Source organism: Limnohabitans sp. 2KL-1 (assembly GCF_003063435.1).
Classification (GTDB): Bacteria; Pseudomonadota; Gammaproteobacteria; order Burkholderiales; family Burkholderiaceae_C; genus Limnohabitans_A.
Genome location: NZ_NESL01000001.1, coordinates 506,111 through 562,057, shown reverse-complemented (window position 1 = coordinate 562,057; position 55,947 = coordinate 506,111). Strand labels below are relative to the sequence as shown.

Sequence of the window (55,947 nt, the reverse complement as noted above, 5' to 3'; positions counted from 1 at the left end):
TATTGGTCATTTTGTGCACCTCACTGAAGGGGGCATCCAGGCCAAGCCGACAAATTCTGCGTGCTTGGTGTTGATCACGCTAAAAATGATCGCTTGATCGCGCCACTCGTAATTTTGGCCAATGTGTGTATCTGCCGTGTGTGCAGCCACTGCAATTGAATAAGTGCCCGGGCCAAGATTGGCTTCAAAATCAAAATTAAATTGAATACAGGCTTGAGGCTCCAGATTTTTCAATTGCCGTTTGAGGTGGTGGGTGTTGGTTCCAAATACAGGCTGTCCCAGCCTGTCCTTGATCATGTAGCCAATGACTAACTCAGGAATGAATTGGCTGCAGTCGACTTGAACATGCAAAGAGACGCTTTGACCCACTGCAACCATTTCAATGGGCTGGTCTTTATCGTCGACCAAGAGCACCTCCGTCATCGTGACTTCTCCCGTTCCTGAAATGGTTTGAACTTTGCCGTCATCCTTAACTTCTTGTTTGACGGTCTGATTTTGGTGGTCAGCCAGCATCGCGTTGTAATAATCCATCACCGCTTCAGGCTCTCCTTGCATGGCCAGTTGCCCTGCATTGAGCAAAATGGCACGGTCGCAGATGCTTTGAATGGCGCCTTTGTCGTGGCTGACAATGAGAAGCGTGGTGCCGAGTTTTCGGAACTCGCGTATGCGGTCAAAACTTTTGTGTTGAAAGTAAGCGTCCCCCACAGAAAGGGCTTCGTCCACGATGAGTATGTCTGGCCTGATGGCGGTGGCCACGCTGAAGGCCAGTCGCATTTGCATGCCGCTGCTGTACACGCGCACGGGCTGATCGATGTAATCACCGATTTCGGCAAAGCTTTCAATGTCGGGCATGAGCCGGGCAATGTCTGCGCTGCTGATGCCGAGCAGTTGTCCGGCCATGAAGGCATTTTGCCTGCCCGTGAAGTCGGGGTGAAAGCCCATGCCCAGCTCGAGCATGGCTGCCACGCGGCCGGTCATTTGTACGTTACCTGTGGTGGGTTGGGTGGTGCCGGTAATGAGTTTAAGCAGCGTGCTTTTGCCCGCACCATTGATGCCGATGATGCCAACAGCCTCCCCCGGATTAACGGTAAAGCTGATGTCTTGCAGGACCCATTTGAGTTGGTGACGCTTAGCATAGCCAGGCGTGATCCACTCGAGCAGGCGCGACCAGCGGTTAGGGTATTGCTTGTAGGCTTTACCCAGATGGGTGACGACGATTGTGCCCATCAGAGTTCATCCACCATTTCGCCTGCATTCTTTTTGAACAGACGCAAACCCAACAGGCACAAGAGGCTGGCCAATATAGCTGTGGGCCAGAGAGTGCCCCAATGAGGCCACTGATGGCTAACAAAGATATTTTGGTACGCACCGATTACAGCGGCCATAGGGTTCAAATTCATATAGGGCTTGATAGCCTCAGGCAGGATGTTGGCCGGATAAACGATAGGCGTCAGCCAGAACCAAAATTGCAGAAAGATACCAAAAAACTGCCCCACATCCCGGAAAAAGACATTCAACACCCCAAGCACCATACCCAGGCCAATGGCGAACATGATTTGCACCGCCAGCACAGGCAATGCAGCCAGTACCACCCAACCTGGAAAATTTCCGCTGATCACCAAAAAAACCACAAATAGGCCAAATACGATGCCAAAGTTGAGCAGCGCATTGAGCACCACCACGATGGGCAGAGTGATGCGCGGGAAGCTGATTTTTTTGAGCAAGTTGGCGTTGTCCAGAAACATGGTTTGCCCACGCCCCACCATTTCAACAAACAGCCCCCAAGTCAACACACCCGCACACAAGTAAATACTGTACGCGAATGTGCTGTCTACACCGGGCAGCTTGGCGCGCATGACTTGCGCGAAGATGACGGTGTAGACCACGATCATGGCCAGGGGATTGATGATGTTCCAGGCAGCGCCCAGCAAGGAGTTGCGGTACTTGCTCTGAAATTCGCGTTTGACGCTGCCCAGAACAAAGCCACGGTATGCCCAGATCGGCTGTAAAAAAGCACGCATCAGGCTGCTCGACCGTATTGATCTTCAAATCGGACGATATCGTCTTCACCTAGATATTCACCGCTTTGCACTTCGATCATGACCAGCGTTTGTTTTTGCTGGTTTTCAAGGCGATGCTTGTGTCCCGCCGGGATGTAGGTGGATTGGTTGGTGTGGATAGTGATATCTCGCTCGCCATTGACAACTTGGGCAGTGCCCGAAACGACAATCCAGTGTTCGCTGCGGTGGTGGTGCATTTGCAGACTCAAACGTCCTCCGGGGTTGACTTCAATGCGCTTGATTTTGAAGCCTTGACCTTCTTCCAGAACGGTATAGGTACCCCAAGGGCGGTGCACGGTCTTGTGCGTTTTATGGGTTTCATGACCGAGGTTTTTAAGTGTGGCAAACAGGTGTTTGACGTCTTGTGCTTTGTTGCGGTGAGCCACCAGCAGCGCATCCGGGGTGTCGATGATGAGCAGATTGTCCAGGCCTACCGTACCTACAAGGCGATTGCTGGACTGAATGGTGCAGTTCCGAGTGTCGTGCAGCATGGCTTGCCCCATGACGCGGTTGCCCTGGTCGTCGCTGTCGGTCAGGTCACCCAAGGCCGTCCACGAGCCAATGTCACTCCAACCTATGCGACATGGGACCACCGCGATGCTTTGAGATTTTTCCATGACAGCATAGTCAATGGAGTCTTCGGGCACCAACATGAAATTCTCGGCATGGAGTTCGATTTGGGTGATGTACGTGTCTTCAGTGCGGCGTGACGCGTCCAGGCACTGCCGGGTAGCGGCTATGATTTTGGGGCAATGTTGCTGCATTTGCTCAATGAGGGTGCCTGCCGTGAAGCAGAACATCCCAGCATTCCAGAGGTAGCTACCGGAGTCCAAGTATTCCTGAGCTTTGGCGGCATTTGGCTTTTCGACAAAACGGCGCACTCGGTAGCCATCAACTTCGATGTACCCATAGCCAGTTTCAGGGGCTGAGGGCTCAATTCCGAAAGTGACCAACTGCCCGTTTTTGGCCAAGGTCACAGCTTGGTCAACAGCCACTTCAAAACCAATCTGGTCTGTAATAAGGTGGTCCGCTGCCAGCACCAACATGACTTCATTCGGGCCATGCATGCGCTCGACTTCCAAGGCAGCCGCCGCAATGGCCGCTGCTGTGTTTCGACCAAAGGGCTCCAGCACGTATGAAAAGTGCATGTGGGACGGAGCTACTTCGTGGTAATCGTCTTTGGTTTTGAAGAACAGGTCTCGGTTGGTGACTGTCATGACCGACCGGGCATCTTTCAGTTGTGCAGCACGCAAAAAAGCTTTCTGTAGCAAACTTTGTCCATCACCCAGGCGTATGAAGGGTTTGGGGTGCTGTTCTCGCGAGACCGGCCAAAGCCTTGAGCCAACACCGCCGGAAATAATTACTGGGATCATGAGTTAATCGAATTGAAATGCCTTCAAGGCGTTGACATTTTTCTGGTCAACATTAAATTTTAACTTTTTAGTTACTTGACAGATAAGTTTGAGGGTAACTTTTAATTATAACTTTGACAATAAAATTGTGGTGCCACAAATGGGTCGTCTTGCATCTGCATAAGATTTAAGAAAGCATAGCGTTAGGTGGTTAATACGCTCCTGCACGGTTCATAACCACCGAAATCGTCTTAAACAGGATGATTTGGTCGTGCCATAAAGACCAGTTTTTGACATACCAAGTGTCTAGGTAAACACGCGTGTCGTAGTCCAGATCGTTGCGTCCACTGACTTGCCATAAGCCAGTCATGCCGGGGCGCACCATGAGGTAGTAGCCGACTTCGTCGCCATAACGGCTGAGTTCTCGCTGCACAACAGGTCGTGGACCGACCAGACTCATCTCACCGCGAATCACGTTAAGCAATTGTGGCAACTCATCCAGGCTGGTACGCCTTAGAAAACGGCCAACGCGGCTGACACGAGGATCGCTCTTGAGTTTGCTTTCTTGCTCCCATTGGGCTTTCAGGTCTGGCCGATCTTGCAACAGTTTTTCCAATTGCGCCTCAGCATTGACAACCATGGTGCGAAATTTGTAGCAGTTAAAAACTAGGCCTCGTTTGCCGACTCGGGGATGAGCAAACATGGCCGGGCCGGAATCCCGGCGAATAAGCAGCGCAATGACCAACATGAGCGGACTGAGCAACAGCAGTAAAACCAACGCGGCCAAGGTGTCGAAAACCCTTTTGGTCAGTCTTGCAGGCCAGCGCCGTAAGTTGTTACGCATGCGCAGCAACGCAACTTCGTGCGAGAAGAAGTGGGACATGTCTGTGCCGTGTAAGGGCACGCCACGCATGGCGGGAATAACGCTCACATCTGTCACGTTCCACTGAGCCAATCGACGAAGCCAGTGCTCTCGTTGGTCAGATTGGCTGTGCTCCAACGCTATGACCCATTGAACGCCTTTTTGAGCGGCCAATTCGGGCATGCGCCCAATCGGAAAGCGGGGTTGGGTGGCATTTTCGTTTTCTTTGGCGTCTTCTCCAATATCGACAAAGCCACTGACCTCCAGACCCATTTCGGGTTGACTTTTCAAGGCCAAGGCCGCCTCTGCGGCGTTAGGCCCCACGCCAACAATGATGGTCGGCCTGGCCCACAAATTGACGGCTTTGAGCAGCCTGCGACTGACAACACGCATGGATATCAGCATGATGAGCACAGTGACCCAGGAAATGCACCACCACCACCGGGATATGTGCCATTGGGCCAATGCGACCACCGACAAATCAAGCATGGCCATCACGCAGACCAAACGGACAAAGTCACGAAATTCGTCCCAAAATGGGCGTCGGTCGCTGTAATGCTGATAAGACATCAACAGGCTGAACAATCCCGTCAGTGCGACGAACGCCCAAGCACTTGCGCGTTCCGGTCCTGTCCACGCGGCCAAATGCCCGGTTTTGCCCTCAAGCCAGGGACTTGTCATACTGGCCACCCAAAAAGCCAGCGCCATGGCTATCACGTCCCCCAGCAAAATGGCAAACTTGGATAGCCTGAGCTTGATCTCACTCAACCCCATGATGGGTAAAGTTCGCTGTTTTGTGGTTTTGGCTGTATTTTTCAATTGGCAGCCCTCATACACACAACTGGGAATCGCCAAAGTATGCAAGCATTGGCGTTGCAGCGGAATCTAAAAGTTGACTGATCATGCCCTGCAGGTTGATAACTGCTGTTGCATTGCTGGGTTGCGGGCACCATGGTGGATCTTTTTATTTTGGAATGATGCGGTTGAACCCGTATTGTGCCTTTCTTGTCATTTGCTTTTTTATGTTTCGTCCGCACGCCTTAACACCTTTTACTTGGTTTATTGCTTTCACACATCCTTCACGCGGCTATAGTCCCCCACCGGCCCATCGGCCCAAAACACTGAAAAGGCGCCCCACGGGCGAAATGGCATGAATGCGCAACCCGAGCTGGTCTGGACCGAAGAAAACGAGGTGCGCTCTGCCCTTTGGCGCATGGACAAGGGGGCGGTGTTGCCCAAAAAGGTGGTGCTGGCCGATGACACATTGAGTGCCGACTCGGCTTTTCGGCTGGCTTGCGAGGGCCATGGTTTGTTGTGGCGGGGCGATTTTCAGAATGCCCGGCAGTTGCTGCAGGCGCTGGCGCGGCGCATCGACAAGCCCAAAAAGGTGCGCGCTAAAAAGGCGGTCGAGCCCTCAGAGGCTGTACCGGGTGCGGCTTTTCACGCGCATCGCCAGGCGCAGGCGCAACGCAGCAGGGTGCTGGGTTCGGTCTTGATCGAGTTGGATGGCGATTACGGCATCGCTTTGCGCCGCGCGCCCGATGTGCGGCAGGCCTGCACACAGGCTTTTGGGCCAGCCAATGGGCAAACCTCGGTGTTGTCCCTGCGCAGTTTGCAAGGGGCCATCGGCGCTTTTGAGTGGCGCAAAAACGGGGTGGAGGTGCCTGCCTTGGGCGAAAACCTGCGCATTCACCCACATTACGGGGTGTTTTCACCGGTGCGGGGCGAGTATGTGGCTTTGGTGCAGCAGGCACCTTGGCCTGCCGCCATGTCGGCTCATTCGGTGGCTTTTGACATCGGCACGGGCACGGGTGTGCTGGCCGCTGTGTTGGCGCGGCGTGGTGCGGCCCAAGTGGTGGCGACCGACTTGGCTGAGCGGGCTCTGGCCTGTGCACGCGACAACCTGCAACGCCTGGGTTTGCAAAATCAGGTGCAGTTGTTGCAAACCGATTTGTTTCCCCCCGGCCAGGCGGCCTTGATTGTGTGCAACCCGCCTTGGCTGCCTGCGCGGCCGACATCGGTGCTGGAGCAAGCGGTCTACGACGAGGGCAGCCAGATGCTCAAGGGTTTCTTGTCGGGCCTGTCCGAACACCTTTGCCCCGGGGGAGAGGGCTGGCTGATCTTGTCCGACCTGGCCGAACACCTGGGCCTGCGCACACGCGAGGCGCTCATGGGCTGGATGGCGGACGCCGGTCTGCAGGTGTTGGGGCGGCTGGATGTGCGTCCTGTGCATGCCAAATCTGCTGATGCGACCGACCCGCTGCACGCGGCGCGCGCAGCGGAGATCACTTCACTTTGGCGACTGGGTCGGTCCGAGCCAAACGCTTAAAAAGCGGGCGCTAGGCGCGCCACAGCCTCAGTCAATCGAAGGCAGTTGCAATACAACCACGGCACCACCATCGGGATGGTTGCCGATGCTGAGCGTGCCCCCGTGATGTTTGGCAATCGACTTGGAGATGGACAAGCCAACCCCCAGGCCATCGGGTTTGGTGCTGAAAAACGGGGTGCTCACACTGGCCAGCACCTCAGGCTGCATACCCGGGCCGTTGTCAGTGATTTCGACACAGGCCATGCCGTCAGCACGCCAGACACGCAGGTGCAACCAGCGTTCACTTTGGCCTTGCGTGGCTTGAATGGCATTGCGGCAGACGTTCATCAGGATTTGCGACAGTTGCACCGGATCGCCTCTCACCCATACGTTTTGCGCAGGCAGTGTGACTTCGAGGCGGACCGACTCGTTGTTTGCCAAGTCGTTGATCAAGGCGGTCACATCCGAGATCACCTGGCCCAGCGCCACCCGCTCAAACACGGTTTCCTTGGAACGGATGAAGGCGCGGATGCGGCCCAGGATGTCCCCGGCTTTTTGGGTGTTGCGGTGGATGTCACTCAGGTATTGCGCCAGGCTGGCATCGCCCGTTTTCTCCAGCGCCATGCCAAGCCGGTCTGCAATGAGGTAGATGTTGGTCAGGGGCTGGCTCAACTCATGGGCGAGTGAGGCGGCGATTTCGCCCACGCTGCGCCGTCGGTCCAGTTGCGCAATTTGATCCCCCAGGCGGGCCGCCTCTTCTTGGCGTGCCTGCTGGGTGGCCTGCTCCAGGTTGGTGCGGCTCAAGCGCTCCAGAAAAATGCCCATGAACCCCAGATTGCCCACAATGGCAGCCAAAACCCCAAACAAGACCATCAGCACAGACAAGGGATTCAAGCTCAACACATCGGGGTCTTCCCAGCCTGTGGCGGCAATGAGCGCACGCAAAGCCAGTACGCCCCCCAGTGCCAGATAGACCCTGGACACCCAAATCGCGCTGAAGCTTTGATCGCGACGGTGCACGTCTTTGGCCAAAAAACCCAGCCAAATCAGCGTTGCAGAGGCGACACCGGAGCCCCAGATGAAGCGAGCGATCGGGCTCACCGCATTCAGAGATTCGTAAACCCCCACGAACGCGACGCAAGCCAAAGCAAGCCAGCGTTTGTGCAGCGGTCGCCCCAAGGCCAGGCGCAAGGCCGTGGCACGCAACGCTGTACCGGCAAACAACAGGCCGTTGGCCAAGGGATAAGACGCCCAATAGGGCAAGTGTTTGCGAGAGCCCAGCAAGACCAGGCTCATTCCAAAAACCACACCGCCTGCACACCATGGAAGCACCGTGCCGGTACTGTCTTTGCGCAGCAAAAGCCCAACGGTGATGGGCATGACGACATACAAAATGCCCGCGATGAAATAGGCGGTGGGAAGGTCGAAGGCGATCAATGGATGGCTCCTGACAATGCGGGGCAGATTTCAGGTATTGGCCACAAAGCTCCCCGACTTGCCCCCGTGTTTTTCCAGCAGTTTCACATCGGTGATGGTCATGCCACGGTCCACGGCTTTGCACATGTCGTAGATGGTGAGCAAAGCCACCTGAACGGCCGTGAGGGCTTCCATTTCCACGCCGGTCTGGCCACTGACTTCTGCTGTGGCGGTACAGGCGACGCTGGAGGTTTCTTCCTGCACCGTAAATTCGACGGCCACCCGGGTCAGGCCGATCGGATGGCACAGGGGAATCAAATCAGGGGTCTTTTTAGCCCCCTGGATACCGGCGATGCGGGCAATGCCGAGCACATCGCCTTTTTTGGCTGACCCCGAAGTGATCAGGGCCAAAGTAGAGGGCAGCATGGTGATGCGACCTGTCGCCACCGCCACACGCCGGGTCACGGCTTTGTCTCCCACATCGACCATGTGGGCTTGCCCTTGGGCGTCAAAATGGGTCAAAACAGTGGCAGACGTGTTCATATGCGGCATGGCTTTACATCGGGTTCACAACTAACATGCATCATACGGGGATTGAACTGGGGGTCAGCTTACGTGAAACACGCCATTCGTCGACTTCATTGGACTTTGGGACTGGCAGCGGCCATGGGCATGGGATCGGCCTGGGCGCAATCCAGCGGCTTGCCCGCGCTGGGGGATGGCGAGAGCATTTCGCTGAGCGCTGAGCGCCAATTGGGCGACCGCATTGCGCGCGAGCTATACCGCGACCCGGACTTTCTGGAAGACCCCGTGCTCGATGAGTACATCCAACAATTGTGGGCACCACTGGTGAAGGCCGCTGCCTCCCGGGGGGAGCTTTCCAGCGAGTTGCAGGAGCGTTTTGCGTGGCGCATTTTGTTGGGACGTGACCGCTCTGTGAATGCTTTTGCCTTGCCCGGTGGTTACCTGGGTGTTCATCTGGGTTTGATTGCGGTGGTGGGTTCACACGACGAGTTGGCGTCGGTGCTGGCGCACGAGTTGAGCCACGTCACACAGCGGCACATTGCCCGGGGCATGAGCGATCAGGCCAAGATGACGCCCTGGGTGATTGGGTCCATGATTTTGGGCGTGCTGGCCGCCAGCAAAAGCCCCCAGGGTGCGCAAGCGCTGATCGTGGGGGGGCAGGCCGCAGCCGTTCAGTCGCAATTGAGTTATTCACGCGACATGGAGCGCGAAGCAGACCGGGTGGGCTATGGCATTTTGGTGGATGCGGGCTATGACCCCAAAGGCTTTGTCGGCATGTTTGCCAAACTGCAGCAAGCGGCCGGCCTGAACGACAGCGGGGCGTTTCCCTATTTGCGCAGCCACCCGCTGACCAGTGAACGCCTGGCCGACATGCAGGCCCGGCAACAACTGAACACTTCCGCCCCCGGCACGGCCGCAGACATGGCCCAGGCCATGTTGTCAGCCCGGGCGCGTGTGCTGTCGCAAAACAACCCGGATGCCCTGAAGGCCTGGATACAGGAGGCAGAGCAGCCAACAACCCGGTCCATGCCTGCGCAAAGGGCTGGCGCGTTGTATGCGGCCACCCTGGCGCACCTGCAAATGCGCAACATGGCCGCTGCTGAGCGCACATTGCAAGCCCTGGGTCCACTGGTTGCCGCTGCGGACCATGTCCCGACATCGGAGGCATCGCGCACATCGGCACTGGCCGCCAAGCGCTGGCTGCGGCTGTTGCGTGCCGAAGTGGCCTTCAAACAAGAACGGTTCGATGAGGTGCTGCAGACCGTGATCCCGGTTCAGAACGGCGCAGCTTTGCAGCGCCCTGAATTGATGGCTGTGGCGCAGGCTTTGGCACGCATGCCGAGCCACCCTTTGCAACAGGACATCACCGGCCAGTTACGCCAGTGGGTGCAAGCAGCGCCCCATGACGCACCAGCCTGGGACGCGCTGTCCAGGCTACTTTCCAAGCAAGGGCAGGCTCTGGCCTCGTTGCGCGCCGAGGGTGAGGCCCAAATCGCCCGACTGGACTGGAGCGGCGGCATTGACCGTTTGCGCGCTGCACAGGACCTGGCGCGAACGGGTCGTCTGCGGCCTGGCGAACACATTGAGGCGTCGATTGTGGATGCCCGTTTGCGCTACGCGCAGGACAATTGGCTGGCCTTGCAAAAACAACGCTGAATGACGTGCGCTGAAATGCCTTGCTTGCCGAGCGTCACGATGGCAAGCACACGCGAACACCGGCCATGGTGAGTGGCTTTGTTGCCGGGCATCCCCTTCGATCACGGCACTTGCGGCTATGATCGCCCTCCTTCTTCAAGCAGACCATGGCCGGAATCCACATCACCGACATCGAAGCCGCCATCAACCACTGGCGCATCAAAAACCCCTCTCCCGATGGGGTGTCGCTGCCGGCCGAGTTGCGTGCACTGGCCGAGGTGTACGGTCTGATGGTTTACCTCCGGCAAGACCTGGCCGACGAGTTCACCCTGCCCCTGGCTGCGGCGCTGGCCTGGCAGGACTGGTACGCCACCACGCCCGACACGCCCTGCATCGCCATTTGCTCCACCAGCCAGGGGGACGAAACCTGCAAAGGCTGTGGCCGCAGTTTTGAAGAAGTGCAGTTATGGACAGAGATGAGCCCTGGCGAAAAGCGTGTCGTCTGGCAACGCATCACGGCAGAAGGAACATCCTGGCGCTTTAACCGCTACGCCGAGCGCGCTGCGGAAGACCGCCGCTGGTCCAAAGCCGCTGCCGATGCGCAAGTGCCGCTGGATTTGAAACCCTGAGGGTGTCTGGACCTCAAGTGGACGTCAGTCTTGTGGTTCGTCGCCTTGCACCACGCGCCGCACCACCTCGGCGTTGAAGCCTCGGGTGAGCAAAAAACGCATGTGTTTGGCCCGGATTTTCGGGTCTTGCGCGGGGGTACCGAATTTCTTGCGCCAGACTTCTTGCGCCCGGCTGAACTCGGTTTCTTTCAGTCCTGCCATGGCTTCGGCCACCGCCTCGCCCGACAGCCCTTTGGCGGCCAGCTCCTGCTTGACGCGGGCGGCACCCAACTTGCCCGCACGACGGTGGATGAGCGAATCCACCGCCCGGCCATCGTTGATGAAATCCCGCGCCTGCAACGCATCAAGGGCTTGGGCCAGTTCGCCAGGCACTTCTTCGTGCACCGCCAGCTTGCGCTCGAGTTCGGCACGTGAGTGTTCTCTCTGGCTCAAAAGCCGCAGTGCGCGACCTTTGAGCGAGGGTTGAAAATCAGGCTTGTTCATGGTCTGTGTCTGTGGGCCAAAGTGAGACGGCGCGCCAGAGCCAGGCCTGAAAGCTTGCCCGAGGCGGCTCAACCAGGCGGGCTGCCGCCCAGGGTCAATCGGCCTTGGCCTCGGCAATCGCCGATTCCAGCAGGCGGATGCCCAGCGATTCACGCACCTTGTTCTCGATTTCACGGGCCAAAGCGGGGTTTTCACGCAGGAATTCGCGGGCGTTGTCACGGCCTTGACCGATTTTTTCGCCTTGGTAGGCGTACCACGCGCCAGATTTGTCGACGATTTTGGCTGCGACGCCCATGTCAATCACCTCGCCTTCGCGGCTGATGCCCGCGCCAAACAGGATGTCAAACTCGGCCGTCTTGAAGGGCGGGGCCACTTTGTTTTTGACCACTTTGACTTTGGTCTCGTTGCCGATCGCGTCGTCGCCCTTTTTGATGGTGCCGGTGCGGCGGATGTCCAGACGGACCGAGGCGTAGAACTTGAGCGCGTTGCCGCCGGTGGTGGTTTCGGGGCTGCCAAACATCACGCCGATCTTCATGCGGATCTGGTTGATGAAGATGACGGTGCAGTTGGTCTTTTTGATGGTGGCGGTCAGCTTGCGCAGGGCCTGGCTCATCAAACGTGCTTGCAGGCCCGGCAGGCTGTCGCCCATGTCGCCTTCGATCTCGGCCTTGGGGGTCAGGGCGGCCACCGAGTCGATGACGACCAGATCCACCGCGCCGGAGCGCACCAGGCTGTCCACAATTTCCAGCGCTTGCTCGCCGGTGTCAGGCTGGCTGACCAGCAGCTCTTGCAGGTTGACACCCAGGTTTTGGGCGTATTGCACGTCCAGCGCGTGCTCGGCGTCCACAAAAGCGCAGGTGCCGCCCAGGCGTTGCATTTCAGAGATGACTTGCAGGGTCAGGGTGGTTTTGCCGGACGATTCCGGGCCGTAGATCTCGATCACACGGCCACGCGGCAGACCGCCCACGCCCAGCGCGATGTCCAGGCCCAAAGAGCCAGTGGAGACAACCTGGATGTCGGCGATGGCTTCGCCTTCGCCCAGCCGCATGATGGTGCCTTTGCCGAATTGTTTTTCAATCTGGGCCAGGGCGGCTTGCAGGGCTTTGGACTTTTCGCTGTTGTCATCGCTCATGGGAATCTCCTTGAATATCAATGGGTTGGGGCACCGGGCTCAGCAGTGATGCGCTGTTTACTGGATGCGTGAACAGTACTGTAAACGAACTGTACAAAGCTTGAAAGCTTATTTTTGGTCAGTTTGCCTTATCATTTAACCATGCCTGAAATCGCCTCTACAAAAGCCCAAGCCAGCCCCTCGCTGCAAGACGATCGTTGGCGACAAATGCATTTGGGGCGCCTGTTGGGCCATGCCATGCGCCGCTTTGACGAGCGCGTGCTGCACCTGATGGCGGGCAACGACGGCGTGCCCCTGGCGCTGGCGAATCTGGCCTCGCGTGACCAGATCAGCGCCGCGCATGTGCACATCACCCGTCATCTGGCCCTGGAGGGCTCACGCCTGACCGATCTGGCCAGGGCGGCGGGCATGAGCAAACAGGCCATGGGCGACCTGGTGGACCAGTGCACGGCCTGGGGCTTGGTGCAACGCGAAGCCGACCCACAAGATGCGCGCGCCAAGCGTGTGGTGTTCACCCCCGTGGGGCTGGCTTGGCTGCAGGCCTTCAAGGACGCGGTGGCCCAGGCAGAGGCTGAATTTCGCGAGGCTGTGGGCAAGGATGTGGCCACGGTCGTGGCTTTGGGCCTGGAGGCTTATGCACACTGACCGCACAGCCTCAGCGAACGAGGTGGCGTGCACCGACGCCACGGGATGCCATGGCTTGGCCCGGACACGCCCATGACGGCCCTTTCAGCAAAGCGGGCCCCACGTCAAAACGCGCAAACCTGCCACTAGAATCGCCAAGACCGGGCACACTAGCAAGACGGCCGCACACCCCCACAACAACAGGAGACAGCCATGCGCATTTTGATAGCCGAAGACGACCAGGTACTTGCTGACGGTTTGCTGCGCACTTTGCGCAATGCGGGCGCGGCCGTGGACCATGTGGCCAGCGGCAGCGAAGCCGATGCGGCCCTGATGACCAACAACGAGTTTGACCTGTTGATCCTGGATCTCGGCCTGCCCAAAATGCATGGTCTGGAAGTGCTCAAGCGTCTGCGTGCGCGGGGCTCCACCTTGCCGGTGTTGATCTTGACTGCGGCAGACAGCGTCGAAGAACGCGTCAAGGGGCTGGACTACGGCGCCGACGATTACATGGCCAAACCTTTCAGCCTGCAGGAGTTGGAAGCCCGGGTGCGCGCCCTCACCCGCCGCGGCATGGGCGGTGCCACCTCGCAAATCAAGCACGGCCCGCTGATTTACGACCAGTCCGGACGCGTGGCCACCATCGACGGCAAGATGGTCGAGCTGTCGGCCCGCGAGCTGGGCCTGCTGGAGGTGTTGCTGCAACGCGCAGGCCGCCTGGTGAGCAAGGACCAGCTGGTCGAGCGCCTGTGCGAATGGGGCGAAGAGGTCAGCAACAACGCCATCGAGGTGTACATCCACCGCTTGCGCAAAAAAATTGAAAAAGGCCCGATCCGCATTGCCACCGTGCGTGGGTTGGGCTATTGCCTGGAAAAAATTCCGGGCTAACCGGCAGACGGTTGGACGTTCACACCGCCTGAGCCCCGCACCGTCAAACCATGAAATCCCAAGGCTGGAACGTGCGAATTTTCAAACGGGAGCAACGCTCCCTGTTCGGGGAAATCCTGGACTGGATGCTGACCCCCCTGCTGCTGCTGTGGCCCATCAGCCTGGCCCTGACCTGGCTGGTGGCCCAGGGCCTGGCCAACAAGCCATTTGACCGGGCGCTGATCTACAACGTGCAGGCGCTGGCGCAACAGATCAGGCCCGGGCCGGGCAACCGCGTGGAATTCAGCCTGCCGCAGCCCGCCAGCGAATTGCTGCGTGCCGACGAAACCGACCTGGTCTATTACCAGGTTCGGGGCGGTCGGGGCGAACACCTGAGCGGGGACCGCGATCTGCCGGCACCGCCTGCCGACGCCGCCCAAGGCAGCAGTTACGAGGTGCACATCCGCGATGACGAAATGCGTGGCCTCGAGGTGCGTGTGGCCTACACCTGGATTCGGCTGGACGCAGAGAGCCAACAACCCGCCTTGGTGCAAGTGGCCGAAACACGGGAAAAACGCTCTGTGCTGGCCGCCGAGATCATCAAGGGCGTGATGCTGCCCCAGTTCGCCTTGTTGCCACTGGCGGTGCTGTTGGTGTGGCTGGCCTTGGTGCGCGGCATCAAACCCCTGTCCGAACTGGAAGAGCGCATCCGGGCACGCAAGCCCGATGACCTGAGTCCACTCGATGACAAGGCCGTGCCCATGGAAGTGGCCCCGCTGGTGGTCTCGGTGAACGACTTGCTGGAACGCTTGAAAGACTCGATCGTCACCCAAAAACGCTTTCTGGCCGATGCGGCCCACCAACTCAAGACCCCGCTGGCAGGCTTGCGCATGCAGGCCGATCTGGCGCAGCGCTCAGGCTCCAGCGAAGAAGACCTGAAAAAATCATTGCAGCAAATTGGCCGCGCCAGCGTACAAGCCACGCACACGGTGAACCAGCTGCTGTCGTTGGCCCGCGCGGAAGGTGGGGGCACCAACTTGCCACTGCAGTCGTGCGACATGGTGAGTTTGGCCAGCGAAGTGCTGCAAGACTGTCTGCCGCGCGCCATGGACAAGGGTCTGGATCTGGGCTACGAGGGCGTAGAGCCAGGCACGCCAGGCGCACAGGTACAAGGCAACCCGACCTTGCTCAAGGAGATGGTGCGCAACTTGGTTGAAAACGCCATCCACTACACCCCCAGCACGCCAGAGCGGCAGGGCGTGATCACGGTGCGTGTGTTGGTGGACCCTTACAGCAAGGCCCTGGTCATGCAGGTCGAAGACAACGGTCCGGGGATTCCGCTGCCGGAGCGCGAGTTGGTGTTTCAGCCTTTTTACAGGGCCTTGGGCACGAACGTGGACGGCTCCGGGCTGGGCCTGCCCATCGTCAGGGAAATCGCCCAACAGCATGGTGCCAGCGTCAGCGTGGACGCCGCCCACCTGGGCCAGGCTTCACCAGGGGCGTGTTTTACCTTGCGCTTTGGACAAACCTGAAGCCCGTTGACCGCGCCAACGGTGATCGCCACACAAGACAAGGCTCGGGGAAGGGGCTGAAGGGCTCAAGCGGGGTGGCGGGCCTTGGCGAGGCCCACACGCTGAAGACGCGGGGCCGCGGTGTCAGGCCGGCTGGCCCATGTTGAGCTGCAAACGCTCACGCGACATCACACGGGCCACTGCGGGCTGAGCCGCTACTTTTTCCACAAAGGCCCACAGTTCAGGGTGCGCTTCAGGGGGGATGCCGGCTATGGTGCCCCAGCGGCTCAAGGTCAGGCTGTACGCATCCAGCGGGCCGAAATGCGCGCCGCTGAGCCACGGCTGACCTTTGGCGGCTGCGGCTTTGACCAAGTCTTGCAACTCGCCCAACATGCCACGGAACAACTGGGTGTTGTAAGGCTTGAGCGCCGCTTGCACTTCGGCTTGGTCCGAGAATTTCTGCGGCATGAAGATGTGCGTGAAGGTCGGGTGCACCGTGTTGTTCATCCAGGCCAGCGTCGAGATGGCTTGTGCGCGGGCCAAGGCCTCTGTGGGCAAAAAGCCCATCTGCGGGAACAACTGGTCCAGGTGCAGCACGATGGCCACGATTTGCGTGACAGGCTGGCCATTGTTCACCAGCACGGGCACCTGACCGCGTGGATTGATGGCTTTGTAGTCGTCGCTGTTTTGCTCGCCTTTGTGCAGTTTGACCATGCTGGGCTCAAATTCGGCACCGCTCATCTCCAGCAAGACATGGGGCACAAAAGAACAGGCACCGGGGGCGAAATAAAGTGTCAGACTCATGGGGTTTTTCCAATCAACAGGTTTATCGAGGAGTACTTAGAGGCGCTGATGGTGCAACAGCACCCGCAGGGTTGACCACCGCCGCAGAGGACGAGGCCGAAGCAGCCAAGGGCGGAACTGCAAGGCCCTCTGAGGGCAACAGCGTGGCCGGGTTCACAGCGGCCGGATTCACAGCAGCAGAGTCGGGCGTGGTGGCCTGCTGGGGCGAAGCTTCTGACGCCCGGGCTGCGGGCTTGGGCACCACCTCGAACTTCAAGGCCTCGGGCCGGATTTGCTGCTGCACACGCTCGGGCTCACGGTGCCTGTCAGGGCCCCAGCCCCAGCGTGCAAAAGCGTTCCATTGCCATGCCAACACGGCGGCGTTGAGCACCCACAAAATGCCAATGACGTACTTCAACTTCAAGTGGAGCTTTCTTCAGTGAATGGTCGAACGCTGATTTCGGCGCTGTGCACTTCCCGCACGCCCGCATCGGTTTGCAATTGCAACGCCCCCCCGGGGCCGACCCCCAAGGCCAAGCCCTGCTGGCCATCGCTGGTGTGCACGCGGCGATCTTTCAGGACATCGCGGGCTTCAAATCGGCGTTGCAGGGGTGCAAAACCATCGCGTTCAAAAGCCAGCAAGGCGCGAATCAGCGGGCTGACCACACTCAAAAGGGCGGTCGGCGCGGTCATATCGGGCCGCAACTCGGTCAAAGCCGCAGGCAAGGTGTTCAAGCCGTCTGCAGGGCGCGGCCGGATGTTCAGGCCCACGCCCACCACCACCTGGCTGCGTCCGCCCATGCTGGCAGCCTCGACCAGGATACCGCCGAGTTTTCGGTCCTGAAACCACAAATCGTTGGGCCACTTCAGGCCGATATCCGGGTGCAGGCTCTCGGCCAGGCTCAGGCCCACGGCCAGTGACAGGCCGGACCAATCTGCGGGTGACATCGGCAAGCTGAGCGAGAAGGTGAGCGAATCGCCCGGCTGACTTTGCCAGACACGGCCCATGCGACCACGACCTGCGGTCTGACGTTCGGCCACCAGCAGGGTCGGCGAGTGCTGCCCTGAGCGAGCGCGGCGCATGAGTTCGCTGTTGGTCGAGTCCAACTCGGGCAAGACCTCGACCGTGAACTCGGGCAGCAGCGGGTAGACCTGTTCCCAGATCGTTTCAGCCAACCAAGGCGTGGGCGTGATCACGGCTCAGGGATGCTTGACAGCGGCTTGGCTGCGCTTGCCGGCCTTTTGAGGCTTTTCCGCCTGTTTCAAAGGCTTGATCGCCTTGGTTTTTTTATTGTTGGCGTCGGCTTTCACCTTGGCTTCGGGCTTGGCTTTGCCTTTGGACTTGTCTTTGACCTTGGTTTTTTTCTGCGCGGGCGTCTTGGGCGTGGCCGGGCGGCGTTTGGGCGACAGCAGGGTGCCCCGGCAGTTGGCACTGCCGCACCAGCAGGGGTATTCGGCCTTGAGCTTCTTGGTGTAGGGCTCGTCGATGATCAGGCCGTAGTCGTAATTGAGCTCTTCACCGGCTGAAATGTTGCGGATGGCCTTGATGAAGATGCGGTCGTTTTCTTCGTCGGCCTCGCAGTTGGCGTCGCAGCTGTGGTTGATCCAGCGCGACGAATTGCCGCCGTGCAGCGCGTCGATCACCCGGTCTTCATTCACATGGAAGTAAAAGGTGTGGTTCGGGTCGCTGGGGTCGTGCGGGTGGCGGTCCTGCGCCTCGTCCCAGCTGATGATCTCGCCCACGTATTCGATGACGGTCTCGCCCTCGGCAATGTCTTGCAAGGCAAACACGCCCTTGCCATGCACGCCGGAGCGGCGCACCTGAATGCGCTTGCCGGATGCGCGTGGCGTGGAACGGCTGGGGGTCGGAGCAGGTGTTTTGGCCACGGCGTTGAAAAATTTGTTATGGTGAATTCATGTGGGCGTGCGCGTGAGCGCGTGCCCGAGCGCGTGCGCACACGCGAGACAACGGGATTGTAATGACATGAAGACATTGGTAATTGCAGAGAAGCCTTCGGTGGCACAAGACATCGTGAAAGCCTTGACGCCGACTTCCGGCAAGTTCGAGAAGCACGACGACCATTTTGAGAACGACACCTATGTGGTGACGAGCGCCGTGGGCCACCTGGTGGAGATCCAGGCCCCTGAACAGTACGACGTGAAACGCGGCAAGTGGAGCTTTGCCAATCTCCCCGTCATTCCGCCGCACTTTGACTTGAAGCCCGTGGACAAAACCAAGAGCCGCCTCACGGCCGTGGTCAGGCAGGCCAAGCGCAAAGACGTGAGCGCCCTCATCAACGCCTGTGACGCGGGCCGCGAGGGGGAGTTGATCTTTCGCCTGATCGAGCAGTACGCAGGCGGGGCCAAACCGCTGAACAAGCCCGTCAAACGCCTGTGGCTGCAGTCCATGACGCCCCAGGCCATCCGCGATGGCTTTGACAGCCTGCGCAGCGAGCAGCAAATGCAGGGCTTGGCCGATGCCGCCCGCAGCCGGTCTGAAGCCGACTGGCTGGTGGGCATCAACGGCACCCGCGCCATGACCGCGTTCAACTCGCGTGATGGCGGCTTCTTTTTGACCACCGTGGGCCGGGTGCAAACGCCCACGTTGGCCGTGGTGGTCGAGCGCGAAGAGCAAATCCGCAAATTTGTGAGCCGCGACTACTGGGAAATCCACGCCGAGTTCGGTGCTGCGGCTGGCACGTATCCGGGCAAGTGGTTTGACCCCAAATGGCGCAAAGAAGAAGACGCCGAGAAAAAGGCCGACCGCAAGTGGACCGCTGCCGAAGCCCAAGCCATCGTCGAAGCGGTGCGCGGCCAAACCGCCAGCGTGACCGAAGAGGCCACGCCCACCACGCAAGCCAGCCCCGGCCTGTTTGATCTGACCAGCTTGCAGCGCGAGGCCAACGGCAAGTTCGGCTTCTCGGCCAAGACCACGCTGGCCCTGGCCCAAAGCCTGTACGAGCGCCACAAGGCCCTGACCTACCCCCGTACCGACTCTCGCCACCTGCCCGAAGACTACGTGCCCGTGGCGAAAGAAACGTTCGAGATGCTGGCCGACAGCGGCATGCGCCACCTGGCCCCGCACGCGCTCACGGCGCTGAACAACAACTACGTGCGCAAGATCCCGCGTGTGTTCGACAACAAAAAGGTCTCGGACCACTTCGCCATCATCCCCACGCTGCAAGCGCCCAGCGGTCTGTCCGAGGCCGAGCAAAAACTGTATGACCTGGTGGTGCGCCGCTTCATGGCGGTGTTCTTCCCCAGCGCCGAATACCAAGTCACCACCCGCATCAGCGTGGCCGCAGGCCACAGCTTCAAGACCGTGGGCAAGGTGCTGGTCAAGCCGGGCTGGCTCGCCATTTACGGCAAAGAAGCGGCCGCTGAAGTGGAAGACGCCAAAGACGGCGACAAAGGCCAGAACCTGGTGCCGGTGCAGCCGGGCGAGCAGGTCGGTGTGGATTCTGTCGAAGCAAAGGGCCTGAAGACCCGCCCACCGGCCCGCTATTCAGAAGCCACGTTGCTGGGTGCCATGGAAGGCGCGGGCAAGATGGTGGACGACGACGAACTGCGCGAGGCCATGCAGGAAAAAGGCCTGGGCACGCCAGCCACCCGCGCCGCCATCATCGAAGGCCTGATCAACGAGAAATACATGCTGCGCGAAGGCCGCGAGATGATCCCGACGGCCAAGGCCTTCCAGCTCATGACGCTGCTGCGTGGCCTGCAGGTGGAAGAACTCTCCAAGCCCGAGCTGACCGGCGAGTGGGAATACAAACTGGCTCAGATGGAGCAAGGCAAGCTCAGCCGTGCCACCTTCATGGCCGAGATCGCGGCCATGACCGAGCACATCGTCAAGAAAGCCAAAGAATACGACCGCGACACCGTGCCGGGCGACTACGCCACCGTCAGCACGCCTTGCCCCAATTGCGGCGGCGTGGTCAAGGAAAACTACCGCAGGTATACCTGCACAGGTGCCGACGGCACGAGCGACGGTTGCGGCTTCTCGTTTGGCAAGTCGCCAGCCGGCCGCACCTTTGAGCCCGCCGAAGTCGAGCAGTTCATGCGCGATAAAAAGATCGGCCCGCTGGACGGCTTCCGTTCCAAAGCCGGTTGGCCCTTTGTGGCCGAAATGGCGCTCAAATACAACGAAGAAGAGAAAAACTGGAAGCTCGAGTTCGACTTCGGTGACGACAAAAAGAACGAAGAGAGTGGCGAGATTGTCGAGTTCACCGACGAAGCCCTGGGCGCTTGCCCCAAGTGCGGCAGTCCGGTGCACGAGCACGGCAGCAACTACGTGTGCAGCAAAGCCGTGCCCACAAACGAGCAACCCACTCCGAGCTGCGACTTCAAGAGCGGCAAGATCATCTTGCAGCAACCGGTCGAGCGCGAGCAGGTCAGCAAACTGCTGGCGACCGGCAAAACCGACCTGCTCGACAAGTTCTTGAGTAACCGCACCCGCCGCACCTTCAAGGCCATGCTGGCTTGGAACCCCGAAGAGGGCAAGGTGACGTTTGAATTTGAGCAACGCGAAGGCGGCAAGAAATACCCACCGCGCAAAACGGCAGCCAAAACGCCTTTTGGCAAAGCGGCAGCCAAAAAGACGGCCGCCAAAACTGCCAAATCAGCCGCTGCCAAAAAAGCGGCCAAACCTGCCGCCGAAAAAGCCCCGCGCAAAGCCGCCGTGGGCACGCTCAAGCCCAGCCCGGCCCTGATGGCCGTGATCGGCGACGGCACCTTTGCACGCACCGAAGTGGTCAAAAAAATGTGGGACTACATCAAGGCCAACGGCCTGCAAGACCCGGCCGACAAGCGCTCCATCAAGGCCGACAGCAAGCTGCAAGCCGTGTTCGGCAAAGACCAGGCCACCATGTTCGAGCTGGCCGGCATCATCGGCAAGCACCTGAGCTGACCCGTTCTGGTAGAGCCCGCATGACCGATGCCGTGACCCTGCCCACGTTTGACGATGTGCTGGCCGCTGCAGCTCGCCTGCAGGGGCATGCCCACCGCACCCCGGTGCTGCAGTCGCGCACCCTCAACGCGCAACTGGGGGCACAGGCCTTCATCAAATGCGAAAACTTCCAGCGCATGGGGGCCTTCAAGTTCCGGGGGGGCTTCAACGCCCTGTCGCGGCTGTCACCTGCCGAGCGCCGGGCCGGGGTGGTGGCTTACTCCTCGGGCAACCACGCCCAGGCCGTGGCCTTGTCGGCGCAGATTCTGGACATCCCGGCCACCATCGTCATGCCGCACGATGCCTCGCCTGCCAAGTTGGCTGCAACCCGAGGCTATGGGGCGCAGGTGGTGGGCTACGACCGTTACAAGGACGATGCGTTGGCCATGGCGCAGGGCATTGCCGCAGCACAGGGCAGTCGCTTCATTCCACCGTTTGACCACCCGGATGTGCTCAGCGGCCAGGGCACAGCCGCGCTGGAGTTGTTTCAGGAAGTGGGCGAGCTCGATGCCCTGTTTGTGTGTCTGGGCGGTGGCGGCCTGCTCAGTGGCAGCGCCTTGTCGGCCAAAGCCCTGTCTCCCCGCTGCAAAATTTACGGCGTGGAGCCCGAAGCGGGCAACGATGTGCAGCAGTCCTTGCGCCAAGGTCAGCGGGTGCGCATTGCCACCCCGGTCACGATTGCCGATGGCGCACAAACACCCTTGGTGGGCGAGATCACTTTCGAGATCATCCGGCGGCTGGTGGACGACGTGCACACCGTCACCGATGCGCAACTGATCCAGGCCATGCGTTTTTATGCCGAACGCATGAAGATGGTGGTCGAGCCCACGGGCTGTTTGTCGCTGGCTGCGGCCATTCAGGCAGCCGAACAGCTCAAGGGCCAGCGGGTGGGCATCATCATCAGCGGCGGCAATGTGGACCTGGCCCGCTTTGCGCAGTTGCTAAGCCAAGGCTGAGCCCCTCTGTCAAAGCGTCAAAGGCGCCAGTTCACAGATACAGACGCCAATCCTTGTCTGGGCCAGGGCAATCCTGTGCGCCGAGCGTGCACCGAGGGCCGCCGCCGAACCAAGCTCGCAGCCAACGCGCCAGGCTCGCTGGACCTGAAACCCAGGGCCTGCTGAGTCCGGATCAGGCGCTGAGCGTCATCAGGCTGGCGTTGCCCCCCGCGGCTGCGGTGTTGGTGCTGATGCTGCGTTCACACACCAGGCGCGCAAGTGCGATGGCCTCATCGCCCCGGCGCAGGGCCGTCAGGCTGATGAGAGCCCCGGGCCGCTGGGCCAGGGCTTGCAAGGTGTGCAGGCAGGTGGCTGCATCGGCGTGCAGCAAGGCCACGTCCGCCGGGGCTGCGATCAAATCGGTTTCGATGCCCACCTGAGCCTGCACCGCTGCGGGCAGGCTGACCCAAAGCGCCCGGGCCGAAGTGGGCCACAGCGCACGCGCCCCCACCGCCAACACAGCAGCCAACTGGTTCAGGCGGTCGAGGTCGACCCCTTCGTGATCACCCGTCAGGCAGAGCACCCGTGCGCGGGCCTGCACACGGTAAACATTGCGCTCGCCCGTGGGGCCGGTGAGCCAAGCTTGCAAACCGGCCGGATTGCAGGTCGCCATGCGGGCGCACAGGTGGGCCAACTGCATACGCTTTTGCGCTGCAGCCCAGTCGTGCAAGGCTTGCAGAGCGGGCGTGGCATGGGGCAAGGCGGTCGCACCGCTGGCCTGCACGCTGCGCAAAGCGGCGTCCTGCGGACAGCGTGCCAACAAGCGCAGCAGGTACAGCGGGCCACCCGCCTTGGGGCCGGTACCCGACAGGCCTTCGCCACCAAAAGGCTGCACACCCACCACCGCGCCGACCATGTTGCGGTTGACATAGACATTGCCCGCGTGGGTGTGGTCAATGACCTGCGTGATGGTTTCCTCGATGCGCGAATGCACGCCCAGCGTGAGCGCGTAGCCGGTGGCGTTGATGGCTTGCAACAGCTCGGGCAGCTGGCTGCGGGCATAGCGCACGATGTGCAGCACTGGGCCAAACACTTCACGCTCCAGTTGCGCGATGCTGTCGATTTCGATCAGTGTGGGTTGCACGTAGGTGCCTGCGGGCCACGCTTCGGGCGCGTTGCGGGAGATGCGGTGCACTCGGCAGCCGCGCTGCTGCATGGCTTGCACATGCGCTTCGATGCCAGCGCGTGCCCGTTCGTCGATCACCGGGCCAATGTCCACCGACAGATTTGCTGGTGTGCCCAGCGTGTTTTCAGCCATCGCGCCTTGCAGCATCTCGATCAGGCGGTCTGCCACATCGTCCTGCACACAGAGCACACGCAGGGCCGAGCAGCGCTGGCCTGCGGCCTCAAAGGCCGAGGCCACGGCGTCGGTGACGACCTGTTCCAGCAAGGCCGACGAGTCGACCACCATGCAGTTCTGTCCACCGGTCTCGGCGATCAGGGGCACAGGCTGGCCGTGTGCGTTCAGGCGTTCGGCCAGTGCGGCTTGCAGCACGCGGGCGGTCTCGGTGGAGCCGGTGAACATCACGCCTTGCACGCGGGCATCGCCTACCAGTTGCATGCCCACTTCGCGGCCCTGGCCCGGCAGCAGTTGTACAGCGGCCCGGGGCACGCCCGCTTGCCACAAGGCCTGCACGGCCAGCGCGGCCACGGCGGGCGTGGACTCGGCGGGCTTGGCCAGCACCGTGTTGCCGGCAGCCAGAGCGGCGGCGACCTGGCCTACAAAAATCGCCAGCGGAAAGTTCCACGGACTGATGCACACCACCGGTCCCAGCGGCGTATGGGTGCGGTTGTCAAAATCGCGCTGCACCTGCGCGGCGTAGTAGCGCAAGAAGTCCACCGCCTCGCGCAACTCGGCCACGGCATGGCCCCAGGTTTTTCCGGCTTCACGCACCAGCAGCGCCATCACGCGGGGCGCATCGGCCTGCAACAGATCGGCCGCGTGCGCCAGCAGCGCGGCGCGTTGTGCGGGTGGCGTGACGGCCCAGGCGGGGGCGGCTTCGCTGGCGGCTTGCAGGGCAGCGTCCACATCGGCCGCGCTGGCATATTGCACCGTACCCAGCACGTCGCTGTGGTCGGCAGGGTTGCGCAGGGTGATGCGTTCAGCACCCGCAAAAGGGGTGGCCAGCAGAGGCGTCACTGTCACAGGCTGCACCTGCGCCTGCATGTCTGCTGCCAGTTGGCGCAGCGTGGGTTCGTGCGCCAGATCGGGCCCATGCGAATTGCGCCGCGCCGCGCCATACAGCTGCGCGGGCAGCCCGATTTGCGGGTGCGGCTGGCCGGGGCTGGTGTCGTCACGCTGGGCGTCTTCTTCGGTGCGCGTCACCGGGTCTTGCACCAGATCGCCGATGGACACGCTGGCGTCGGCCATGCGGTTCACGAAGGAGCTGTTGGCCCCGTTCTCAAGCAAACGGCGCACCAAATAAGCCAGCAGGGTTTCGTGCGTGCCCACGGGCGCGTAGATGCGGCAAGGCCGCTGGAATGATGTCTCCCCACGCAGGCTCACTTCGTGTAGCCCGCTGCCCCCCGAGGGGGTGCTCGCGCCTTGGGATGGCCCGGCGGCGCTCGCTCGCCCGACCACCTGCCGGTACAGCGGCTCGCCCATGCCGTGCAGGCACTGGAACTCGTACTGGCCCGGCGTGTAGTCCCCGCGCAGCTCTTGCGCCATGTGCACGATGGCCGCCAGCGTGTGTGCGTTGTGCGTCGCAAATTGCGGGTACACCGCCTCGGGCGCGGCCAGCAGCTTTTGCGCGCAGGCCAGGTACGACACATCGGTGTGGTGCTTGCGGGTGTAGACCGGGTAGTCGCTTTGGCCGTCTTGTTGGGCGCGTTTGATTTCGCTGTCCCAATACGCGCCTTTGACCAAGCGGACCATCAGCCGGTGGCCGGTGCGGTGTGCCAAGTCCACCACAAAGTCGATCACCAACGGACAGCGCTTTTGGTAGGCCTGAATCACGAAGCCGATGCCGTTCCAGCCCTGCAGGCTGGGGGCCAGGCACAGGGCTTCGAGCAGGTCCAGCGAGATGTCCAGGCGGTCCACTTCTTCGGCGTCGATGTTCAGGCCAATGTCGTAATGCCGGGCCAGCTCGGTGAGCTTCAACACGCGGGGGAAAAGTTCGTCCATCACGCGCTGGTGCTGGGCGCGGCTGTAGCGCGGGTGCAGGGCCGACAGCTTGATCGAGATGCCGGGGCCGCCCACCACGCCTTGCCCGTTGGATGCCTTGCCGATGGCGTGGATGGCGTTTTCATAGGCCTGCATGTAACGCTGCGCGTCGGCTTCGGTCAGGGCCGCTTCGCCCAGCATGTCGTACGAGTAGCGAAAGCCTTGCGCTTCCATATCGCGAGCGCGGTGCAGGGCCTCGTCGATCGTCTCGCCGGTCACGAACTGCTCGCCCAGCATCTGCATGGCCAGCTGCACGCCCTGACGGATCAGCGGCTCACCACTCTTGCCGATCAGCCGGGTGAGCGAGGCCAGCATCGCGCCCTCGCTGTGTGTGGCCACCAGCTTGCCCGTGAGCAGCAGGCCCCACGACGCGGCGTTCACAAACAGCGAAGGGCTGCGGCCCACATGCTGCTGCCAGTCGCCCTGGCCGATCTTGTCGCGGATCAGCGCGTCACGCGTGGCGGCATCCGGAATGCGCAGCAGCGCTTCGGCCAGACACATCAACGCCACGCCCTCTTCGCTCGACAGCGCGTATTCCTGCATCAGGCTTTGTACGCGGCCGGCACGGCCGCTCTGCTGCGGGCCTTCGCGCATGCCCGTCACCAGTTGACGGGCCAGTGCGTCGGTGCGCTCGGCTTGTGCGGGGCTCATGCGGGCAGCGGCCAGCAGCGGGGCCAGGGCTTGCGCCTCGGGGAGGCGGATGGCTTGGGCGATGGCTTCGCGCAGGGCGCCGCGCTTGGGCAGCGGGCCGCCGGGGGTGAATCGGGCGCCTGCTGGGGGGGTGATCGGTGAGAGGTGAAGGGAAGTCATGGGTGCGTTCATGGTGGCAGCCTCGCTGGTTTGCATGAATCGCCATCATCCGGATTGACTGCAAAATATTTCACTGAAATATCAGGTTTTCAATGAATAATATGAATCATGAGCACCGAAACCCCGGACATCGACCGCACCGACCGCCGCATCCTCGATCTGCTGCAGCGCGACGGCCGCATCAGCAATCTCAAGCTGGCTGAAAGCGTGGCTTTGTCGCCCACGGCGGTGCTGGCGCGGGTGCAGCGCCTCACGCGTGAGGGCTTCATCCTGGGCTACGAGGCGCGCCTGAACCCGCTCAAACTCGGCGCGGGGATGATGGTGTTTGTGGAAATCCTGCTCGACCGCACCAGCCCCAATGTGTTCGAGCAGTTCAAGGCGGCGGTGCAGGTGCGCCCCGAGATCATGGAGTGCCACATGGTGGCCGGGGGCTTTGATTACCTGCTCAAGACCCGCGCCGCCGACATGAACGCCTACCGCGAATTTGCGGGCACCGTGTTGTGGCAGCTGCCCGGCGTGCGCGAGACGCGCACTTATGCGGTGATGGAAGAAGTCAAAAATACCACGGCACTGGCTTTATGAATCTGGGCGGTTGTGATTGAAAAACACCCACATCACGACCGCGCTACCGACAAATGCAGTCCGGTCGCGTTCAAAACGGCCAGCCATGTCTTGAGTGTGGGGTTGCCACGTGGACTGAGTGCCCGGTAAAGGCTTTCACGCGGCATGCCGGCTCTCTCAGCAACCGCAGACATGCCTTGCGCTTCGGCAATGTGCCGCAAAGCTGCGAGCAAAGCCTGTTGCCCGCCAGGTTGATCGGCTTGGTCAAGTGCAACGGCCAGGTACTCGTTGGCAAATTCAGGATCGGCCTTGAGCATGTCCACAACGGCTTCGTCATGTGGGCGGCTGGTCGTGGTGGTCATTTGTGCTTTCTCCTGTGTTGCCAGTCCATCCAGTATTGGTGGGCTTTTTCAATGTCGGCTTGTTGTTTGCGTTTGTCACCACCCACCAACAGCAAGATCAAGCGCTGACCTGCCTGCGCGTAGTAAATTCGATAACCCGGTCCCCAATCGATTCGGGCTTCCCAAACGCCCTCGCCAACGGGTTTCACGTCCCCTAAATTACCACTGGCCATTCGACCGACGCGAATCAAAATTCGGGCTCTGGCTTGTCGGTCGGCCAGGGTGATCAACCATTGGGCATAAGGATCATCGCCTTGCGCTGTCAAGTAGTCACGAACTTCAAACATTGTGAATTATAAGTTACAAGCTAATTTGACAACATCACATTGACATGCCTGCAGCCACGACGAGTGCACCAGCAGCAGCCAACGAGGTCCAAGCCCCGGTGATGTTGCCCCAGTAAACCAGTCGGGCCAGACCTCTCCCGCCCGAGGCCAAGCCTCTGTCTTGCGTGATGGCGGCCAAGGGGGTTGCGATGGCGAACGCATAACTGGAAGTGACCAAAGCGACAACGATCAGCCATTTGAGGGCCGCAGAGACCGACAAAAAAGGCAGTATGGCCGCGACGCTGAACATCAATACTGCGCCCAGACAAAGGCTTTGGTGCGCGACACGCCATGAGTTCACCACCTGAGCAGTCGCCCCGGACTTGATGGCTTTTGCATAAGGCGCGCCATACAACAAGGCCGCCAACAGCACCACGGCGCCATGAAAAATCAAATGGCGTGAGGATGTTTCCAAAAAATAAGCCCCTGACAAGTTTTGAAGTCGGCCACTATAGCCGCAAGCTCATCTGAAAGAATCATTAAGTTTGCGGTTGAAATTACACACGCGACACCCCCACCCTGCGCAATCTTCCAGAATGGTTGCCTCTCATTCACCACACACCAGAGACTCACATGCAACACATCGGATTTGTGGGCGCTTCGGGTTTGATGGGCCATGGCATGGCCAAGAACATCCGGGCCAAGGGGTTTGATTTGTCGATTTCGGTGCACCAGCGCACCGCGCCCGTGCAGGACCTGTTGGCCGCAGGTGCCCGCCAGGTGGGCAGTTATGCCGACTTGGCCGCCTGTGATGCGGTGCTCATTTGTGTGACCGGCTCGCCACAGGTCGAGGCGGTGGTGGCCGGGCCGGGTGGTTTGCTGTCCAAGGCCCGCGCGGGCCTGATCGTCATCGACACCTCCACCAGCGAGCCCGAGTCCACCCGTCGCTTGGCCGCACTGTGCGCCGAGCAGGGCGTGATTTATGTGGACGCGCCGCTCACACGCACGCCCATCGAAGCCGAGGCGGGCAAGCTCAATTCCATGGTGGGGGCGTCGCCTGGGGTGTTTGCCCGCATCGAGCCTGTGATTCGCGCCTACAGCGAAAACGTGTTCCATGTGGGCGAGATGGGCGCAGGCCATGTCATCAAATTGCTCAACAACTTCGTGGCGCAAGCCATTTGCACCGCCACAGCCGAGGCCTTTGCCGTGGGGGCCAAGGCGGGCGTGGACTTGAATCAGCTGGTGCAGGTCATCTCTGCCGGCGGGGTCAATTCGGGCCTGTTCCAGCTGATGAGCAAAACCTTGCAGGGCGACTACGGTGCGATGAAGTTCGAGCTGAACAACGCGGCCAAGGATTTGCGTTATTACTCGCACCTGGCCGACAGCATGAAAGTGCCCTCCATCATCGGCACCAGCGTGCACCAGGCCCTGAACACGGCCGTGGCTTTGGGTTATGGCAGCGAGATGGTGCCCTCGCTGGTCAAGGCGCAGGCCCATCTGAATCAGGTCACGATCGTCAAGGCTTGAGGGTTTGGAGGGCTTGCGCCACTTCGGCTGCATTGGGCCGCTGACGCGGTTGCGCTGACAGGCATGCACGGGCCAGTGCTTGCAAGGTTTGGACAGCTGCGTCGGCTGTTGAAACATCTGCTGTTGAGGACGGGCCTGACTTCTGAACCCAAGGCGTGTGGTCAGAGGTTGGTGATGAGGACTGCACCGCAAGGGCCAACTCTTCCAACAAACACCCCAAGGCCCTCACCTCCAGCGCCAGCAGGCTTTGACGCAGTTCGAGCTGATCGGTCGGCAGCCGAGTGGCCGCGCCAAAGTCGCCCAAACGGGCATGACCGTGCACCGGGTCGATGAGGATGTTGTGCGCGTAAAGGTCACCATGCATCACACCGCGTTGGTGCAGGTGTGCCACGGCACCGGCCACATCACAGGCGATGCCCAGGGCCAAAGCGGCTGAGAGCTGAAAGCCCGGCGGGTACACGTCGCGGGTGCAGCTTTGCAAACTGGGCGGACCCGCCAGATTGATGTGCGCCGCAGGGATCAGCGGCATGAGCAAACCCTGAGCCTGCGCGGGGTGGCCTGCGAGCCGCGCCACGGGCGTGGTGAGCACGGGGTGCTGCCCTGCTGAGAGGCAGGCGGCCAGTTCGTCTTCGGGCAGGCCGTCGCTGGTCACCTCGCCTTTGAACAGCTTGAGCGCCAAGGGCTGCGGCCAGGCCGAGGCTTGCACTTGGTAGATGTGGCCCGAAGCGCCCTCGCCCAGCAGCGGCCCGTGGGTCAGATCGGGCCAGGCGATGCTTGGCAACGAAGAAGCCGCATCCGCAGCAGAAAAAAACCAGTCCATGGCATTGCCCGCCAGCGCCAGCCAGGACAGGCGCGGCAGCTCGGTCAGCCAGCCAGGCACCTCGGTCAGGCGGTTGGCCGACACGCGCAGCAGCTCCAGGTGCTGAGCGCTTTGCAGGCTGTCGGGCAAGGCCTGCAGCCGGTTGCCCGCCAGCATCAGCTTTTGCAATGCCGGGCGTTGACCCAGTTCAGCGGGCAAGCGGTGGATCGCGTTGTCGGTGAGCGTGAGCCAGCGCAAAGCGGGTGGCAGCGCGGCAGCTGGCACATCCGCTATGCGATTGGCCTTGAAGCCGACCATCTGCAAGCTGGGGCAATCGCCCAGCACTTCGGGCAGTACCTCAAAGTCGTTGTCCGAGGCAAACAGGACCTGCAGCTTGTGCAGGCGGCTCAGTTGGTGAGGCAATTCGCGCAAGCGGTTGCCACTCAGGTTGAGCACCTCCAGCGTGTCGGCCAGGGCAAAAATCTCGTCGGGCAGTTCGGTCAGGCCACAAGCCAAGTCCAGGCGGCGCGTGCCCGCCAGTGCACCGCTGCGCAGTTGTTCAAGGGTGTGCATGGGTGCTCAGCGGTAGGTGGCCAAGTGGATGTTGGTCTCGGTGCTGCGGATGCCGCTGATCAGTCGTACGCGTTCCAGCACATCGGACAGCTCTTTCATCGACGAGGCCTCGATCTCGGCCAGCAAATCCCAGCGGCCATTGGTGTCGTGCAGGGCCACCACGCCGGGTTCGCCCAACAGGCTGGCGATCACCTGCCGCGATGTGTTGCCCTCGATCAGCACGCCCATCCAGGCCTTGATGCGTTCGGGCTCGGCATCGGGGCGCAGCTTGATGGTGTAGCCCACGATGACCTGGTTGTCTTCGAGTTTGCGCAGGCGGTTGTTCACGGTGCCGCGCGACACGCCCAGCTTGTGCGCGAGGTCGGCAATGTTCATGCGGGCGTTTTGCCGAAGCAGGCTGATCAGGTGCTGGTCAATGTCGTCCATGGTGCAAATTGTCATTCAATGCTGACATTTTGACAATTAAATGCATAAAACAACATATTTTTGCTGATTTACATTGCCATGTGGCTCCAAGAAACTTCTGGCATCGACACACAAGGTCTGAAGGACCGGAGAAACCTGCACATGAGCCACACACCCAAGACCTCTGAGTACGACCTCACCGTTCGCGGTCAAGTCGTCCCCTCGGCTACCACGCCCCTGTACCTGAGCGCCCCGGCCGCCGTGGCCTTGGTGCGCCGCAAGGGCCTCAAAAATTGCATCGCAGGCATTGCCGACAACATACGCGCCGACTTTTTGCGCTGGCCAGACTTTGACAAATCGGCCCGCGTGGCCAACCACTCCAAAGACGGCGTGATCGAGTTGATGCCGATCTCGGACGACACCGCCTACAGCTTCAAGTACGTCAACGGCCATCCCAAAAACACCGCCATCGGCTTATCGACCGTGATGGCCTTTGGCGTGTTGGCCGATGTGGCCACGGGCGCCCCCACGCTGGTAAGCGAGTTGACGCTGACCACCGCCATGCGTACCGCCGCCACCTCGGCACTGGCGGCGCAAACATTGGCACGCCCGGACAGCCGGGTGATGGCACTGATCGGCAATGGCGCGCAAAGCGAGTTCCAGGCCATCGCCTTTCAACACCTGCTGGGCATCGACACCCTGCGTTTGTTCGACATCGACCCACAAGCCACGGCCAAGCTGGTGGCCAATCTGAGTGGGAGCGGCCTGAAGCTGCAGGTCTGCGCCAGCATTGCCGAGGCCGTGCAAGGTGCCGACATCGTGACCACCGTCACCGCCGACAAATCCTGCGCCACCATCGTCACGGCCGACATGCTGGCCCCAGGCATGCACATCAACGCCGTGGGCGGCGACTGTCCGGGCAAGACCGAGCTGGCCGCCGATGTGCTGCAAGCGGCCAAGGTGTTTGTCGAGTTCACGCCGCAAACCCGCGTCGAAGGCGACATCCAGCAAATGCCCACCGACTTTGCCGTGACCGAGTTGTGGGAAGTTTTGAATGGCAGCCGCACAGGCCGCGACAGCGATGCGCAGATCACGGTGTTCGACTCGGTGGGCTTTGCGCTGGAAGATTTTTCGGCCCTGCGTTTCATGCACGACGCGGCGCTGGCGCTGGGTTACGGCGAGCGCCTGGCGCTGATCCCGCAAATGGCCGATCCGAAGAACCTGTTTGGCACCTTGCTCGATGGCCAGGCCAACGCCGCCCCCATCCACTTGCAGCCTCAAGCTGTTGCCATGGCCTGAGGTCATGGCGCCAACCCGATGTGCGCCGATGCCGCTGTCAGGCTTTGCCCCGCGCGGCAATCGCGTCGGTCAGGCACCTGGCCAGATAAGCCGCTGCAGGGGTGAGCGGCACCTCGGGTGGGGACAACAACACCAGATCGATGTCGGGCGGGCGCATGCTGCGCAGCGACAACTCCACCAAGCCATGCCCCTCGGGCTGGACCAGCAAGGGCGCAGGCATCACGCTCATGGCGTCGGTTTGCCGAATCAAGGCCATGGCGGCCATCGCGTCGCAGCGCGTGATCTGCTGCGGTGGTGACACGCCCGCCTGCGCAAACATGGCCAGCAAGCCTTCGTCCAGTCCTTGAGAAAAAGGCCCGGGCATGACCCACTCCAGCGCGGCCAGCTTGGCCGCAGTGGGCTGGCGCAGCACCGGGTGCCCGGCGCGCACCACCAGTTTTTGCTGGTCTTTGTGCAAGCGGGTGCATTGAAATTCCTGGGGCGTGACATCGCCGCTGTCGGCCACGATGGCAAAGTCCACCGTGCCATCGCGCAAGCCCGGCAACACACGGGCCACCAGGCCTTCGATCAGGCGCAACTCGATGCGCGGGTAACGTTTGCGAAACCACAAAAATGCCTCGCCCAGCACGGTGAGCATCAGGTAGGGCGTGATCGCCACGCGCACCGTGCCGGCCTCGTCGCCCTGCGCTTGCTGCAACTCGTCTTGTGCCAGCGCCAGCTGGCGCATCACCAGCAGCGCCCGGGCGTGCAAGCGCAAACCTGCCTCGGTCAGCCCCACCCCACGCGATTTGCGCACCAGCAGGGCCACCCCTGCCTCCTCTTCCAGTTGGCGCAAGGACTTGGTCAGGGCCGCCTGAGTCAGGTGCAGTTCTCGGGCAGCGGCGCGGATGCTGCCGTGCTCGACGGCGGCCACCAGGGCTTGGAGTTGGTGCAGTTTCATGCTGCAGCAGTGTAAAGCAGTGAAAACCAGAAGTTGTCATGAAGAAAATTGACAGTCTTTCAGTTGTCCCCTCGCAGGACTAGCATGGGGCCATCTTTTTGACGATGGAGAACCCCATGAAACTGATCAACACCTTGGGCCTGTTGCTGGGCGCGGCCCTGGCCGTTCAGGCCCCTGCGCAAGCGCAAAGCTATCCCAACAAGCCCATCAACCTGATGGTGCCCTACCCGGCTGGCGGCCTGTCGGACATCATCGCGCGCAAGATCAACGTGCCCTTGGCGGCCGAGCTCAAGCAGCCGGTCATCATCGAAAACCTGGGCGGCGCAGGCGGGGCCATCGCGGCGCAAAAAGTGCTCAATACCCCCGCAGACGGCTACTACCTCTTCCAGGGCTCGCCCAACGAACTCATCCTCGCCCCCTTGGCCATGAAGGCCGTCAAGCACAAGCCCGATGACTTTCGCCTGATCCAGCGCATGGCCATGGCCCCGATGGCCATCGTCGCCAGCAAGAACTTCCCGGGCAACACCCCGCAAGAGATGGTGGCCGAGATCGTCAAACGCGCCAAAGCGGGCAAACCGGTCAATTACGCCAGCGTGGGCATCGGCAGCTTCTACCATTTGCTGGGTGAAGAAATGGCCAAAAAGCTGGGCGCTGAAATGCTGCATGTGCCCTACAAGGGCGGTGGCCCCATCACGCAGGATTTGGTGGGTGGCCAGATTGACCTGTTCATCACCCCTTACGGCGCACCCCATGTGCACATGGCCAAAGAAGGCAAGATCAAATTCATTGCCGCCTTGTCACCCCAGCCGCAGCGCCTGATTCCGGATGTGCCCTCGGTAGACCAGGCCAAGGAGCTCAAAGGCTTTCATTACACGATTGGCAGCGGCTACTACGTGAAAAAAGGCACGCCTGAGCCCGTCGTCGAAGCCCTGCACCGGGCGCTGACCAAGGTCATGTTCGACGCCGATTTCCGCAACACCATGACCGCCATGGGCCAGGAAGTGGGTGAAGCTTTGCGTCTGGACCAGACCCAGCAGGTGTATGCCGATGAGGTCAAGCTTTACCAGGGCATCGCCAAATCGATCAAGCTCGAAGCCCAATGAGCGTGCTGCATGCCCTGCAAACGCGTGCCGCGCCCTTTGTGGCGCTGCGCCACGATTTGCACCGCCACCCCGAGCTGGGCCTGAAAGAGTTCCGCACCTCTGAGCTGTTGGCCCAGCAGTTGCAAAGCTGGGGCTACACCGTCACACGCGGCTTGGCGACGACGGGCCTGGTGGCCCAGCTCCAGCGCGGCAAGGGCGTCAAGCGTCTGGGCCTGCGGGCCGACATGGACGCACTGCCCATCCACGAAGTCAATGTGTTTGAGCACCGCAGCGTGCACGAAGGCGTGATGCACGCTTGTGGCCACGACGGGCACACCGCCATGCTGATGGCGGCAGCGCAATACATCGCGCAAGAGGTCGAGTATTCGGGCACGCTGAACCTGATTTTTCAGCCCGCCGAAGAGCACCCGGGCGGCGCGAAGATCATGATCGAAGAAGGTCTGTTTGAGCGCTTTCCGTGTGACGCGATTTTTGCTGCACACAACATGCCCGGCGTGCCTGCGGGGCAGCTGGTGTTCATCGAGGGCCCGGCCATGGCTTCCAGCGACGATGTGACCATCACGCTGACGGGGGTGGGCGGACACGGTGCCATGCCGCACCGCGCACAAGACCCCATCGTGGCAGCGGCCGCCATCGTCATGACGCTGCAAACCATCGTCTCGCGCAATGTGGACCCGCAGCACACGGCCGTCATCACCGTCGGTTCGCTCGTGGCAGGCCAGGCCAACAACGTGATCCCTGCCAGCGCCCGGTTGGAGCTGAGCGTGCGCTCGCTTGACCGCGAGGTGCGCGACCTGCTGCAAGAACGCATCACGCAGCTGGTCACAGCGCAGGCCCAAAGCCTGGGCGTGTTGGCGCAGATCGACTACAAGCGCGATTACCCCGTGCTGGTGAACACCGCCGCAGAGACCGAACTGGCCCGCCAAGTGGGCACCGAGCTGCTCGGGGCCGAACGTGTCACGCGCCAGGGCCGCGCGCTCACGGGCAGCGAAGACTTTGCCGTCATGCTGGAGCACTGCCCGGGCAGTTATTTCATGATAGGCAATGGTGCGGGCGAGAGCACGGGTGAAGGCACAGGTGACAGTGCGGTCGCCCACGCCTGCATGGTGCACAACCCGGGCTATGACTTCAACGACGACATCTTGCCCGTGGGCGCTGCCTTCTGGGCCTTGCTCACACAACGCTTTTTGAAAGACTGAACACCATGGCCACCAAACTTTGGCAACTGAGCGCCACCGAACTGGCCGCTTGCATCGCCCGCCGCGAGACCACCGCACGCGCCGCCACCGAAAGTGTGTTGGCCCGCATTGCCGAGGTCAACCCGCAGGTCAACGCCTTGGCCAGCGTCACGCCCGAGAAAGCTTTGCAAGCCGCCGATGCGGCCGACGCCGCACAAACCCGGGGCGATGCTCTGGGGCCGCTGCACGGCGTGCCGGTCACCATCAAGGTCAACATCGACGTGCAGGGCGAGGCCACCGACGAAGGTGTGCACGACTTCAAGGACAACATCGCCAGCACCGACTCACCCCTGGTGCAGTCCATGCGCGAAGCGGGGGCCATTGTGGTGGGACGCAACAACGCGCCCGCCTTTTCGCTGCGCTGGTTCACCGACAACGCCTTCCATGGCCGCACGCTCAACCCGTTTGATGCGGGCGTTACACCCGGTGGCTCCAGCGGCGGCGCGGCTGCGGCCACGGCCTTGGGCATGGGCGCGATCGCGCATGGCAACGACTATGGTGGCTCGATCCGCTACCCGGCCTGGGCCTGTGGCGTGGTGGGCCTGCGCACCACCGTGGGCCGCGTACCGTCTTACAAGGCCAGCGCCCCCAACCGCATCATCAGCAACCAGCAAATGTCGGTGCAAGGCCCGCTCACCCGCACGGTGGCCGATGCACGGCTGGCCCTGCAAGTCATGGCGCAAGGCTCGCCCCAAAGTTTGGCACTCGACCCGCAATGGGTACCCGCCCCGCTGGAATTTGCCGATGCCCAGCAGCCATGCCGCGTGGCCGTTTTCCGCAACTGGGCGCATTCGGCCGTTGACCCCACGGTGAGCGCTGCCGTCGATCAGGCGGCCCAGTGGTTGCAGAAGGCAGGCTACACCGTCGAAGAAGTGGAGCCCCCCCACTTTGCAGAGGTCTCGGCCATGCAGTTCAACATGGTCATGAACGACATGCGCCGGGGCGGCGAGCCCTTCATGCGCGAGCACGGCGACGACGCTTTGCGCACCGCTTTGAGCCACTACATGGCCATCAACCCGGTGTGGGACCGCGACCAGTATCTGGACTCGATGACCCGGCGCTTCAACATCGCCCGCGACTGGGCGGTGTTTTTGGAGCGGTACCCGGTGCTGCTCATGCCCAACTCCTGGGAGCGGCAATTCCCCATCGACGACGACCAGCGTTCGGCCGAGCGCACCGCCCAAATCCTGCTGGCCCAAGCGCCCTTGCTGAGCACCGCCACGCTGGGTTTGCCTGGCCTGTCGGTGCCGACCGGGGTGATGAACGGCTTGCCCGTGGGCGTGCAAATCGTCAGCACCAAATTCCGCGAAGACCGGATGCTGGCCGCAGGTGAGGTGATCGAGCGGGCCGCTGGGTTTTCGGCGCTGACGCATTTGCTGGGTAGAGCCTGACCGAGGGGCGCGCGCCCCATCAGAGTCCCTCCATGGCTTGGCGCTCGCCTGACAGATGGCCACGCCCCAGACAAGACCTTGAAGGATTTGAAAGCCACGCCACCCGCACACCCGAAAGTGTGCCGATGAAGGTGGCGATCAGCGCCAGGTCAGCGCCCGTTTCAGCGCAAGTGGTGCACCGGCGCAGGCTTGTACACCGGCGTGTCCAGGCCTTCGTAACGCGCCTTCAGTTGCAGCGACAAGAACTGCGAGTAGTGGCGGCTTTGGTGCAGGTTGCCGCCATGGATCCACAACTGCTTTTGCTGGGTGGGTTTCCACATGTTGCGCAACTCGCCCTCCCACGGGCCGGGGTCTTTGGTGGTGCCCGAACCCAAACCCCAGACCTTGCCCACGCGGTCAGCCACTTCGGGCGAAATCAGGTCGGCCAGCCAGTGGTTCATCGAGCCATAACCTGTGGCGTACACCAGCAAATCGGCCTCCAGCTCGGTGCCATCGGTCAAGGTCACGCTTTTGGGGTTGATGCGCTCGATGTTGTTGTGGCTTTTGAGCTTCACGCTGCCGTTGGCCACCAGCTCGCTCGCACCCACATCAATGTAATAACCCGAGCCCCGGCGCAGGTACTTCATGAACAGGCCCGAGCCATCGTCGCCAAAGTCCAGCATGAAGCCTGCCTTCTCCAGCCGTCCATACAGGTCGGCGTCGCGCTTTTTCATTTCGTCGTACACCGGAATGTGGAAGGTGTGCATGATCTGATAGGGCACGCTGGCAAACACCAGATCGGCCTTGTGGTGGTCAATGCCGTTTTGCACCGCCTCTTCGCTGTACAGGCCGCCCAGCGCCAGCTCCATCAGTGACTCCGAGGGCGCTATGTGCGTGCTGCTGCGCTGCACCATGGTCACATCAACACCGTTTTCCCACAGGGCAGCGCAGATGTCGTGCGCCGAATTGTTGGAGCCCAGCACTACCGCTTTTTTGCCTTTGTAGGCTTCGGGGCCAGGGTGCTTGCTGGAATGGTGCTGGTCGCCCAAAAAGCTGTCAGCGCCCGCAATCTTGGGCACGTTGGCATAACCCGACACGCCCAGCGCAAACACCAACTCCTTGGGGCGCAACACCACTTCTTTGCCCGCCCGATCAACCACAACTTCCCACTCGCCTTTGGCCTCGTTGAAGGTGGCCTTTTTGGCGGTGGTCGATCCCCAGTAGTTGATCTCCATGACCTTGGTGTACATCTCCAGCCAGTCGCCCACCTTGTCTTTGGGTGCAAACACCGGCCAGTCGTCGGGGAAAGGCATGTAGGGCAGGTGGTCGTACCAAACCGGGTCGTGCAGGCACAGGGTTTTGTAGCGCTTGCGCCAGCTGTCACCCGCTTTTTCATTGCGCTCGACCACGATGGTCGGCACACCCAGCCGCCGCAGCCGGGCCGCCAGCATGATGCCGCCCTGACCACCCCCCACGATCAGCACATGGGGCTGCTCGTCGTAGCCCAAGCGGGCCTCTTCATCCTGGCGTCGCTCCAGCCAGCTTTTGCGGCCCACTTGCGCCCCGTGTTCGGCCCCTTTGATGCGGCGGCTGCCCTTTTTTTCCTCAAAGCCTTTGAGCTCGGTCATGGTGGTCAACAGCGTCCAGGCCCGGTCGCCTTGGGCCGTAGCCTTAAGCCGCAGGTGACCACGTCCGCGCGAGACACCGGTTTCAAAGGTGAACCAAGCATCGACCACGCCATCGGCCTCGGTGGCTTCGCCTTCCAATGCAAAGTTCGAGGGCTGCACATCGGCCAGCCGCGCTTGCAGCATGGCCTCGATGGCATTTGGGCCTTCCTGGGTGCAAATGTTCCAGGTGAACGACACCAGATCCCGCCAATAGCAGTCGGTGTCAAACAGGGCCGCAGCTTGGGCGGCCTGGCCTTGGCGCATGGCTTGCTCAAAGCCCGACAGCCAATCCTGAGCCCTCTGTGAGGGGGTCTTGTCACTCATGGGTTTCTCTCCTGGTTGTGCCGCACCCGACGTGGTGCGGTGCCTCTAGACAATCAAATGCCGTGCCAGCCAGGCTGCCACGCGCAAGTCCTTGTCAGACCACAACAAATTCAAACCGCCCCGGGGTCTTCCCGGATGTCACAGCGCGTCAGGTGTCACACCCTGGCCTGTGACAGGTGTCACAGGATCGCCGTGTTCAAAAATCCGCTCAATCGCCCTGCCGATGCGGTGCCACGATGCCCGAACGCTTCATGCGCCGGTACAGCGTCATGCGCGACACCTTCAGATCACGGGCCACGGCGCTCACGTTCCACTGGGCCTGGCGCAGCGCTTGCAGCAAAGCGGCCTCGCCGCCCGTGGGCAAGGGCTGCGCTGCGCTGCTTGATATGCCCAATCCGGCTTCGTCGATGCCCGGCAGGTCCGGCAAGTCGTCCAGCTCCAACGGGTCATGGCGGCCCATGCTGCTGGCGTAATCGAGCACATTGCGCAACTCGCGCAGATTGCCCGGCCAGCGGTGCTGCAACAGGCGCTGACGGGCCTCGGGGGTCAGCGTGCGCCCTTGCAGCAGGCGGTCGATCATGGCGCTCAGGTCCGCTCGCTCGCGCAGAGGCGGCAACGTGATGTGCGCCCCATTCAGGCGGTAATACAGGTCGTCCCGAAAACGCCCGGCCCGCACCCGGGCTTCCAGCGGCGCATGGGTGGCCGCAATCACCCGCACATTGACCGGCACAGCCCGTGTGGCCCCCACGGGCAACACTTCGCGTTCGGACAGCACGCGCAACAGCCGTGCCTGCAAGGCCAGGGGCATGTCACCGATTTCATCGAGGAACAAAGTACCCCCATCGGCCTCGGGGATCAGCCCGCGTTTGCCCTTGGGCGCAGCACCGGAAAAGCTGCCGGGCAAATACCCGAACAACTCGCTCTCGATCAGGGCCTCGGGGATGGCCGCGCAGTTGACCGCAATGAAAGGGCGCTGCCTGCGTTCGCTGCTAGCGTGCACCGCCTTGGCAAAGTACTCCTTGCCTGAGCCGGTTTCTCCCGTGATCAGCAAACTGATGGGCGAATTGACCAGTCGCGCCACACGCTCAATTTGCCGCTCCAGTGGCGGGTCGCCCGCTGACAGCGCCGCCAGTGCAGGTGGCACCACCACATCGCTTTGACGCTGGCTGGTCGGCAACTTGGGCGGCGGCGTGGCCGACAGAAACAACAATTGTCGGCCACCTGCATGCAAAACCGCGCGCTGGTCCGAAGGCCGTGTTTGCACATAGCGGCCCAGATCGGCGAAAGGCAAGTCAAACAATCGTTCAAAGCGTGTGCCCAGCAAGGGCTGTGCGGGATCGTTCTGCAGACCCAATTGCGCACGGCGGTTGTAACCCACCACGCGTCCATTGCTGTCCAGCGCCAACAGGTACTCCGGTTGCACATCCAGAAACTGCGGTGCGCTGGACAAACGCAAAATCCAGTCCCGCCGGTGCCGGTACAAAAAAGCGGCATTCTCAATGTCGTGTGCATACATCTGCACCAACTGTAGCGCCAGATGCTGGCTCGACTTGGGCTGGGCCGAGCTCAATTGCGAGATGTCGAGCACCGCACTGAGTTGGCCCCGGCTGTCGTAAATCGGCGCAGTGGTGCAGGTCAGCGGAATGTGGGTCGCATCGAAATGGTCGTCCAGGTGCACGGTGAGCGCCTGCCCGGTGCTGATGCAGGTGCCCACACCGCAAGTGCCCGCATGCTGCTCGCTCCAGTCAGCCCCAAGGTACAAGCCTGCTTTGCGCAGGCTGGGCTCGAACACCAGATCACCCAGAAAATCCACCGTCACACCTTTGGCATCGGTCAACAACACCACATACCCAAGCCCGGCCACTTTGGAGTAAAGCGTCTCCAGGCCATGCCGGGCGATGTGCAGGAACGCCTCCATCTGGTCCTGGTGTTCACGCAAGCGCGCTTGCGGCAAGATGATCGCTTCTTGCATGCGCGTGGGGTCCAGCTGGTGTTCGTGCACGCAACGGAACCAGGAATCGCGGATGAGCTGTTCATGGCGTGGTGCCGCAGCCGCTGCGCCGTGGGTGGCCACGCTGATCACGTTGGCGATGTGCTCGTGCTGGAAAGTGTTCATGCTCAACCCGTCTGAAGATCTGCCTCGCACTTTCGACGGACCCTACGCCCCTGTCAAGACAGCGTTTTCCCGCTGGCCTCATCGCCACGGTGCGCCCACTGCGGACGATGGCGGCAAGTCCACGCGCGATTCAGGGAATACGCTGAATCACAAAAACCTTTGTGCCGCCATACTGGCTTTCTTCACATTTCAAAGGCCCTGCACATGAGAACCATGATCACTCGCGCGGTTTGCGCGGTCTTGCTGACGGGCTTGCCCCTTCTGTCCTGGGCACAAGCCTGGCCCGGCAAACAGCCCATCAAGCTGGTGGCGGTGTTTCCGCCGGGCGGCTCGGTCGACCAGGTGGCGCGCATTCTGTCGGGGCCACTCTCCCAGCAGCTGGGCCAGAGCGTGGTGGTGGAAAACAAGGGGGGTGCCTCGGGCGTGATCGGCACGGCCAGCGTGCTCGCCGCGCCGGCCGATGGCTACACCTTTGCGGTGGTGTTTGACACCCATGGCGTGAACCAGAGCCTGATGGCCAACATGCCTTATGACAGCAAGAAAGACCTGGTGCCGCTGGTACTGGTGGGCACCTCGGCCATGATGCTGTCCACCCATGTGGGCACCGAGTACAAGTCATTTGCCGATGTGGTGGCCGCGGCCAAAGCCAAAAAGAACGTGTCGTTTGGCACCATCGGCAATGGCAGTCTGGGCCACCTGGCCATGGCTTTGCTGGCCAAAAACGGGGGCCTGGAGTTCAACCATGTGCCGTTCAAAGGCGGTGGTCCCTTGATGAACGATGCGATTGCGGGGCACATTCCCCTGACCATGAGCACGGTGTTCTTGAACAAGCCGCACATCGACAGCAAACGCCTGCGTCCGCTGGCGGTGACATCGGCCAAGCGGGTGGCCGACTTTCCGGATGTGCCCACGATTGCCGAAGCGGGTTTTCCGGGCTTTGAAGCGCCCGCCTGGTGGGCCTTGCTGGCCTCGGCCAAAACACCACCCGACATCGTCAAGCGCATGAACGAAGAGCTGAACAAGGTGCTGAGCAACCCGGACGTGTCCAAACGCCTGGTGGCTCAGGGTATCGAGATTTCAGGCGGCAGTGTCGAGAAAGCCAAAACCTTCATCGATGGCCAGATCGACACCTGGGCCAAAGTGGTGCGCGACAACGGCATCAAACCGGACTGAGCTCGCCCATTTCATGGCGCATTGGGCTCGGGGGCGTCGACCACCAACTCGGGCTGCAGGGCGCGCACGCGGTGGTCCACGTAGTAGCCGCCAAATTCGGTGTACTTGAGCAACACGCGCTGGCATGGACCGCAGGCCAGAACGTCGCAGCGGTTGTATGGAAAGTAGCGTGGGGCAATCGGGGCGTCGGGGGATTCGTAGCGGGTGCCCCGCAGATGGAACTCTTCAAACGTGGGCTCGGCCTCTGTGCCGGCATAGGGGTCGGCGGGCATCGCACGCAAACTGCCCAAGGTGGTCATTTGCGCTGCGGGCCAGCGGTCTTCGGTCACGCTTTCCCAACCGGTGCACGCGCCCACGGGGCAGGTGCAGGCCAGGGGTGTTGCGGCTTGACCCAGGGCCTGCAGGGCCTGGGCATCCAGGCTTTGACGTTCAGAGGTCATAGGCTCACAGGCTTTTGAAAGCGTCGGCGGTCAACACCACCAGTTCGCCATCCGAGATAAGGGTGATGCGGTTTTGGGCAGCGTATTCGCGGGCCTTGGCGCTGACCTGCCCCAAGGTGATGCACACGCTGTGGGCCGCTTGCAGTTGGTCACGCGTGGTCACCAGCTCGCGCAGCGGGTCAATGCCCAAGGCTGCGGCTTTCCAGCGCTTGGCACCGACCACGGTGAGCACGCCCTTTTTTTCCAGCTGCATGTCGGCCGGGCCTGCCAGCAGCGTCACGGTGTAGCCCTGACGGGTGAATGCGGTCGCCAGCAAGGCCGAAAAATCACGCCAGCCCATGCTGGCAAGACTTTGCAGCACCTTCTCGGTCAAGGCGGGGCTGGGCAGGTTTCTCTGTCGCCACAGCGCCATGCAGCCAATGACCAAAAACGGAAAGCCGCCCAACATGCCCGCGGTCACGTATTCCTTGGGCAAAAAAGCGCCCGCCACCAGCGCCACGACCGCCACCAGCACAAAACTGATCCACCACGGCGAGCGCAACAACACCGCAAACAGCGATTTTTCGGACATTTTGAATTTCACACACGTTCCCTATGAAAAAAGCGCCCCTGAAGGTCGCGTGGGACATTATTAAATGAGTTGGTCGTCCGCCTGCGTGTTGTGTGGCATCCCCCGACGAAAACCTTGGGCATCCTTGACATGGCCCTGCTGAATGCAACCCTTGCCCCACCCAAAATCTATTTGAAACGACTTGTCCGGCCTGTGACAAGGACAGGAAACGCTTCGTGTCATTCTGAACGCAGTGCATGCGGCACCTTGTTAACCCGCCCTCTAGATTCCACACGCCAGGTTGTTACCCCACAAGAAAACCCCGCATGAAAAGCCACCCCAAGAGAAGTGACATGGTCCATTACTTTGACGAAGCCCGCGTGCAGCAACTGCTGAGCGTGACCGATTTGCTGCAAGGCGTGCGCGAAGCCCTCGTGGCGCTGACGCTGGGCCAGGTGGTGCAGCCGCTGCGCATGGTGATGCCCATTGGCGAAGCCTCGGCCGACGGCCTGCTGTTTTTAAAGCCCGCCCAACTGGGCGACGCGCTGAGCACCAAGCTCATCACCCTGGTGCCGGGCAATGCACAAAAGGGTTTGCCCACGCTGCTGAGCACGATTGTGTTGATGGACCCCGCCACCGGCCAGACCTTGGCCGTGATGGAGGGCAACACGATCACGGCCATGCGCACGGCGGCGGCTTCTGCCGTGGCGGCCGATGCGCTGGTGCCGCGCACGCCGCAGGTGGTGGCCATGCTGGGCAGCGGCGTGCTGGCGCGCAGCCATGCGCAAATGCTGCGTGCCGTGCGCGAGGTGTCCGAGATACGGGTGTGGAGCCCCACGGCCGCCAACGCTGAGCAATGCGCGCGCGACATCGGCGGTGTGGCTTGCAGCAGCGCCGAACAAGCCGTGCGCGGTGCCGACATCGTGTGCACCGTGACCAATGCCAGCGAACCGGTGCTGCAAGGCACCTGGCTCAAGCCCGGCGCTTTTGTGGCGGCGGTGGGTGCGCCCAGGCCCAGCTGGCGTGAGCTGGACGACGCGGCCATGAACCATTGGGTGGTGGCCGATCAGCGCGAAGCGGCCGAAAAGGAATCGGGCGATGTGCTGCTGTCGGGTGCCCCAGTGGCGGCAGAGATTGGCGACATTTTGTGTGGCCGCGTGGCTGCGCCGCCCGCGGGCACCACCATCATTTTCAAATCACTGGGCCAGGCGGTCGAAGACACGGTGGCGGCACGCTTGGTGTACCGCGCGGCTTTGGCACAAGAGGCCCGTGCATGAGCAGCACCGATGTGGTGATCGTGGGCAGCGGCGTCATGGGCGCGGCCACGGCGTATTGGTTGACCCGCTTGCAGCCGGGCCTGCGCGTCACGCTGGTCGAGTCGGACACGCGTTACGAAAAAGCATCTTCATCGCTGTCGGCCAGCTCGATCCGCCAGCAGTTCACCTGCCCGGTGAACATTCGGTTGAGCCAGTTTGGCATCGCGTTTTTGCGAGAGGCCGAGCAGCACCTGGGCCTGCCCGATCACCCGGTGGCACTGGGGTTGCAGGAACCCGGTTACCTGTACCTGGCCCAGCATGAACAAGCAGCGGCCATGCAGACGGCGCACCAGATTCAAAAACAGGCCGGTGCCGATGTGGCTTTGCTGACGCCCGAGGCCCTGCGCCAGCGCTACCCCTGGCTGAACGTGGACGATGTGGCCCTGGGCAGCCTGGGCCTGAGCGGCGAAGGCTGGTTTGACGGTCCGGCACTGCACCAGGCGTTCTTGAAAAAAGCCATGACACAAGGCGTGCAGCGCCTGCACGACCGGATGGTGGGCATGGACCACACCGCCACACAAATCAACGCAGTGCACTTGGCCAGTGGCGACAGCTTGCGCTGCGGCCAGGTGGTCAACGCTGCAGGGGCCTGGGGCGGTGAGGTGGCGGCCATGGCGGGTATTGACTTGCCGGTGCAAGCGGCCCGGCGCACGGTGTTTGTGCTGTCTTGCCCCGAACCACTGCCGCAGTGCCCCTTGCTGATCGATCCGAGCGGCTGGTGGCTACGCCCCGAAGGGAGATTTTTGATCAGCGGCTCAGAGCCTGTACAAACCCAACCCGGCCTGCCGCTGGAGCCCGACTGGTCCGAGTGGAACGACGAGCAATGGGCTTCGCTGGCGCACCGCATCCCGGCGCTGGCCGCGTTGCGGGTGGAGCGGGCCTGGGCGGGCTATTACGAGATGAACACCTTTGATCACAACGCCGTGATCGGGCCACACCCCGACCTGCGCAACCTGTATTTCATCAACGGTTTTTCAGGCCACGGCATGCAACACGCGGCAGGCGCTGGTCTGGCCCTGGCCGAGTGGATGATGCAGGGACAATCACACACCATCGCGGTGTCAGAGCTGGGATTTGAGCGACTGCTGCACAACCGCCCCTTGCGTGAGTTGCAGGTGATTGGCTAAGGCGGTCCAAGCCCGTTCAGCCAGATCGCCGCAAGGTCAGCGCCCCACCACGCGGGCCATCTCCAAGCACTTGTTCGAGTAACCCCACTCGTTGTCGTACCAGGCCACCACCTTGATGAAGGTGCTGTCGAGCGCAATGCCCGCGTCGGCATCGAAGACGCTGGTGCAGACCTCGCCCCGGAAATCGGTAGAGACCACCTTGTCGGTGGTGTAGCCCAGCACGCCCTTCAAGGCACCTTCGCTTTGCGCTTTCATTTCGGCGCAGATCTCGGCATACGTTGCAGGGTTGTCCAACTCGGCCGTCAGGTCCACCACCGACACATCGGAGGTGGGCACGCGAAACGCCATGCCGGTCAGCTTGCCTTGGATGGCGGGGATCACCACGCCCACGGCCTTGGCCGCGCCGGTGCTGCAGGGGATGATGTTTTCCAGAATGCCACGGCCGCCGCGCCAGTCTTTGTTGCTCGGGCCGTCCACGGTTTTTTGGGTGGCGGTGGCCGCGTGCACGGTGGTCATCAGGCCGCGCTTGATGCCCCACTTGTCATTGAGCACCTTGGTGATCGGGGCCAGGCAGTTGGTGGTGCAGCTGGCGTTGCTGATGATGGCTTGTCCGGCATAGGTGTCGTGGTTCACGCCATACACAAACATGGGCGTGTCGTCTTTGGACGGGGCCGAGATCACCACCTTTTTGGCACCTGCAGCCAGGTGCTTGCCCGCGCCTTCCTTGTCCAGGAACAGGCCCGTGGCTTCGATCACCACGTCAGCGCCGACTTCGTTCCACTTGAGGTTGGCCGGATCGCGCTCTTGCGTCAGGCGAATTTTTTGGCCATTGACCACCAGGGTGTTGCCCTCGACCGAGACCGTGCCCTTGAAGCGGCCATGCACGCTGTCATAAGTCAGCATGTACGCCAGGTACTCGGGCTCCAGCAAATCGTTGATGCCAACGATCTCGACGTCGTTGAAGTTCTGCACCGCAGCGCGCAGCACCATGCGGCCGATGCGGCCAAAACCATTGATACCGATTTTCGTGGTCATGTGGGTCTCACTTTCGTTGGAGGTGTCTCTGGCGGCAGCCCCCCGACACAGGAAAGCCGCCGATGTAACCATCGTATGCGAATTTATGAAACTTTGTTACATGCCCGGTGATTTAAAGGAGTTTGTTCTGGTTTTGTAACTCTTGCGGAACGTTGCGGCGACTGTCTGCTCTTGAAACTCGATGAAACGGTCGTGGATGTCGAGTGACCCAGACAACGAATTGCGCACTTTACACATGCTCTTGATTGCACCAGTTCGGGGTACTGGTACACAGTTTCTGCAGCAATCGTGTCAGTTCCGTGCTTTCTTTGGTCGTCAGTGCCGACATCATGGCCCGCTCGCGCTCCTGTAAACCGGGCATAAAACACTGGTGCATACGTTGGCCCTCAACGGTGATGTAAAGGAGCAAGCGCCTCTGGTCATGGACATCTGGCACACGTCGAATCAAGGCCTTTTTCTCCAAGGCCGTGACGGCCCTGCTGATGTTGTTTTTGAGGTGACCAGAAAAGTCACAGATCTCAGATGCGGTGATCCCATCCCGGTGAAAGAGAAAAATCAACGTCAGGATTTCCGGACGCGTCAGGCCCAACTTTGACTCGATCGACCTGAAGGATGGCTCTCTGTATGAGTTGACCAAATAGCCGAACTTGTAGGCAAAGGGAATGGAGACTCCGTCAAGAATCTCACTGATGGGCTGGGGCGCCCCTACCCCTGTTCGAGACTTGTCATTCATGAAGTGGCACCAAAAAAATTCAGGATATCTGTCTAGTTTAAGTGACCGTTTTGGTGGACAAACCTCTGACCGAGGGATAACCCTGTTCAGGTCATATGTTCCACATAGTACTATTGTGGTTCCATTAAGAACCAATAACCTGCTCTTGGACAGCGCCAAAAGACACGATCACATGGACACGCCAACCCTCTGCAAAGCGAACAACACCTTTGATTTTGAACTGCTTGAGTTCAACAGTGGCAGTGCTGAGCATCCGATTTTTGTCCGGTGTGTCAAATCGGTTAACGGCGATGGCCATCGCTTACCCGTCGTCATGCTGCACGGCGGCTTCCATTCTGGAGCCGCCTATCTGCATTGTCCTGATGGACGGCTGGGTTGGGCTTACAAGTTCGCAGAACGCGGGCATTGCGTTTATGTGCCCGATTGGCCTGCACACGGCAAGTCTCCTGGCACTGAAAACATTGCTGACCTGGGAACCGTAGACATTGCCCACGCCATGGCTGCATTGCTTGAAACCACGGGGCAAGCGATTGTGTTGGCACATTCTGCTGCTGGCCCTGTCGCCTGGTGGCTTGCCGAGCACTGCTCGGAGCATGTCGCAGCGATCATCGGTATTGCGCCGGGTTCTCCTGCCAATCTGCTGCCCATCTTGCCGGACGATCCGAAAGCCATTTCATTGCTACAGCACGATCCAGGTGCAGGTTTTCCCGTGTACAGCAAGCCCGGCGAACCGGTCACGGTGGATGCAAATTTCATCCAGGCTTTTTGGGCAAACAGCCCACTCTTTCCGATCGAAAACCTTCAGGAATACGCTCGAACTGTGGTTCCCGAAAGCCCCAGGCTGCTCAATGAGCGCTTCAACATCGGGGGCAAGGGTCTGCGTCTTTCTCCAGTGCATCAAGTGGGCATGCGACCGGTGCTCATCCTCACCGGCGAACTCGACCTTCGCCATCCAAGGCCAACAGACGAAGCATTGGCACGCTACCTCGGTGCCGATTACATCTGGCTACCGGATGTTGGCATCAAAGGCAATGGGCACATGCTGATGCTGGAAACCAACAGCGATGCCATCGCTGGCGTGCTGACACGATGGCTGCAAACCAAGGGCTATTGACCGCCGAAAACCGGCACTCACTTTCTCACCTACACCCCCAACTCAACCTGAAGGAGTTATGTCATGAACAAAAATTTCAATCGCAGAACCATGCTGGCCCGCATGGGCCTCACCCTTGGGAGCTTGGCCCCCATGCCAATATGGGCCCAAACAGCTGGATTTCCAACAGGGCCTATCAAGATCATCATGCCCTGGGCTGCCGGAGGCGGCGGGGATGTGCTGGTACGAGCCATGACTTCTGCAATGTCACAGCGTCTTGGACAACCCGTCATTGTGGATAACAGGCCGGGTGCCATTGGAACCATCGGCAGCCTTGCCGCCGCAAGAAGCCCTGCAGATGGGCTCACGCTGGTCTATGGCACGGCAGACTCGCACTCCATCGCCCCGCACATATTGAAGTCATCGCCATACGATTCGAAAAAAGATTTTGTCGCTGTGGCCCCTATTGGCTTTACACCGCTGACACTGATTGTTCACGCATCTCATCCTGCCAAAACATTCGAGCAATACCTGCAGATGGCAAGGCAGGCCAAGGAGCCTCTGACCTACGGATCATGGGGGCAAGGCAGCTCGGGACAGATCACGGTGGAAGCCCTCAAACAAAAAGCCAAAATTGACCTGCTGCACATTCCTTACAACGGCACTGCACCCTTGATGCAGGCGCAGTTGTCCAACCAGGTCAGTTCAGCCATCGTGCCTGTGCTGGTCGCAGATCAGCATGTCAAGGCAGGCTCGGTGCGCATGCTGGCGGTGACGGCACGCGAGCGACTGGCCGCATTTCCCGATGTGCCGATCATGAAAGAAATGGGCGTTGAAATCGACATGGGCCCATGGCTTGGATTCCTTGCACCCGCAGGGACCCCGTCTGCGGTGGTAGACAAATTGAATAGTGCCATCACGGCCTCCATTGCCGAACCTCAAGTCGCAGAGGTTATGAAAAAAATGACCATGGTGATCGACAAGATGAATCCTGCGGATTACCAAAAGTTTGTCAACAACGAGTACGAGCGCTGGGGCAGCTACATCCGCACGGCCAGGATCACGATGGACCTTTGACCCATCAGGACAAAAAGGGTGAAGTAGAGCGCGTCGGTCATCCGCACGCATCTGCTCTACCCACAAAAAACAGACATGAACGTCGCTGCACCCAGCGACGGCTTGTGGCCTTGGATTGAACCCGTCGCCAACACTGAAAGCAGCCACAAACTGATGCGCACCTCGCGCATGCGCACAGTTACTGCCTTCAATCACCCCACCGGGTGTGAAATTTCCCCGGACGGTCGGTGCGCTGGTAAGTGTGGGCACCAAAATAATCGCGCTGGGCTTGCAGCAAGTTGGCGGGCAAACGGGCTGAGCGGTAGGCGTCGTAGTAGCTCAGCGCACTCATGAAGGCGGGCATGGGCACGCCCCGCAGCGCGGCCATGGCCACCACTTCGCGCAGGTCTTGCTGGCAGTCGGCCATGACGCGGGCAAAGTGCGGGTCAACCAAGAGGTTGGCCAGGTCGGTCTGGTGGGCATAGGCTCGGCGCACGTCTTCGAGCAAGTGGGCCCGGATGATGCAACCTGCGCGCCAGACCGAGGCAACTTGGGCCATGGGCAGATGCCATTGGTTGTCGCGGTCGGCAGCGCGCAAGATGGCAAAGCCCTGGGCGTAAGCGCAAATTTTGGCGGCCAGCAAAGCCCGACGCAGCGGGCCCAACACCGCACCGCGCTCGGGCACCGTGGCCATGTGCGGCCCCGACAGCCAACGCGAGGCGGCCACGCGTTCGGTTTTGATGGCGCTCATGGTGCGGGCAAACACCGCTTCGGCGATGGTTGGCGCGGTCACGCCCAGGTCCAGCGCGATCTGGCTGGCCCATTGACCGGTGCCTTTTTGCTCGGCCGTGTCCAAAATCACATCGACCAGTGCCGCGCCCGTTTCAGGATCGGTCCTGGCCAGAATTTTCGCCGTGATGTCGATCAGGTAGCTGCCCAGTTCGCCATCGCTCCAGTTTTGAAACTCTGCCGCAATCTCTGCCGGGGCCATGCCCAGGCTTTGCATCAACGCGTAGGCCTCGCAGATCATTTGCATGTCGGCGTATTCAATGCCGTTGTGCACCATCTTCACAAAATGACCTGCGCCACCCGGTCCCATCCATTCGCAACAGGGCTGGCCGTCTTCGGCTCGGGCAGCAATCGCCTGCAGCAGCGGCTTGACCAGCGGCCAGGCCTCGGGCGAGCCGCCGGGCATCAGGGCGGGGCCGCGCAAGGCACCCTCTTCGCCACCGCTCACGCCCGCGCCCACATACAGGATGCCCGAGCCTTGCAAGGCGGCGATGCGCCGCTGGGTATCGGTGTACAGCGTGTTGCCGCCGTCAATCAGCACATCACCGGGTGACAAAAGGGGTGTCAGCTGCGCCAGCACGCGGTCCACCGCAGCGCCGGCAGGCACCATGAGCCACAGACGCCGGGGCAGCGACAGAGTGGCCACCAGCTCGGCCAGCGTTGCTGCCGCCTGTGCCTTGAGGCCGCGAGTCCGCTGGGCAAAGTTTTCGCGCTTGCTCGCATCAAGGTCAAAACCCGCGACCGAAAAACCGTTGCGTTCCAGATTCAGGGCCAGGTTTTCACCCATCACCCCCAGGCCCACCAGGCCAATGTCCATTGCTTGCATGTTTGTCATTCCCGTGTCTTGACAGGCAGGCCCAAGACCGCCTGCGTGGCGTGCCCGAATTGTCCGATGAAAGCCCGCGTCGCCCTGTCGCCTGTCTGTCCGTGATGTGACGCACTCGCGTGCCCGCGGGACAGGTGCCGCAGGAGGCTGCAGTCAGCCACTGCAGGGGTAAGATTCAAACACCCCCCTACGCCAGGATCGCTCTTGTGAACACTTCCCATATCCATGCCGAGAACTTCAACCGCGAATGTTTTTGCATCAGCCTGGACGAGCGAGCTTTGGCGCACAGCATGGCGGCCGACATCGGCGATGCAGCCTTGTTCGATCTGGTGCAGGATCGCCTGCCTTCGCTGTTCTCGGCGCGGCCCGTGGTGTTGTCGCGTGCTCAGGTGCAAGGCATGTCGCAGCTGATCGCCGCATTGGAGTCGGTGGTGGCCCTGCCCGCCTACCGCGAGGAGGTGTTGTCACGTTCGGACCCGATTGCACGCCACCCGACCCGCGCCCAAAGTGTGTTCATGGGCTATGACTTTCATGTGCACGCGAACGGTATGGGCCTGATCGAGGTGAACACCAACGCGGGCGGCGCCCTGCTCAACGCCTTGCTGGCGCGTGCGCAGCGGGCCTGTTGTGCCGAGATCGAAACCCTGGTGCCCACCGGGGCACAAGTGGATGCGCTGGAAGCGGCTTTCGTGGCCATGTTCCAGAACGAGTGGCAGCTGTGTCAGCCCGATCGGGCCTTGAAAACGGTGGCCATCGTCGATGCCTTACCGCAACAACAATACCTGTACCCGGAGTTCTTGCTGTTCCAAAGCCTGTTCAGACGCCACGGCATACAGGCTGTCATTGCCGATCCGGCGCAACTGCTTTGGCGCGACGGGCAACTGTGGTTCGAGGGTGAGGCCATCGATCTCGTCTACAACCGATTGACCGACTTTGCGCTGACCGAGCCTCAGCACGCCCATCTGCGGCAGGCGTATTTGCAGGACGCGGTGGTCTTGACGCCGCACCCGCAGGCCCATGCGCTGTTGGCCGACAAGCGCAACCTGGCGCTGCTGTGCAACGCACAGACCCTGCAGGCCATGGGCGTGCCCGAGGCCACGCAGGCGGTGTTGCTGGCGGGCATTCCGCACACCGAGGTGGTCACCCCGACCAACGCCGAGCGCTTTTGGGTCGAGCGCAAAAAATTCTTTTTCAAGCCCTTTGCAGGCTATGGCGGCAAGGCGGCTTACCGGGGTGACAAGTTGACTCACCGCGTCTGGGACGAGATCAAGGCGGGCGGCTACATCGCTCAGGCTTGGGTGGCCCCGGGTGAGCGCACCATCTCGGGCGGCGATTCGGCGCAGGTGCTCAAGTTCGATGTGCGCAATTACGTGTACGACGGCCGGGTGCAGTCGCTGGCCGCGCGCTTGTACCAAGGACAAACCACCAATTTCAGGACACCTGGCGGCGGGTTTGCGCCAGTGTATGTGAGCCCGTGATGGCTTGACCGCAGCCCATGCATTTGGGCGATGGTCTACGACGGCAAGCCATGTCGGGGGCAGGACACAGCCCACAAAGTGAGCTCTTGCCCAACGCGCTCAACCTCTGCCCGGAATCTCCGACAGCAACTGCTCAACATGGGCTTTGGCTTTTTCGAGCGAAGCCATGCTGCCCGTCAGGTACATGCGGCCGCTCGCGCCGATCATGCTGCACTCGACCAGGGTCAGGTCAGGGGCGACTTTTTCGGCTTCGTTGGCCATGTGGGCACCGAACAGCGCCGGGGCCACCTCCATGAGCAGCATGTTGTCGCCGGGCAGCACCATGCTGGCTTGGCGCGTGCGGTTCATCAGCACGGCGTGCTGATCGGTCACGTTTTCCAGAATGTCGCTGTAGAGCAATTGCGGACGCAGCTGGTCTTCGGCTTTGGCCCCCATCCAGTCCAGGATCACTTGGCCTGCGCGCTGCAGCGCCGCGCCATCGTTGCCGTGCAACTCCAGCACGCCGAACTGCCGCTCGACCGCCAAGATGCCGGGCTCGAGTGTTGGCTCGGCCTTGAGGGCCAGGTCGATCACCCGCTGGATGGACAACCCGGGGGCGATCTCCACCAGCAGGGCGTGGGTGCCCTGCATTGCCACGTAACCGCGTGCGCCCAGGGGCGAACTCATCCACGACGAGAACTGGCGTTGCAGGTCGGTGAGCGTCAGGTAAACCCGAAGCTCGGCCGCCGGTTTGGCGGGCGGTTTAGCGGCAGCTTGGACAGGCGTGGTGGCTTTTTTGCTTGTGGCCATGCGGCCTCCTTGTCAACAGCGTTCGCGGATCAGTTGCCGTCAAAGGCTTTGGACACGTCAGCGTGTGGACGTGGGATGACGTGGCAAGACACCACTTCACCGATCGCGCCTGCGGCTTCAGCACCGGCTTCGGTGGCGGCTTTGACAGCGCCCACGTCGCCCGAAACGATGATGGCGACCAGGCCGCCACCGACTTCTTTTTTGCCAACGATGTTGACGTTGGCGGCTTTGACCATGGCGTCAGCGGCGGCGAAAGCAGCAACATAACCTTTGGTTTCGATCATTCCGATGGCTTGTGACATGTGAGTCTCCTTGAGGGTTTAAAAAAGAAAGGTTTGAGGAAAAGAGTGAAGGGAAATTTCAGTGCGTTCAGCGCATCGGCGTCGGGGTGTCGTAGTTGTCGAGCGAGGCGATGATGAGCGCATCGGCCACCACACGCGGGTGCGCCGGGGCGAACCACCAGGCGGCGGGCGCGCCGATGGTGATCATCACGCGCTCGCCAATGCCGCAGCCCATGGGGTCGTAGCAGACCACCACGTCTTTGGGGTAGTCCAGCTGCACCTCCAGCAAAGCGCCGGGCGGCAACTCGGGCAGGCGTTTGCTGGCCACAATGCGGCCGATCACGGTTCCTGTTTTCATGGGGACACTCCTCGTTCAATGGTGATGCCGCGCTTGCGCAGGGCTTCTTTGCCCAAAGGGGTCAGGACCGCCTTGGGGTGGATGCGAACCGTCTTCACACTGGGGGGCAGCGTCTTGAGCAGTTTTTCGCCAATCACGCCCTTGAGTTCGGGCACAGCTTCGGCGGGCTTGTGGGCGTGCACGTCGCCATACTCGTCCTTGCATTCGCAGGCTTTGCCCGCCTTGCACGACGCACAGCAAGCGGCTGGGTCGATGGCGGTGGTGGCAGCCATGGCCGATGCGCCCGATGAAGCGGGTGCAGCACCGGCGGCGGCCACGGCTTTGACCGCCGCTTCGTCCACCCGCATGTCAAAACGCAGCAGGCCCGATTGCGCCGCTTGCAGCAGGGCCGGGCTGGCGGCCAGGCGCTTGAACAGATCGGTCAGGGCAGCGGCGTGCGCGGCCGTGCCCACGCGCAAAGGCACCACCACGCCCTGGGGCGCAGCGCCAGAAGACGCGGTTGTAGCGGCTACACCGGCGGCTGGCTTGGCCGCGCCCATTTGCTTCCAGTAAGCGTCTTTGCGGGCGATCAGTCCATCACGGATCAGGTAGACGTCGGTGCCGTCCAGGGTCGCCGTCTGGCCGCCGGGCAGGGGCACCGTCACCTTGTAGTTTTGCACCACGGTCTGGCCCAGCACGTTCATGCGTGAATCTGAAAATTGGGGGCCGGCGGGGCTGGCAAAGCGTTCTTTCAAAAACGCCAGGCAGGCGGCACGACCGTTGAGCACACGCGCGTCGGGCAGGGTCCACACCACATCGGGTGCAAAGCAGGTCACGATGGCTTCGGCGTTCGCAGTCTCGTAGCCGGCTTCAAAGCGGCGCATCAGGGCGGCCACAGCAGCGTCAGCCGCAGGGCTGGGCGCAACACCCAAAGTCTTGCGGACTTGCGCCCGTATTTGCTCACGCAGAGCGTCTGTGCTCATGCAGCACCTCCGGCGTCGCGAATCACGGCTTCTGCCACGGCAGCCGCCGCCCGCACGTCCGACGCATTGCCCGACAAATACAGCCGACCGGCTGGGCCCATGAAGCGGCAGTCGATCAGTTTCACGTTGGCGGCTTTTTCGGCCTCGTTGGCCACCAGTAGCGCATAAGACGAGGTGGTCATTTCCATGATGTAGAGCGACTCGCCGGGCAAAAGCATGCTGCCCGATTTGCTGCGGTTGATCAAAAACGCATGGTAGCCGTCGACCCGGTCGATCACTTTGGACGCCAGGATCTCGGGCTTGAGCGCGCTTTTCTCACTCACGCCCATGGCGTCGAGCACGGCCGCACCGGCTGATTTGACGGATGACGAAGACTGGCCGTGGAACTCCAGATAGCCAAACTGCCGCTCGACGACCAGGTTGCCGGGCTTGACGTCGTCGTGCTTCAGGGCGATGTCGGTCAACCACTCGATGTCCATGCCTGGGGCGACCTCGATGAGCATGGCGGCATCGTTGTGGCGTGGCAAAAAGCCACGGGCAGTCGACCCCAGCAAACACATCAATTGTGGCTGCAAGCGGTCCAGAAAAATGTAGCTGCGCAAAGTGGACATGACAGGCTTTCAGCGAAGGTGTTCGAGTTCTTCCTGCACGATGCGCAGGACGGTGGCCTGAAGTTCAGGCGTGAGGGTGGACAGGCTGCCCGATGCCGCAGGGCTTGCTGCGCCCGACGCCATGGCCCCGGCCCAGCCACCGGGCAGTGGAAAGGCCACGCGTTTCCAGTTGACCAGCAACTCGGGGCCGACGTTGCAGTCCACCGAGCTTTTGCCCGCGTAACCTGTGCCGATGGTGAAGGTGTAGGGCAGGCCAGTGTTGGCGCCGGTGCTGTCGTGCACCGTGGAGCCGTTGACCACCACACGGTAATAGTCAAGCGCCGCGCCCCAGACCACCGCCTGCTCGGCATTGGCCGAATGGATGCCCGAGGTGTGGCCTGCGCCGCTGTGCTGCAACATGAGACGCGCCACGCCAATGGCCTGGTCCATGCCCGGCACCACCACGCAGCCCAAGATGGGCGAGAGTTTTTCTTTCAGCAGCACATGACCGGCCTGCGGGTTGGCAATGGGACAGACCAAGGCCTGGCAGTCGATGGGCACTTGCACGCCAGCGGCCTGGGCGATTTCGTGCGCCGGGCGGCCCACCACTTTGCCGTTGAACTTGCCACCGGGAAAGGCGTGGTTTTGAATTTGAAGCGCTT

Annotated in this window: 53 protein-coding genes (2 of these 53 only partly in view); 20 read left to right on the top strand and 33 right to left on the bottom strand. The window is 61.4% G+C overall.

Translation table 11 applies throughout. The features are described 5' to 3' along the window. The 5 genes from B9Z47_RS02605 to wbaP all read right to left on the bottom strand — a co-directional run. Positions 1–10 carry the beginning of a class I SAM-dependent methyltransferase gene (locus tag B9Z47_RS02605; protein ID WP_108329667.1) on the bottom strand. The gene continues 1,322 nt to the left of window position 1, outside the view, so only the first 10 of its 1,332 coding nucleotides appear in the window; it begins with the start codon at positions 8–10; its stop codon lies off the left edge, out of view. Further along, positions 7–1,227: an ABC transporter ATP-binding protein gene (locus tag B9Z47_RS02600; RefSeq protein ID WP_108329666.1), complete on the bottom strand. Its 1,221-nt coding sequence runs from the start codon at positions 1,225–1,227 to the stop codon at positions 7–9. The genes B9Z47_RS02605 and B9Z47_RS02600 overlap by 4 nt, the downstream gene beginning before the upstream one ends. Next, positions 1,227–2,021: an ABC transporter permease gene (locus B9Z47_RS02595; protein ID WP_108329665.1), complete on the bottom strand. Its 795-nt coding sequence runs from the start codon at positions 2,019–2,021 to the stop codon at positions 1,227–1,229. The genes B9Z47_RS02600 and B9Z47_RS02595 overlap by 1 nt, the downstream gene beginning before the upstream one ends. Then, a complete protein-coding gene (locus B9Z47_RS02590) occupies positions 2,021–3,433 on the bottom strand; it encodes a mannose-1-phosphate guanylyltransferase/mannose-6-phosphate isomerase (RefSeq protein ID WP_108329664.1) in 1,413 nt (470 codons plus the stop codon). The genes B9Z47_RS02595 and B9Z47_RS02590 overlap by 1 nt, the downstream gene beginning before the upstream one ends. Before the next feature lie 190 nt (positions 3,434–3,623). Next, positions 3,624–4,955, bottom strand: coding sequence for an undecaprenyl-phosphate galactose phosphotransferase WbaP (gene wbaP, locus B9Z47_RS02585; RefSeq protein ID WP_369911704.1), 1,332 nt, complete (start codon positions 4,953–4,955; stop codon positions 3,624–3,626). 469 nt (positions 4,956–5,424) lie between these two features. Between wbaP and B9Z47_RS02580 the strand changes: the two genes are divergently transcribed. Continuing rightward, a complete protein-coding gene (locus B9Z47_RS02580) occupies positions 5,425–6,603 on the top strand; it encodes a class I SAM-dependent methyltransferase (protein WP_108329662.1) in 1,179 nt (392 codons plus the stop codon). Between the two features lie 27 nt (positions 6,604–6,630). On the opposite strand, the gene B9Z47_RS02575 is transcribed toward B9Z47_RS02580, so the two are convergent. Together B9Z47_RS02575 and moaC are read right to left on the bottom strand one after the other, a co-directional pair. Continuing rightward, positions 6,631–8,019: a sensor histidine kinase gene (locus B9Z47_RS02575; protein ID WP_108329661.1), complete on the bottom strand. Its 1,389-nt coding sequence runs from the start codon at positions 8,017–8,019 to the stop codon at positions 6,631–6,633. A gap of 30 nt (positions 8,020–8,049) precedes the next feature. Then, on the bottom strand, positions 8,050–8,541 hold the full coding sequence (gene moaC, locus B9Z47_RS02570) for a cyclic pyranopterin monophosphate synthase MoaC (protein ID WP_108329660.1): 492 nt from the start codon (positions 8,539–8,541) through the stop codon (positions 8,050–8,052). Between the two features lie 72 nt (positions 8,542–8,613). On the opposite strand from moaC, the gene B9Z47_RS02565 reads away from it, so the two are divergent. Both B9Z47_RS02565 and B9Z47_RS02560 read left to right on the top strand, forming a co-directional pair. After that, a complete protein-coding gene (locus tag B9Z47_RS02565) occupies positions 8,614–10,179 on the top strand; it encodes a M48 family metalloprotease (RefSeq protein ID WP_369911631.1) in 1,566 nt (521 codons plus the stop codon). Between the two features lie 146 nt (positions 10,180–10,325). Continuing rightward, on the top strand, positions 10,326–10,787 hold the full coding sequence (locus tag B9Z47_RS02560) for a DUF3717 domain-containing protein (protein WP_108329659.1): 462 nt from the start codon (positions 10,326–10,328) through the stop codon (positions 10,785–10,787). Positions 10,788–10,811: 24 nt separating this feature from the next. Here B9Z47_RS02560 and recX read toward each other — a convergent pair whose 3' ends face one another. Beyond that, entirely contained in the window at positions 10,812–11,270 is a 459-nt protein-coding gene (recX, locus tag B9Z47_RS02555) for a recombination regulator RecX (protein ID WP_108329658.1), read from the bottom strand. A 94-nt stretch (positions 11,271–11,364) separates the two neighbouring features. Beyond that, positions 11,365–12,402, bottom strand: coding sequence for a recombinase RecA (gene recA, locus B9Z47_RS02550; RefSeq protein ID WP_108329657.1), 1,038 nt, complete (start codon positions 12,400–12,402; stop codon positions 11,365–11,367). 141 nt (positions 12,403–12,543) lie between these two features. Between recA and B9Z47_RS02545 the strand changes: the two genes are divergently transcribed. The 3 genes from B9Z47_RS02545 to B9Z47_RS02535 all read left to right on the top strand — a co-directional run bounded on the left by B9Z47_RS02545 (position 12,544) and on the right by B9Z47_RS02535 (position 15,425). Then, positions 12,544–13,047 (top strand): MarR family winged helix-turn-helix transcriptional regulator, encoded by a 504-nt coding sequence (locus B9Z47_RS02545; RefSeq protein WP_108329656.1) that lies wholly within the window; start codon positions 12,544–12,546, stop codon positions 13,045–13,047. A 192-nt stretch (positions 13,048–13,239) separates the two neighbouring features. Further along, the gene (locus B9Z47_RS02540; protein ID WP_108329655.1) at positions 13,240–13,914 is read left to right on the top strand and encodes a response regulator transcription factor; all 675 of its coding nucleotides are present in this window, start codon (positions 13,240–13,242) and stop codon (positions 13,912–13,914) included. 50 nt (positions 13,915–13,964) lie between these two features. Further along, positions 13,965–15,425, top strand: coding sequence for a sensor histidine kinase (locus tag B9Z47_RS02535; protein WP_233253613.1), 1,461 nt, complete (start codon positions 13,965–13,967; stop codon positions 15,423–15,425). Positions 15,426–15,548: 123 nt separating this feature from the next. Here the strand turns inward: B9Z47_RS02535 and B9Z47_RS02530 are convergent, their stop codons facing one another. From B9Z47_RS02530 to B9Z47_RS02515, 4 genes are read right to left on the bottom strand one after another with little or no spacing between them, the layout of a single operon-like run. Beyond that, entirely contained in the window at positions 15,549–16,208 is a 660-nt protein-coding gene (locus tag B9Z47_RS02530; RefSeq protein WP_108329654.1) for a glutathione S-transferase family protein, read from the bottom strand. A 22-nt stretch (positions 16,209–16,230) separates the two neighbouring features. Continuing rightward, positions 16,231–16,611, bottom strand: a complete 381-nt coding sequence (locus B9Z47_RS02525; protein WP_108329653.1) for a hypothetical protein — start codon at positions 16,609–16,611, stop codon at positions 16,231–16,233. Continuing rightward, entirely contained in the window at positions 16,608–17,384 is a 777-nt protein-coding gene (locus tag B9Z47_RS02520) for a biotin--[acetyl-CoA-carboxylase] ligase (protein WP_108329652.1), read from the bottom strand. Before B9Z47_RS02520 ends, B9Z47_RS02525 begins: the two co-directional genes overlap by 4 nt. Positions 17,385–17,387: 3 nt before the next feature. Next, positions 17,388–18,074: an SET domain-containing protein gene (locus B9Z47_RS02515; RefSeq protein WP_108329651.1), complete on the bottom strand. Its 687-nt coding sequence runs from the start codon at positions 18,072–18,074 to the stop codon at positions 17,388–17,390. Between the two features lie 97 nt (positions 18,075–18,171). Between B9Z47_RS02515 and B9Z47_RS02510 the strand changes: the two genes are divergently transcribed. Together B9Z47_RS02510 and B9Z47_RS02505 are read left to right on the top strand one after the other, a co-directional pair. After that, positions 18,172–21,093 carry a DNA topoisomerase III gene (locus tag B9Z47_RS02510; protein ID WP_108329650.1) on the top strand — a complete coding sequence of 974 codons (2,922 nt, stop codon included), beginning with the start codon at positions 18,172–18,174 and terminating at the stop codon, positions 21,091–21,093. 20 nt (positions 21,094–21,113) lie between these two features. Beyond that, positions 21,114–22,088, top strand: coding sequence for a threo-3-hydroxy-L-aspartate ammonia-lyase (locus B9Z47_RS02505; protein ID WP_199226238.1), 975 nt, complete (start codon positions 21,114–21,116; stop codon positions 22,086–22,088). Between the two features lie 172 nt (positions 22,089–22,260). Here B9Z47_RS02505 and putA read toward each other — a convergent pair whose 3' ends face one another. After that, the gene (gene putA, locus B9Z47_RS02500) at positions 22,261–26,100 is read right to left on the bottom strand and encodes a bifunctional proline dehydrogenase/L-glutamate gamma-semialdehyde dehydrogenase PutA (protein ID WP_199226237.1); all 3,840 of its coding nucleotides are present in this window, start codon (positions 26,098–26,100) and stop codon (positions 22,261–22,263) included. Positions 26,101–26,208: 108 nt separating this feature from the next. Here putA and B9Z47_RS02495 point away from each other — a divergent pair, with 108 nt between their 5' ends. Beyond that, on the top strand, positions 26,209–26,682 hold the full coding sequence (locus B9Z47_RS02495) for an Lrp/AsnC ligand binding domain-containing protein (RefSeq protein ID WP_108329648.1): 474 nt from the start codon (positions 26,209–26,211) through the stop codon (positions 26,680–26,682). A gap of 32 nt (positions 26,683–26,714) precedes the next feature. Here the strand turns inward: B9Z47_RS02495 and B9Z47_RS02490 are convergent, their stop codons facing one another. Genes B9Z47_RS02490 through B9Z47_RS02480 form a run of 3 tightly spaced genes read right to left on the bottom strand, consistent with a single transcriptional unit; the run spans position 26,715 to position 27,803 of the window. After that, complete coding sequence (locus tag B9Z47_RS02490) at positions 26,715–27,023, bottom strand: addiction module antidote protein (RefSeq protein ID WP_108329647.1); 309 nt, start codon at positions 27,021–27,023, stop codon at positions 26,715–26,717. Beyond that, the gene (locus tag B9Z47_RS02485; RefSeq protein WP_108329646.1) at positions 27,020–27,349 is read right to left on the bottom strand and encodes a type II toxin-antitoxin system RelE/ParE family toxin; all 330 of its coding nucleotides are present in this window, start codon (positions 27,347–27,349) and stop codon (positions 27,020–27,022) included. The genes B9Z47_RS02490 and B9Z47_RS02485 overlap by 4 nt, the downstream gene beginning before the upstream one ends. A 34-nt stretch (positions 27,350–27,383) precedes the next feature. Continuing rightward, positions 27,384–27,803, bottom strand: a complete 420-nt coding sequence (locus tag B9Z47_RS02480; RefSeq protein ID WP_146185743.1) for a hypothetical protein — start codon at positions 27,801–27,803, stop codon at positions 27,384–27,386. 158 nt (positions 27,804–27,961) lie between these two features. Between B9Z47_RS02480 and B9Z47_RS02475 the strand changes: the two genes are divergently transcribed. Beyond that, positions 27,962–28,855, top strand: coding sequence for an NAD(P)-dependent oxidoreductase (locus B9Z47_RS02475; RefSeq protein WP_108329644.1), 894 nt, complete (start codon positions 27,962–27,964; stop codon positions 28,853–28,855). Here the strand turns inward: B9Z47_RS02475 and B9Z47_RS02470 are convergent. Next, a complete protein-coding gene (locus tag B9Z47_RS02470) occupies positions 28,845–30,227 on the bottom strand; it encodes a leucine-rich repeat-containing protein kinase family protein (protein WP_108329643.1) in 1,383 nt (460 codons plus the stop codon). The genes B9Z47_RS02475 and B9Z47_RS02470 overlap by 11 nt on opposite strands. A 6-nt stretch (positions 30,228–30,233) precedes the next feature. Then, positions 30,234–30,653 carry an Lrp/AsnC family transcriptional regulator gene (locus B9Z47_RS02465; protein WP_108329642.1) on the bottom strand — a complete coding sequence of 140 codons (420 nt, stop codon included), beginning with the start codon at positions 30,651–30,653 and terminating at the stop codon, positions 30,234–30,236. A 78-nt stretch (positions 30,654–30,731) separates the two neighbouring features. Between B9Z47_RS02465 and B9Z47_RS02460 the strand changes: the two genes are divergently transcribed. After that, complete coding sequence (locus B9Z47_RS02460) at positions 30,732–31,931, top strand: ornithine cyclodeaminase (RefSeq protein ID WP_233253612.1); 1,200 nt, start codon at positions 30,732–30,734, stop codon at positions 31,929–31,931. Between the two features lie 37 nt (positions 31,932–31,968). Here the strand turns inward: B9Z47_RS02460 and B9Z47_RS02455 are convergent, their stop codons facing one another. Next, on the bottom strand, positions 31,969–32,871 hold the full coding sequence (locus B9Z47_RS02455) for a LysR substrate-binding domain-containing protein (RefSeq protein ID WP_108329641.1): 903 nt from the start codon (positions 32,869–32,871) through the stop codon (positions 31,969–31,971). Positions 32,872–32,987: 116 nt separating this feature from the next. Here B9Z47_RS02455 and B9Z47_RS02450 point away from each other — a divergent pair, with 116 nt between their 5' ends. Genes B9Z47_RS02450 through B9Z47_RS02440 form a run of 3 tightly spaced genes read left to right on the top strand, consistent with a single transcriptional unit; the run spans position 32,988 to position 36,603 of the window. After that, positions 32,988–33,974 (top strand): tripartite tricarboxylate transporter substrate binding protein, encoded by a 987-nt coding sequence (locus tag B9Z47_RS02450; protein WP_158271605.1) that lies wholly within the window; start codon positions 32,988–32,990, stop codon positions 33,972–33,974. After that, positions 33,971–35,173 (top strand): M20 aminoacylase family protein, encoded by a 1,203-nt coding sequence (locus tag B9Z47_RS02445; protein ID WP_108329639.1) that lies wholly within the window; start codon positions 33,971–33,973, stop codon positions 35,171–35,173. Before B9Z47_RS02450 ends, B9Z47_RS02445 begins: the two co-directional genes overlap by 4 nt. Positions 35,174–35,178: 5 nt before the next feature. Beyond that, positions 35,179–36,603, top strand: coding sequence for an amidase (locus B9Z47_RS02440; RefSeq protein WP_108329638.1), 1,425 nt, complete (start codon positions 35,179–35,181; stop codon positions 36,601–36,603). Between the two features lie 161 nt (positions 36,604–36,764). Here B9Z47_RS02440 and B9Z47_RS02435 read toward each other — a convergent pair whose 3' ends face one another. Then, a complete protein-coding gene (locus B9Z47_RS02435; protein ID WP_108329637.1) occupies positions 36,765–38,573 on the bottom strand; it encodes an NAD(P)/FAD-dependent oxidoreductase in 1,809 nt (602 codons plus the stop codon). A gap of 208 nt (positions 38,574–38,781) precedes the next feature. Next, entirely contained in the window at positions 38,782–40,689 is a 1,908-nt protein-coding gene (locus tag B9Z47_RS02430; protein ID WP_108329636.1) for a sigma-54-dependent Fis family transcriptional regulator, read from the bottom strand. 204 nt (positions 40,690–40,893) lie between these two features. On the opposite strand from B9Z47_RS02430, the gene B9Z47_RS02425 reads away from it, so the two are divergent. Next, positions 40,894–41,862: a tripartite tricarboxylate transporter substrate binding protein gene (locus tag B9Z47_RS02425; protein WP_108329635.1), complete on the top strand. Its 969-nt coding sequence runs from the start codon at positions 40,894–40,896 to the stop codon at positions 41,860–41,862. Positions 41,863–41,873: 11 nt separating this feature from the next. Here B9Z47_RS02425 and B9Z47_RS02420 read toward each other — a convergent pair whose 3' ends face one another. Beyond that, on the bottom strand, positions 41,874–42,302 hold the full coding sequence (locus B9Z47_RS02420) for a hypothetical protein (protein ID WP_108329634.1): 429 nt from the start codon (positions 42,300–42,302) through the stop codon (positions 41,874–41,876). Between the two features lie 4 nt (positions 42,303–42,306). Beyond that, a complete protein-coding gene (locus tag B9Z47_RS02415; protein WP_108329633.1) occupies positions 42,307–42,885 on the bottom strand; it encodes a restriction endonuclease in 579 nt (192 codons plus the stop codon). A 320-nt stretch (positions 42,886–43,205) separates the two neighbouring features. Here B9Z47_RS02415 and B9Z47_RS02410 point away from each other — a divergent pair, with 320 nt between their 5' ends. Both B9Z47_RS02410 and B9Z47_RS02405 read left to right on the top strand, forming a co-directional pair. Beyond that, positions 43,206–44,129 (top strand): ornithine cyclodeaminase family protein, encoded by a 924-nt coding sequence (locus B9Z47_RS02410; RefSeq protein WP_158271604.1) that lies wholly within the window; start codon positions 43,206–43,208, stop codon positions 44,127–44,129. Continuing rightward, a complete protein-coding gene (locus B9Z47_RS02405; RefSeq protein WP_108329631.1) occupies positions 44,126–45,295 on the top strand; it encodes an FAD-binding oxidoreductase in 1,170 nt (389 codons plus the stop codon). The genes B9Z47_RS02410 and B9Z47_RS02405 overlap by 4 nt, the downstream gene beginning before the upstream one ends. Positions 45,296–45,331: 36 nt before the next feature. On the opposite strand, the gene gap is transcribed toward B9Z47_RS02405, so the two are convergent. Both gap and B9Z47_RS02395 read right to left on the bottom strand, forming a co-directional pair. Further along, a complete protein-coding gene (gene gap, locus B9Z47_RS02400; RefSeq protein ID WP_108329630.1) occupies positions 45,332–46,330 on the bottom strand; it encodes a type I glyceraldehyde-3-phosphate dehydrogenase in 999 nt (332 codons plus the stop codon). Between the two features lie 229 nt (positions 46,331–46,559). Beyond that, positions 46,560–47,063: a MarR family winged helix-turn-helix transcriptional regulator gene (locus tag B9Z47_RS02395; RefSeq protein ID WP_108329629.1), complete on the bottom strand. Its 504-nt coding sequence runs from the start codon at positions 47,061–47,063 to the stop codon at positions 46,560–46,562. A 172-nt stretch (positions 47,064–47,235) separates the two neighbouring features. Here B9Z47_RS02395 and B9Z47_RS02390 point away from each other — a divergent pair, with 172 nt between their 5' ends. Both B9Z47_RS02390 and B9Z47_RS02385 read left to right on the top strand, forming a co-directional pair. After that, positions 47,236–48,177, top strand: a complete 942-nt coding sequence (locus tag B9Z47_RS02390; RefSeq protein ID WP_108329628.1) for an alpha/beta fold hydrolase — start codon at positions 47,236–47,238, stop codon at positions 48,175–48,177. Positions 48,178–48,267: 90 nt separating this feature from the next. Then, positions 48,268–49,233 (top strand): tripartite tricarboxylate transporter substrate binding protein, encoded by a 966-nt coding sequence (locus B9Z47_RS02385; protein ID WP_233253611.1) that lies wholly within the window; start codon positions 48,268–48,270, stop codon positions 49,231–49,233. A gap of 187 nt (positions 49,234–49,420) precedes the next feature. Here the strand turns inward: B9Z47_RS02385 and gndA are convergent, their stop codons facing one another. Then, positions 49,421–50,827, bottom strand: a complete 1,407-nt coding sequence (gene gndA, locus B9Z47_RS02380; RefSeq protein WP_108330041.1) for an NADP-dependent phosphogluconate dehydrogenase — start codon at positions 50,825–50,827, stop codon at positions 49,421–49,423. A 206-nt stretch (positions 50,828–51,033) separates the two neighbouring features. Here gndA and B9Z47_RS02375 point away from each other — a divergent pair, with 206 nt between their 5' ends. Beyond that, a complete protein-coding gene (locus B9Z47_RS02375; RefSeq protein WP_108329626.1) occupies positions 51,034–52,305 on the top strand; it encodes a hypothetical protein in 1,272 nt (423 codons plus the stop codon). A 99-nt stretch (positions 52,306–52,404) separates the two neighbouring features. Here B9Z47_RS02375 and B9Z47_RS02370 read toward each other — a convergent pair whose 3' ends face one another. From B9Z47_RS02370 to B9Z47_RS02345, 6 genes are all read right to left on the bottom strand, one after another. Beyond that, the gene (locus B9Z47_RS02370; protein WP_108329625.1) at positions 52,405–53,094 is read right to left on the bottom strand and encodes a microcompartment protein; all 690 of its coding nucleotides are present in this window, start codon (positions 53,092–53,094) and stop codon (positions 52,405–52,407) included. Between the two features lie 29 nt (positions 53,095–53,123). Further along, a complete protein-coding gene (locus B9Z47_RS02365) occupies positions 53,124–53,396 on the bottom strand; it encodes a BMC domain-containing protein (protein WP_089955588.1) in 273 nt (90 codons plus the stop codon). A 67-nt stretch (positions 53,397–53,463) separates the two neighbouring features. Then, positions 53,464–53,733 carry a EutN/CcmL family microcompartment protein gene (locus tag B9Z47_RS02360; RefSeq protein ID WP_053168998.1) on the bottom strand — a complete coding sequence of 90 codons (270 nt, stop codon included), beginning with the start codon at positions 53,731–53,733 and terminating at the stop codon, positions 53,464–53,466. After that, positions 53,730–54,695: a nuclear transport factor 2 family protein gene (locus tag B9Z47_RS02355; protein WP_108329624.1), complete on the bottom strand. Its 966-nt coding sequence runs from the start codon at positions 54,693–54,695 to the stop codon at positions 53,730–53,732. Before B9Z47_RS02355 ends, B9Z47_RS02360 begins: the two co-directional genes overlap by 4 nt. Further along, complete coding sequence (locus tag B9Z47_RS02350) at positions 54,692–55,306, bottom strand: BMC domain-containing protein (RefSeq protein ID WP_108329623.1); 615 nt, start codon at positions 55,304–55,306, stop codon at positions 54,692–54,694. Before B9Z47_RS02350 ends, B9Z47_RS02355 begins: the two co-directional genes overlap by 4 nt. Before the next feature lie 9 nt (positions 55,307–55,315). After that, positions 55,316–55,947, bottom strand: the end of a protein-coding gene (locus B9Z47_RS02345) for an aldehyde dehydrogenase family protein (RefSeq protein WP_108329622.1). It continues 862 nt past the right edge of the window; 632 of the gene's 1,494 nt are visible here — the last part of the coding sequence; its start codon lies beyond the right edge, outside the window; it ends in the stop codon at positions 55,316–55,318.

What these genes read in the sequence shown, in the direction of transcription:
- B9Z47_RS02600 (WP_108329666.1), bottom strand. Translation starts at nt 1,227, where the DNA reads ATGGGCACAATCGTCGTCACCCATCTGGGTAAAGCCTACAAGCAATAC.
- B9Z47_RS02595 (WP_108329665.1), bottom strand. Translation starts at nt 2,021, where the DNA reads ATGCGTGCTTTTTTACAGCCGATCTGGGCATACCGTGGCTTTGTTCTG.
- B9Z47_RS02590 (WP_108329664.1), bottom strand. Translation starts at nt 3,433, where the DNA reads ATGATCCCAGTAATTATTTCCGGCGGTGTTGGCTCAAGGCTTTGGCCG.
- wbaP (WP_369911704.1), bottom strand. Translation starts at nt 4,955, where the DNA reads ATGACAAGTCCCTGGCTTGAGGGCAAAACCGGGCATTTGGCCGCGTGG.
- B9Z47_RS02580 (WP_108329662.1), top strand. Translation starts at nt 5,425, where the DNA reads ATGAATGCGCAACCCGAGCTGGTCTGGACCGAAGAAAACGAGGTGCGC.
- moaC (WP_108329660.1), bottom strand. Translation starts at nt 8,541, where the DNA reads ATGAACACGTCTGCCACTGTTTTGACCCATTTTGACGCCCAAGGGCAA.
- B9Z47_RS02560 (WP_108329659.1), top strand. Translation starts at nt 10,326, where the DNA reads ATGGCCGGAATCCACATCACCGACATCGAAGCCGCCATCAACCACTGG.
- recX (WP_108329658.1), bottom strand. Translation starts at nt 11,270, where the DNA reads ATGAACAAGCCTGATTTTCAACCCTCGCTCAAAGGTCGCGCACTGCGG.
- recA (WP_108329657.1), bottom strand. Translation starts at nt 12,402, where the DNA reads ATGAGCGATGACAACAGCGAAAAGTCCAAAGCCCTGCAAGCCGCCCTG.
- B9Z47_RS02545 (WP_108329656.1), top strand. Translation starts at nt 12,544, where the DNA reads ATGCCTGAAATCGCCTCTACAAAAGCCCAAGCCAGCCCCTCGCTGCAA.
- B9Z47_RS02540 (WP_108329655.1), top strand. Translation starts at nt 13,240, where the DNA reads ATGCGCATTTTGATAGCCGAAGACGACCAGGTACTTGCTGACGGTTTG.
- B9Z47_RS02535 (WP_233253613.1), top strand. Translation starts at nt 13,965, where the DNA reads ATGAAATCCCAAGGCTGGAACGTGCGAATTTTCAAACGGGAGCAACGC.
- B9Z47_RS02530 (WP_108329654.1), bottom strand. Translation starts at nt 16,208, where the DNA reads ATGAGTCTGACACTTTATTTCGCCCCCGGTGCCTGTTCTTTTGTGCCC.
- B9Z47_RS02510 (WP_108329650.1), top strand. Translation starts at nt 18,172, where the DNA reads ATGAAGACATTGGTAATTGCAGAGAAGCCTTCGGTGGCACAAGACATC.
- B9Z47_RS02505 (WP_199226238.1), top strand. Translation starts at nt 21,114, where the DNA reads ATGACCGATGCCGTGACCCTGCCCACGTTTGACGATGTGCTGGCCGCT.
- putA (WP_199226237.1), bottom strand. Translation starts at nt 26,100, where the DNA reads ATGACTTCCCTTCACCTCTCACCGATCACCCCCCCAGCAGGCGCCCGA.
- B9Z47_RS02495 (WP_108329648.1), top strand. Translation starts at nt 26,209, where the DNA reads ATGAGCACCGAAACCCCGGACATCGACCGCACCGACCGCCGCATCCTC.
- B9Z47_RS02490 (WP_108329647.1), bottom strand. Translation starts at nt 27,023, where the DNA reads ATGACCACCACGACCAGCCGCCCACATGACGAAGCCGTTGTGGACATG.
- B9Z47_RS02485 (WP_108329646.1), bottom strand. Translation starts at nt 27,349, where the DNA reads ATGTTTGAAGTTCGTGACTACTTGACAGCGCAAGGCGATGATCCTTAT.
- B9Z47_RS02475 (WP_108329644.1), top strand. Translation starts at nt 27,962, where the DNA reads ATGCAACACATCGGATTTGTGGGCGCTTCGGGTTTGATGGGCCATGGC.
- B9Z47_RS02470 (WP_108329643.1), bottom strand. Translation starts at nt 30,227, where the DNA reads ATGCACACCCTTGAACAACTGCGCAGCGGTGCACTGGCGGGCACGCGC.
- B9Z47_RS02465 (WP_108329642.1), bottom strand. Translation starts at nt 30,653, where the DNA reads ATGGACGACATTGACCAGCACCTGATCAGCCTGCTTCGGCAAAACGCC.
- B9Z47_RS02460 (WP_233253612.1), top strand. Translation starts at nt 30,732, where the DNA reads ATGTGGCTCCAAGAAACTTCTGGCATCGACACACAAGGTCTGAAGGAC.
- B9Z47_RS02455 (WP_108329641.1), bottom strand. Translation starts at nt 32,871, where the DNA reads ATGAAACTGCACCAACTCCAAGCCCTGGTGGCCGCCGTCGAGCACGGC.
- B9Z47_RS02450 (WP_158271605.1), top strand. Translation starts at nt 32,988, where the DNA reads ATGAAACTGATCAACACCTTGGGCCTGTTGCTGGGCGCGGCCCTGGCC.
- B9Z47_RS02445 (WP_108329639.1), top strand. Translation starts at nt 33,971, where the DNA reads ATGAGCGTGCTGCATGCCCTGCAAACGCGTGCCGCGCCCTTTGTGGCG.
- B9Z47_RS02440 (WP_108329638.1), top strand. Translation starts at nt 35,179, where the DNA reads ATGGCCACCAAACTTTGGCAACTGAGCGCCACCGAACTGGCCGCTTGC.
- B9Z47_RS02435 (WP_108329637.1), bottom strand. Translation starts at nt 38,573, where the DNA reads ATGAGTGACAAGACCCCCTCACAGAGGGCTCAGGATTGGCTGTCGGGC.
- B9Z47_RS02430 (WP_108329636.1), bottom strand. Translation starts at nt 40,689, where the DNA reads ATGAACACTTTCCAGCACGAGCACATCGCCAACGTGATCAGCGTGGCC.
- B9Z47_RS02425 (WP_108329635.1), top strand. Translation starts at nt 40,894, where the DNA reads ATGAGAACCATGATCACTCGCGCGGTTTGCGCGGTCTTGCTGACGGGC.
- B9Z47_RS02420 (WP_108329634.1), bottom strand. Translation starts at nt 42,302, where the DNA reads ATGACCTCTGAACGTCAAAGCCTGGATGCCCAGGCCCTGCAGGCCCTG.
- B9Z47_RS02410 (WP_158271604.1), top strand. Translation starts at nt 43,206, where the DNA reads ATGGTCCATTACTTTGACGAAGCCCGCGTGCAGCAACTGCTGAGCGTG.
- B9Z47_RS02405 (WP_108329631.1), top strand. Translation starts at nt 44,126, where the DNA reads ATGAGCAGCACCGATGTGGTGATCGTGGGCAGCGGCGTCATGGGCGCG.
- gap (WP_108329630.1), bottom strand. Translation starts at nt 46,330, where the DNA reads ATGACCACGAAAATCGGTATCAATGGTTTTGGCCGCATCGGCCGCATG.
- B9Z47_RS02395 (WP_108329629.1), bottom strand. Translation starts at nt 47,063, where the DNA reads ATGAATGACAAGTCTCGAACAGGGGTAGGGGCGCCCCAGCCCATCAGT.
- B9Z47_RS02390 (WP_108329628.1), top strand. Translation starts at nt 47,236, where the DNA reads ATGGACACGCCAACCCTCTGCAAAGCGAACAACACCTTTGATTTTGAA.
- B9Z47_RS02385 (WP_233253611.1), top strand. Translation starts at nt 48,268, where the DNA reads ATGCTGGCCCGCATGGGCCTCACCCTTGGGAGCTTGGCCCCCATGCCA.
- gndA (WP_108330041.1), bottom strand. Translation starts at nt 50,827, where the DNA reads ATGCAAGCAATGGACATTGGCCTGGTGGGCCTGGGGGTGATGGGTGAA.
- B9Z47_RS02370 (WP_108329625.1), bottom strand. Translation starts at nt 53,094, where the DNA reads ATGGCCACAAGCAAAAAAGCCACCACGCCTGTCCAAGCTGCCGCTAAA.
- B9Z47_RS02365 (WP_089955588.1), bottom strand. Translation starts at nt 53,396, where the DNA reads ATGTCACAAGCCATCGGAATGATCGAAACCAAAGGTTATGTTGCTGCT.
- B9Z47_RS02360 (WP_053168998.1), bottom strand. Translation starts at nt 53,733, where the DNA reads ATGAAAACAGGAACCGTGATCGGCCGCATTGTGGCCAGCAAACGCCTG.
- B9Z47_RS02355 (WP_108329624.1), bottom strand. Translation starts at nt 54,695, where the DNA reads ATGAGCACAGACGCTCTGCGTGAGCAAATACGGGCGCAAGTCCGCAAG.
- B9Z47_RS02350 (WP_108329623.1), bottom strand. Translation starts at nt 55,306, where the DNA reads ATGTCCACTTTGCGCAGCTACATTTTTCTGGACCGCTTGCAGCCACAA.